Source organism: Eleftheria terrae (assembly GCF_030419005.1).
GTDB lineage: Bacteria > Pseudomonadota > Gammaproteobacteria > Burkholderiales > Burkholderiaceae_C > Caldimonas > Caldimonas terrae.
Genome location: NZ_CP106951.1, coordinates 2277061 through 2333258, shown reverse-complemented (window position 1 = coordinate 2333258; position 56198 = coordinate 2277061). Strand labels below are relative to the sequence as shown.

48 protein-coding genes and 1 tRNA gene (2 of these 49 only partly in view) are annotated in these 56198 nt (G+C 70.5%); 18 read left to right on the top strand and 31 right to left on the bottom strand.

What is annotated here, in order from left to right:
- The 3 genes from N7L95_RS10175 to N7L95_RS10165 form a co-directional block, all read right to left on the bottom strand.
- Positions 1-455, bottom strand: the 5' end (the start) of a protein-coding gene (locus N7L95_RS10175) for an IS5 family transposase (RefSeq protein ID WP_301259707.1). Its footprint begins 661 nt before the window's first position; only the first 455 of its 1116 coding nucleotides appear in the window; its start codon is at positions 453-455; the stop codon falls past the left edge of the window.
- 277 nt (positions 456-732) lie between these two features.
- Positions 733-2112, bottom strand: coding sequence for a tRNA (N6-isopentenyl adenosine(37)-C2)-methylthiotransferase MiaB (gene miaB / locus N7L95_RS10170; protein WP_301259706.1), 1380 nt, complete (start codon positions 2110-2112; stop codon positions 733-735).
- A gap of 10 nt (positions 2113-2122) precedes the next feature.
- The gene (locus N7L95_RS10165; protein WP_301259705.1) at positions 2123-2503 is read right to left on the bottom strand and encodes a hypothetical protein; all 381 of its coding nucleotides are present in this window, start codon (positions 2501-2503) and stop codon (positions 2123-2125) included.
- Positions 2504-2721: 218 nt separating this feature from the next.
- Between N7L95_RS10165 and N7L95_RS10160 the strand changes: the two genes are divergently transcribed.
- Positions 2722-2997, top strand: a complete 276-nt coding sequence (locus tag N7L95_RS10160; protein WP_301259704.1) for a hypothetical protein — start codon at positions 2722-2724, stop codon at positions 2995-2997.
- Positions 2998-3022: 25 nt separating this feature from the next.
- Here the strand turns inward: N7L95_RS10160 and N7L95_RS10155 are convergent, their stop codons facing one another.
- The gene (locus tag N7L95_RS10155) at positions 3023-3991 is read right to left on the bottom strand and encodes a LysR family transcriptional regulator (protein WP_301259703.1); all 969 of its coding nucleotides are present in this window, start codon (positions 3989-3991) and stop codon (positions 3023-3025) included.
- A 114-nt stretch (positions 3992-4105) separates the two neighbouring features.
- Between N7L95_RS10155 and N7L95_RS10150 the strand changes: the two genes are divergently transcribed.
- The 5 genes from N7L95_RS10150 to N7L95_RS10130 all read left to right on the top strand — a co-directional run bounded on the left by N7L95_RS10150 (position 4106) and on the right by N7L95_RS10130 (position 9027).
- The gene (locus tag N7L95_RS10150; protein WP_301259702.1) at positions 4106-5401 is read left to right on the top strand and encodes a serine hydrolase domain-containing protein; all 1296 of its coding nucleotides are present in this window, start codon (positions 4106-4108) and stop codon (positions 5399-5401) included.
- Between the two features lie 471 nt (positions 5402-5872).
- Positions 5873-6883, top strand: a complete 1011-nt coding sequence (locus tag N7L95_RS10145) for a MerR family transcriptional regulator (RefSeq protein WP_301260116.1) — start codon at positions 5873-5875, stop codon at positions 6881-6883.
- 43 nt (positions 6884-6926) lie between these two features.
- Positions 6927-8246: an MFS transporter gene (locus tag N7L95_RS10140; RefSeq protein WP_301259701.1), complete on the top strand. Its 1320-nt coding sequence runs from the start codon at positions 6927-6929 to the stop codon at positions 8244-8246.
- Between the two features lie 331 nt (positions 8247-8577).
- Entirely contained in the window at positions 8578-8769 is a 192-nt protein-coding gene (locus N7L95_RS10135; RefSeq protein ID WP_301259700.1) for a hypothetical protein, read from the top strand.
- A 30-nt stretch (positions 8770-8799) separates the two neighbouring features.
- Positions 8800-9027: a DUF3606 domain-containing protein gene (locus N7L95_RS10130; RefSeq protein WP_301259699.1), complete on the top strand. Its 228-nt coding sequence runs from the start codon at positions 8800-8802 to the stop codon at positions 9025-9027.
- Positions 9028-9115: 88 nt separating this feature from the next.
- Here N7L95_RS10130 and N7L95_RS10125 read toward each other — a convergent pair.
- Positions 9116-9192, bottom strand: a tRNA-Met gene (locus N7L95_RS10125).
- Between the two features lie 476 nt (positions 9193-9668).
- Between N7L95_RS10125 and N7L95_RS10120 the strand changes: the two genes are divergently transcribed.
- From N7L95_RS10120 to N7L95_RS10090, 7 genes are read left to right on the top strand one after another with little or no spacing between them, the layout of a single operon-like run.
- Positions 9669-10679 carry a sulfonate ABC transporter substrate-binding protein gene (locus N7L95_RS10120; RefSeq protein ID WP_301259698.1) on the top strand — a complete coding sequence of 337 codons (1011 nt, stop codon included), beginning with the start codon at positions 9669-9671 and terminating at the stop codon, positions 10677-10679.
- Between the two features lie 31 nt (positions 10680-10710).
- Positions 10711-11727, top strand: coding sequence for a sulfonate ABC transporter substrate-binding protein (locus N7L95_RS10115; RefSeq protein ID WP_301259697.1), 1017 nt, complete (start codon positions 10711-10713; stop codon positions 11725-11727).
- A gap of 57 nt (positions 11728-11784) precedes the next feature.
- Complete coding sequence (gene ssuD / locus N7L95_RS10110; protein WP_301259696.1) at positions 11785-12990, top strand: FMNH2-dependent alkanesulfonate monooxygenase; 1206 nt, start codon at positions 11785-11787, stop codon at positions 12988-12990.
- Between the two features lie 20 nt (positions 12991-13010).
- Entirely contained in the window at positions 13011-13424 is a 414-nt protein-coding gene (locus N7L95_RS10105) for a VOC family protein (protein ID WP_301259695.1), read from the top strand.
- A complete protein-coding gene (ssuC, locus tag N7L95_RS10100; RefSeq protein WP_301259694.1) occupies positions 13396-14244 on the top strand; it encodes an aliphatic sulfonate ABC transporter permease SsuC in 849 nt (282 codons plus the stop codon). The genes N7L95_RS10105 and ssuC overlap by 29 nt, the downstream gene beginning before the upstream one ends.
- 26 nt (positions 14245-14270) lie before the next feature.
- Complete coding sequence (locus N7L95_RS10095; RefSeq protein WP_301259693.1) at positions 14271-15167, top strand: ATP-binding cassette domain-containing protein; 897 nt, start codon at positions 14271-14273, stop codon at positions 15165-15167.
- A gap of 26 nt (positions 15168-15193) precedes the next feature.
- Entirely contained in the window at positions 15194-16483 is a 1290-nt protein-coding gene (locus N7L95_RS10090; protein WP_301259692.1) for an O-acetylhomoserine aminocarboxypropyltransferase/cysteine synthase family protein, read from the top strand.
- Positions 16484-16882: 399 nt separating this feature from the next.
- On the opposite strand, the gene N7L95_RS10085 is transcribed toward N7L95_RS10090, so the two are convergent.
- The 7 genes from N7L95_RS10085 to N7L95_RS10055 form a co-directional block, all read right to left on the bottom strand.
- Positions 16883-19267: a xanthine dehydrogenase family protein molybdopterin-binding subunit gene (locus N7L95_RS10085; protein ID WP_301259691.1), complete on the bottom strand. Its 2385-nt coding sequence runs from the start codon at positions 19265-19267 to the stop codon at positions 16883-16885.
- Positions 19264-20352, bottom strand: coding sequence for an FAD binding domain-containing protein (locus N7L95_RS10080; protein ID WP_301259690.1), 1089 nt, complete (start codon positions 20350-20352; stop codon positions 19264-19266). Before N7L95_RS10080 ends, N7L95_RS10085 begins: the two co-directional genes overlap by 4 nt.
- On the bottom strand, positions 20349-20888 hold the full coding sequence (locus tag N7L95_RS10075; protein ID WP_301259689.1) for a (2Fe-2S)-binding protein: 540 nt from the start codon (positions 20886-20888) through the stop codon (positions 20349-20351). Before N7L95_RS10075 ends, N7L95_RS10080 begins: the two co-directional genes overlap by 4 nt.
- Positions 20889-21032: 144 nt before the next feature.
- The gene (locus tag N7L95_RS10070; RefSeq protein ID WP_301259688.1) at positions 21033-21533 is read right to left on the bottom strand and encodes a hypothetical protein; all 501 of its coding nucleotides are present in this window, start codon (positions 21531-21533) and stop codon (positions 21033-21035) included.
- Positions 21530-23401 (bottom strand): LysM peptidoglycan-binding domain-containing protein, encoded by a 1872-nt coding sequence (locus tag N7L95_RS10065; RefSeq protein ID WP_301259687.1) that lies wholly within the window; start codon positions 23399-23401, stop codon positions 21530-21532. The genes N7L95_RS10070 and N7L95_RS10065 overlap by 4 nt, the downstream gene beginning before the upstream one ends.
- A gap of 24 nt (positions 23402-23425) precedes the next feature.
- A complete protein-coding gene (locus N7L95_RS10060) occupies positions 23426-26347 on the bottom strand; it encodes a type VI secretion system Vgr family protein (protein ID WP_301259686.1) in 2922 nt (973 codons plus the stop codon).
- 439 nt (positions 26348-26786) lie between these two features.
- Positions 26787-27260, bottom strand: coding sequence for a CreA family protein (locus N7L95_RS10055; protein ID WP_301259685.1), 474 nt, complete (start codon positions 27258-27260; stop codon positions 26787-26789).
- A 235-nt stretch (positions 27261-27495) separates the two neighbouring features.
- Between N7L95_RS10055 and N7L95_RS10050 the strand changes: the two genes are divergently transcribed.
- Positions 27496-30324 carry an ImpA family metalloprotease gene (locus tag N7L95_RS10050; protein ID WP_301259684.1) on the top strand — a complete coding sequence of 943 codons (2829 nt, stop codon included), beginning with the start codon at positions 27496-27498 and terminating at the stop codon, positions 30322-30324.
- A gap of 3 nt (positions 30325-30327) precedes the next feature.
- Here the strand turns inward: N7L95_RS10050 and N7L95_RS10045 are convergent, their stop codons facing one another.
- The 6 genes from N7L95_RS10045 to N7L95_RS10020 all read right to left on the bottom strand — a co-directional run bounded on the left by N7L95_RS10045 (position 30328) and on the right by N7L95_RS10020 (position 36309).
- Positions 30328-31149, bottom strand: coding sequence for a MetQ/NlpA family ABC transporter substrate-binding protein (locus N7L95_RS10045; protein WP_301259683.1), 822 nt, complete (start codon positions 31147-31149; stop codon positions 30328-30330).
- Positions 31150-31182: 33 nt separating this feature from the next.
- Positions 31183-32610, bottom strand: a complete 1428-nt coding sequence (locus N7L95_RS10040) for an LLM class flavin-dependent oxidoreductase (protein WP_301259682.1) — start codon at positions 32608-32610, stop codon at positions 31183-31185.
- Positions 32607-33443 (bottom strand): MetQ/NlpA family ABC transporter substrate-binding protein, encoded by an 837-nt coding sequence (locus tag N7L95_RS10035; RefSeq protein ID WP_301259681.1) that lies wholly within the window; start codon positions 33441-33443, stop codon positions 32607-32609. Before N7L95_RS10035 ends, N7L95_RS10040 begins: the two co-directional genes overlap by 4 nt.
- A gap of 64 nt (positions 33444-33507) precedes the next feature.
- The gene (locus N7L95_RS10030; RefSeq protein ID WP_301259680.1) at positions 33508-34170 is read right to left on the bottom strand and encodes a methionine ABC transporter permease; all 663 of its coding nucleotides are present in this window, start codon (positions 34168-34170) and stop codon (positions 33508-33510) included.
- Positions 34163-35020: a methionine ABC transporter ATP-binding protein gene (locus N7L95_RS10025; RefSeq protein ID WP_301259679.1), complete on the bottom strand. Its 858-nt coding sequence runs from the start codon at positions 35018-35020 to the stop codon at positions 34163-34165. Before N7L95_RS10025 ends, N7L95_RS10030 begins: the two co-directional genes overlap by 8 nt.
- A gap of 59 nt (positions 35021-35079) precedes the next feature.
- Positions 35080-36309, bottom strand: a complete 1230-nt coding sequence (locus tag N7L95_RS10020; RefSeq protein ID WP_301259678.1) for an acyl-CoA dehydrogenase family protein — start codon at positions 36307-36309, stop codon at positions 35080-35082.
- Positions 36310-36480: 171 nt separating this feature from the next.
- On the opposite strand from N7L95_RS10020, the gene N7L95_RS10015 reads away from it, so the two are divergent.
- Both N7L95_RS10015 and N7L95_RS10010 read left to right on the top strand, forming a co-directional pair.
- The gene (locus N7L95_RS10015; RefSeq protein WP_301259677.1) at positions 36481-36900 is read left to right on the top strand and encodes a thioredoxin domain-containing protein; all 420 of its coding nucleotides are present in this window, start codon (positions 36481-36483) and stop codon (positions 36898-36900) included.
- Positions 36897-37334 (top strand): hypothetical protein, encoded by a 438-nt coding sequence (locus N7L95_RS10010; protein WP_301259676.1) that lies wholly within the window; start codon positions 36897-36899, stop codon positions 37332-37334. The genes N7L95_RS10015 and N7L95_RS10010 overlap by 4 nt, the downstream gene beginning before the upstream one ends.
- A gap of 34 nt (positions 37335-37368) precedes the next feature.
- Here the strand turns inward: N7L95_RS10010 and N7L95_RS10005 are convergent, their stop codons facing one another.
- From N7L95_RS10005 to N7L95_RS09990, 4 genes are read right to left on the bottom strand one after another with little or no spacing between them, the layout of a single operon-like run.
- Entirely contained in the window at positions 37369-38862 is a 1494-nt protein-coding gene (locus N7L95_RS10005) for an efflux transporter outer membrane subunit (protein ID WP_301259675.1), read from the bottom strand.
- A 28-nt stretch (positions 38863-38890) separates the two neighbouring features.
- A complete protein-coding gene (locus N7L95_RS10000) occupies positions 38891-42148 on the bottom strand; it encodes an efflux RND transporter permease subunit (protein WP_301259674.1) in 3258 nt (1085 codons plus the stop codon).
- Positions 42149-42179: 31 nt separating this feature from the next.
- On the bottom strand, positions 42180-43466 hold the full coding sequence (locus tag N7L95_RS09995; protein ID WP_301259672.1) for an efflux RND transporter periplasmic adaptor subunit: 1287 nt from the start codon (positions 43464-43466) through the stop codon (positions 42180-42182).
- 40 nt (positions 43467-43506) lie between these two features.
- A complete protein-coding gene (locus N7L95_RS09990; RefSeq protein WP_301259671.1) occupies positions 43507-44367 on the bottom strand; it encodes an alpha/beta hydrolase fold domain-containing protein in 861 nt (286 codons plus the stop codon).
- 158 nt (positions 44368-44525) lie between these two features.
- On the opposite strand from N7L95_RS09990, the gene N7L95_RS09985 reads away from it, so the two are divergent.
- On the top strand, positions 44526-45581 hold the full coding sequence (locus tag N7L95_RS09985) for a LysR family transcriptional regulator (RefSeq protein WP_301259670.1): 1056 nt from the start codon (positions 44526-44528) through the stop codon (positions 45579-45581).
- On the opposite strand, the gene N7L95_RS09980 is transcribed toward N7L95_RS09985, so the two are convergent.
- The 9 genes from N7L95_RS09980 to N7L95_RS09940 form a co-directional block, all read right to left on the bottom strand.
- Positions 45518-45871, bottom strand: coding sequence for a DUF971 domain-containing protein (locus N7L95_RS09980; RefSeq protein WP_301259669.1), 354 nt, complete (start codon positions 45869-45871; stop codon positions 45518-45520). The two genes, N7L95_RS09985 and N7L95_RS09980, sit on opposite strands and share 64 nt — an antisense overlap.
- The gene (locus tag N7L95_RS09975; RefSeq protein WP_301259668.1) at positions 45868-46842 is read right to left on the bottom strand and encodes a HEAT repeat domain-containing protein; all 975 of its coding nucleotides are present in this window, start codon (positions 46840-46842) and stop codon (positions 45868-45870) included. Before N7L95_RS09975 ends, N7L95_RS09980 begins: the two co-directional genes overlap by 4 nt.
- Positions 46843-46849: 7 nt before the next feature.
- On the bottom strand, positions 46850-47722 hold the full coding sequence (locus N7L95_RS09970) for an ABC transporter ATP-binding protein (protein ID WP_301259667.1): 873 nt from the start codon (positions 47720-47722) through the stop codon (positions 46850-46852).
- A complete protein-coding gene (locus N7L95_RS09965; RefSeq protein WP_301259666.1) occupies positions 47719-48558 on the bottom strand; it encodes an ABC transporter permease in 840 nt (279 codons plus the stop codon). Before N7L95_RS09965 ends, N7L95_RS09970 begins: the two co-directional genes overlap by 4 nt.
- Positions 48559-48567: 9 nt before the next feature.
- Positions 48568-49986, bottom strand: coding sequence for an ABC transporter substrate-binding protein (locus tag N7L95_RS09960; RefSeq protein ID WP_301259665.1), 1419 nt, complete (start codon positions 49984-49986; stop codon positions 48568-48570).
- 23 nt (positions 49987-50009) lie between these two features.
- Positions 50010-50252, bottom strand: coding sequence for a 4Fe-4S dicluster domain-containing protein (locus N7L95_RS09955; protein ID WP_301259664.1), 243 nt, complete (start codon positions 50250-50252; stop codon positions 50010-50012).
- Positions 50253-50273: 21 nt separating this feature from the next.
- Positions 50274-52034, bottom strand: a complete 1761-nt coding sequence (locus tag N7L95_RS09950) for a fumarate reductase/succinate dehydrogenase flavoprotein subunit (protein WP_301259663.1) — start codon at positions 52032-52034, stop codon at positions 50274-50276.
- A gap of 18 nt (positions 52035-52052) precedes the next feature.
- Complete coding sequence (locus tag N7L95_RS09945; protein ID WP_301259662.1) at positions 52053-52823, bottom strand: GntR family transcriptional regulator; 771 nt, start codon at positions 52821-52823, stop codon at positions 52053-52055.
- Between the two features lie 299 nt (positions 52824-53122).
- The gene (locus tag N7L95_RS09940; RefSeq protein ID WP_301259661.1) at positions 53123-54802 is read right to left on the bottom strand and encodes a hypothetical protein; all 1680 of its coding nucleotides are present in this window, start codon (positions 54800-54802) and stop codon (positions 53123-53125) included.
- A gap of 459 nt (positions 54803-55261) precedes the next feature.
- On the opposite strand from N7L95_RS09940, the gene N7L95_RS09935 reads away from it, so the two are divergent.
- A protein-coding gene (locus tag N7L95_RS09935; RefSeq protein WP_301259660.1) for a right-handed parallel beta-helix repeat-containing protein crosses the window boundary here: on the top strand, positions 55262-56198 show its 5' portion. It continues 692 nt past the right edge of the window; 937 of the gene's 1629 nt are visible here — the first part of the coding sequence; it begins with the start codon at positions 55262-55264; the stop codon falls past the right edge of the window.

The following is a 56198-nucleotide window of genomic DNA, read 5'->3' as shown; positions in this document are numbered from 1 at the left end:
AGCGTGCCGTCCACACTGAAGTGTTCCTTGGACAGCCAGTTCTTGCGCTCGGCTTGCGCCAGCACTTCGTTGAAGAACGCGACCACCGCATCGTGCTCGATCAAGCGCTGTCGGTTCTTGCTGAATACCGTGGGCACCCACACGTTGTCGTCCATCGATAGGCCGATGAACCAGCGAAACAGCAAGTTGTATTGCACTTGCTCCATCAGCAGTCGCTCCGAGCGCACCGAGTACAGCACCTGCAGCAACATCGCCCGTAGCAGCTTCTGCGGGGCGATGCTCGGACGCCCGCCCTTGGCGGCGTCCTCATACATGTCGGCGAACATGTCTTCAAGCTCGATCAGCGCGTCGTTGACCATCGCGCGTATCGCCCGCAGCGGATGCGTGGCCGGCACGAAGTCGTCCAGCTTCTTGACGCTGAACAGGCTCTCGGTGAAGGTGTCGGGACCGCGCATAGGTGGCAACAAGATTCAGGTTCGGGTGCTGGGTGACACTGTGCCGCATCTCCGCCAGGATGCGCTGCCGACGGCGAGGTATTTCAGCAGCCTGCTAGGTGCTCGCAGCGCCGCCGCAGCAGCGCTGCGGCTAAGAGCGGCTAACAAAACTCAGCGCAGCGGTTCTGGCTAGGCGCGCCGCCGCAGACAGTACGACCGGTACGGCAAGGCGGCGCAACGACGCCAGAAGAGTTTTGTTAGCCGCTCTAAGTGCCGGCACGGCGGCAAGCCGTGCGGCTCAGGCCGGCTGGGCGACGCCTTCGCGCGTCAGCACCTCGCCGCGCAGCGAGTGCGGCAGGGCCTGGGTGATCTTGACGTCGATCATGCGGCCCACCAGCCGGGCGGCCTGCGGGCCGCCGGCGAAGTTGACGATGCGGTTGCACTCAGTGCGGCCCATCAGTTCGCCCGGGTCCCGGCGGGACGGGCCTTCGACCAGGATGCGCTGCACGGTGCCGACGCGGCTTTCGCTGATGCGCCGCACATTGGCCTCGATGGTGGCCTGCAGGTGCTGCAGGCGCTGCAGCTTGAGCTCGCGCGGGGTGTCGTCCTGCAGCGCGGCGGCCGGCGTGCCGGGACGCGGGCTGAAGATGAAGCTGAAGGAGTTGTCGTAGCCGACGTCCTCGATGAGCTTCATCATCTTCGCGAAATCGTCCTCGGTCTCGCCGGGGAAGCCCACGATGAAGTCGCTCGACAGGCTCAGCTGCGGCCGCACCGCCCGAAGTTTGCGGATGGTGCTCTTGTATTCGAGCGCGGTGTAGCCGCGCTTCATCGCCATGAGGATGCGGTCGGAGCCGTGCTGCACCGGCAGGTGCAGGTGGCTCACCAGCTGCGGCACGCGGGCATAGACGTCGATCAGCCGCTGCGTGAACTCGTTCGGGTGGCTGGTGGTGTAGCGGATGCGCTCGATGCCGGGGATCTCGGCGACGTATTCGATCAGCAGCGCGAAGTCCGCAATCTCCGCCGTGTCGCCCATCCTGCCGCGGTAGGCATTGACGTTCTGGCCGAGCAGGGTGACTTCCTTCACGCCCTGGTCGGCCAGGCCGGCGACCTCGACCAGCACGTCCTCGAAGGGCCGCGACACTTCCTCGCCGCGGGTGTAGGGCACGACGCAGTAGCTGCAGTACTTGGAGCAGCCCTCCATGATGGAGACAAAGGCGCTGGCGCCGTCCACGCGGGCCGGCGGCAGGTGGTCGAACTTCTCGATCTCCGGGAAGCTGATGTCCACCTGGGGTCGCTGCAGCTGCTCGCGGCGCGCCAGCATGTCCGGCAGGCGGTGCAGGGTCTGCGGGCCGAACACCACGTCGACATAGGGCGCGCGTTCGATGATGGCGGCGCCTTCCTGGCTCGCCACGCAGCCGCCGACGCCGATCTTCACGCCCTTTTGCTTGAGATGCTTGAAGCGGCCGAGGTCGGAGAACACCTTCTCCTGCGCCTTCTCGCGCACCGAGCAGGTGTTGAAGAGGATCAGGTCGGCCTGCTCGGGATCGTCGGTCGGCTCGTAGCCTTGCGCGGCATTGAGCACGTCGGCCATCTTGTCGGAGTCGTACTCGTTCATCTGGCAGCCGAAGGTCTTGATGTAGACCTTCTTGCCGGCCTTGGGGGAGGTGGGGTGGTCCATGCCGGGCTCCTCAGCGCTTGGTCCAGACCTGGGCCACCGGGTCGAAGGCCCAGCGGGCCGCGTCCTCGCGCTTCTTCGGCCAGAGCTTCTTGGCTTCCTCCTCGCGCAGCACCCAGACGTCCTTGACCAGGCCCAGGGGATCGATCGTGTAGTTCACGACCAGCTTGGTGCCGATCAGCGAGCCGGACATCACCAGCATGTTGTCGGTGCCGCGGATGCGCGAACCCGGTGCCAGGCGGGCGGCCTGGCCGTTGAGCGTGATCTCGGGCGGCTGCTGCACGACGATCTCGCCGCGCAGCGCGTCTTGTGGGAAGGAGCGTTGCACTTGCGCCTGCACGATGGCAGGCAGGGACAGGGCGGCTGCAAGGCCGAGCAGGACACAGCGGGGCATGGTGTAGATCCAGGGGCTGTCGGAAATGAGAAAGGCCGCTCACGAGGGAGCGGCTGCACAGGCTGCCAGTGTAGCGCCGTGCTACAGGGTGACAGAGGCGGTGATTGCGATGTGAAACCCCACTTCCGGGGGAAGGCGCATGCGGGTTGCGGTGACTAGACTGAAATCGACGTGCTCGGCGACTGCACCAATGACCGAGTGCCACCAGGGGAGCGACAGTGAAGAAGCAAATCGTCCGGGTCTCGCCCGTGCAGACCGCCAAGGTCATGGCCGTGCTCTACTTCGTGCTCACCGTGCCCTTGTTCGCGGTGCTGGCCTTCGGGGGCGTGTTGACGCCGGAAGGCCAGCGGCATTTCTTCTCGGGCCTGGCCTGGCTGATGCCGATGCTCTACCTGGTGGTGGGCTTCCTTGGCACGGTGCTCCTGGCCTGGGCCTACAACCTTGCCGCGCATTGGGTGGGCGGGGTGGAGATCACGCTGGTCGACAGCCGCTGACGGCGACCGGCACCGCATGGTGCTGCTAGCCCGCCTGCCGCGGCGGCGTGGCGCACCACGCGGCAGGCAGCGCCGCGGCGTCCAGGTGCAGGTCGGGCTCCTTCTCGAAGCTCGCGAGCAGGGCGTCCACCACCACCCGCACCCGCTGGCTGAGGAATTGCCGGTGCGGATAGCACAGGAAGATCGAGCGGTCGCCCACCTCATGCTGGCCATGCAGCAGCAGCTGCAACCGCCCCGCCCGCAGCAGCGGCGCGATGTAGGGCAGGCCGGCCTGGGCGATGCCTTCGCCGGCCTCCGCCAGGTCGAGCAAGGACTCGGGGTCGGACACCCACAGCTGGGCCTGCGGCTGCATCTCCAGCCGGCCGCGGCCGGACGGCTTGCGAAACACCCACGGCGGCACCATCCCGGTGCCGAAGCGCACGCCGAGCAGCCGATGGCCGGCCAGGTCCTCCGGCGTCTGCGGCACGCCATGCCGGCGCAAATAGGCGGGAGACGCCACCAGCACCACGCTGAGCGGCGAGATGCGGCGGGCGACCAGGCCTGAATCCATCAGGTGGCCGCCGCGCAGGCCGATGTCATAGCCCTCACCCACCATGTCGACCGGCCGGTTGTCCAGGCTCACCTCCACCTGCAGGCGCGGATAGCGCTGGGCCAGCTTGCCCAGCAGCGGCAACACGAAGCGACGACCGAAGGCCAGCCCGACCGAAATGCGCACCCGCCCGGCCGGCTCGCCGCCGGCACGGGTGACCTCCGTCACTGCGGCGTCGAGCAGGCGCAGGGCTTCGCTGGCCTTGCCGAGGAAGGCCTGGCCTTCCTCAGTGAGTGTCAGGCGCCGTGTCGTGCGGTTGAACAGGCGCACTTGCAGCTGTTGTTCGAGCCGCATCACGTTCTTGCTGACGGCGGCCGGCGTCAGGTCGAGCTTCGCGGCCGCGGCGGTGAAGCTGCCACCGCTGGCGCTTTCGATGAAGGAGACCAGCCCCTGCAGGTGTTTCACGACAAGCCTTCTTCAACTCGCAGTTGAAATTGTTTGGAGATTATGGCGCTTCACGGCGAGGGGAGCGCTGCCTACAGTCAGGGCTCCTTCCACTTCCCAACAAGAGAAAGCAGGATGAACAGGCCCCTTTCCGGCGTCGTCGCCACCACAGCGGTGCTCGCTGCCCTGAACCTCGTTGCCGCAGCGGGTGCCGCGGCCGCCGTCGAGTCCGCCGAGGCCGATGCCACCCAGGCGGTGGGCACCTCGGCGGCGCCGGCCACCCCCGACCTTGCCACGCGAGTGGATGCGGCCATCGATCGCGCCTTGGCTTCCCGCCGCATCGTCGGCGCCGTCGTCCTGGTGGCCCAGGACGGCCGGCTGGTCTACCGGCGAGCCGCCGGCCTGGCCGACCGCGAGGCCGGTACGCCGATGCGGGAAGACGCCGTCTTCCTGCTTGCCTCGGTGACCAAGCCGATCGTCAGCGTTGCTGCGCTGCGCCTGGTCGAGCAGGGCCGGTTGCGGCTGGAGGATCCGGTGAGCCGCTGGTTGCCGCACTTCCGCCCGCGCACCGCGGAGGGCGCCGCGCCGGACATCACGGTGCACCACCTGCTCACCCACACCGCCGGCCTGGGGTATGACTTCATGCAGCCAGCGGACGGCCCTTACCGCCGCCTGGGCGTCTCCAACGGACTGGACCGGCCGGGCCCCAGCCTGGACGAGAACCTGCGCCGCATCGCCCGTGCGCCACTGGCTTACACGCCGGGCCACGGCTGGGGCTACTCGATGGCCACCGACGTGCTCGGCGCGGTCGTCGCCAAGGCCGCCGGGCAGGACCTGCCGGCCGCAGTGCGTCGCCTGGTCACTGCACCGCTGCAGATGGACGACACCCGCTTCTCGGTGGTGGATCGAGGCCGCCTGGTGGCGCATTACGCCGACGGGCAGCCCGCGCCGGTGCGCATGCAGGGCCTGCAAGCGGTGGACTTCCATGGCGCCACGGTGAACTTCGCGCCCGGCCGCCTGCTGGACCGGCGCGCGTATCCGTCCGGTGGCGCCGGCATGGCCGGCACCGCGGGGGACGTGCTGCGATTCCTGGAGACCGTGCGCGCCGGCGGCGGCCCGCTGCTGCGGCCGGAGACGGTGGCCTTGATGAGCAAGGCCCATGTGGGTGCCGAGGCCCGGACCGAAGGCCCGGGCTGGGGATTTGGCTACGGCTGGGGCGTGTTGCTCGACCCGGCGGCGGCGCGCTCGCCGCAGTCGGCCGGCACGCTGCAGTGGGGCGGCGCCTATGGCCACAAGTGGTTCATCGACCCGCAGCGCCGCCTGACCGTGGTGGCCCTGACCAACACCGCTTTCGAAGGCATGGCCGGGGTGTTCACCACCGATCTGCGCGACGCGGTCTACGGCGCTGGCACGCCTGCCGGGGGGCGGTGAGCTCGGGCAGCGGGCGGAGGCGCAGGTCGGGTGCCTGAGGCACCTGGCGGGTGGTGCAGTGCGCAGCACGGGAGCCGAAGCGCGGGGGCCGGAGCCCGGACGCGCGAAGACGCGAAGGCCGCAAGCCGTGAGCCGTGAGACGTGAGCCGTGAGCCGTGAGCCGTGAGCCGTGAGTCGCGAGCCGCGAGCCGCGAGCCGTAGGCTGCATCGCCTATCGCCTATCGCCTATCGCGTATCGCGTATCGCGTATCGCGTATCGCCCATGACCCATGACCCATGACCCATGACCCATGACCCATGGCCCATGACCCATGGCCCATGACCCATGGCCCATGGCCCATGCCGCCGCCCAGGCGACCGCTCCCTCCCTTCCGCTGCCCTTCTTGACCCTGACGCTGCGTCAGGGTGCACACTGCCTGCATTTTGCAGGGGCGCGTGCAGGCGCCGATCCGGAAACAGGAGCGAGAGGTGATGCGTATCGGTGAACTGGCCCGCCATGCCGGGCTGACGGTGAGGACACTGCACCATTACGACGCGATCGGCCTGCTGCGGCCTTCGGCGCGCTCGGAGGGCGGCTACCGGCTGTACCAGCCCGATGATGTCGCCCGGCTGCACGCCATCCAGGCCTTGCGGCACCTGGGGCTCTCGCTCGACGAAGTGGGGCGCCTGCTGGACGAGGGAGGCGCCTCGCTGCCCTGCATCGTCGAGCAGCAAATCCACGCGATCGACCGCGAGATCGCACAAGCCACGCAGCTCCGGCAGAGGCTCATGCTGCTGCGCGAGAAGTTCTCGGCCGGCCACGTGCCGGAGATGGGGGACTGGCTGGCCAGCCTGCACCTCATGACCACCTGCGACAAGTACTTCACCAACGAGGAGCTGCATACCATCTTCGGCCAGTGGCGCTTGATCGCCAGCGCCTGGCCGCCGCTGATGCAGGCCATGCGCCGCGCGATGGAAGCCGGCGTGGCACCCGAGAGCCCAGAGGCACAGCCGCTGATGGTGCGCTGGATGAGCCTGATGGGCATCTGGATGAAGGGCGATTTCGACCTCATCCGCCGCTGGGGCGAGATGTACAAGCGGGAGCCGGAAGCACTGCGCGGCAACGGGCCCGACCCGCGCATGCTGGCCTATGTCGAGCGAGGGGTGAACGTGCGGCTGGAGTTGCTGGGCAAGTACATGAGCCTGGCCGAGATGCAGCGGCTGGCGTTGCTGCCGCAGGCGGAGTGGGACACCCTGGTGGCCGCCGCCACCGAGCTGGCCCAGTCCGCCGTGCCGGCCGAGGATGAGAGGGTGCGGGCGCTGGCCCGGCGGTGGATGGGCCTGATGGACCGGGTGGCCGGCCACGACCGCGAGCTGCGCGACCGCTTGCTGCTGGCCTACCGCAACGAGCCGGTGCTGGCCGCCGGTGCGGCCCTTCCGCCCGTGCTGCGTGCCTACCTGCACGCCGCCCTGGTCGCACCGCTTGACCCTGTCGCTGCGTGAGGCCGGAGACTCCTTGCATGCCATCCTGCAAGGAGATCACTGCATGACCGATGCCCACTCGGGCGGCCCCCCGGCCCCCATCGCACCGCCGCTGAGCCGCGACCGCAACTTCGCCTGGATGATCGGCGGCAGCATGGTGTCCATGCTGGGTGACCAGTGCAGCCTGATTGCCTTGCCCTGGCTGGTGCTGCAGATGACCGGCGACACCTTGATGCTCGGCGTGGTGCTGGGCCTGGTGAGCCTGCCGCGGGCCCTGTTCATCCTGGTGGGCGGTGCGCTGGTCGACCGGCATTCGCCCAAGCGGGTGCTGATGCGTTCCAAGCAGGTCAGCGCGGTGCTGCTGCTGGTGCTCGCGGGCCTGTTGCTCGGCGGTGGGCTGAGTTTGTGGATGGTCTACCTGCTGGCCTTCGGGTTGGGGTTGGCGTCGGCCTTCGGCATCCCGTCCGGCACTTCGCTATTGCCGCAGGTGGTGGCACGCGAGCGGCTGCCAGCGGCCAACAGTGCCATGCTGGGGCTGCGCCAGTTGTCGATGTTCATCGGCCCCTTGCTGGCCGGCGGGCTGATCCTGTGGTTCGGCGATGCGCAGGCCGCGGCGGTGAGCGATGCGCGTGGCCTGGGGCTGGCCTTCCTGCTCGACGCCTTCAGCTTCGTGCTCTCGGCCTGGACGCTGTCCAAGGTGCGCCTGCGTGAGCAGGCGGCACCGGCTTCCGGCCAGGGGCCCAGGTCGGCGGTGCTCGCCGCGGTAGCCGAAGGCCTGCGCTGGTGCTGGAACGACCGGCCGCTGCGGGCCAGCTTCCTCTATTGGGGCGGGGTGGCACTGCTGATCTACGGGCCCATTCACATCGCGCTGCCGGTGCTGGCCGACCAGCAACCGGCACTCGGCGCGGCGGCCTTTGGCTTGCTCACAGGAGCGCACGGTGCCGGCACCCTGCTCGGCATGGTGGTGTCCGGGGTGCGGCCGGGCCTGCGGGCACGCAACCTTGGCACCACCTTGCTGCTGGTGGACCTGCTCATCGGCCTGCTCTTCATGCCCCTGGGTTGCATCAGTGCCCTGTGGCAGGGCATGGCGCTGCTGCTGGTCATCGGGCTGTTCGGCGGCTACATGCAGGTGGAGGTCTTCACCTGGCTGCAGCAGCGGGTGCCACCGGCCTTGCTGGGGCGGGCCATGAGCCTCTTCCTCTTCATCTTCATGGGGCTCGCGCCATTGTCGGCCGCCGTCAGCGGCTGGTTCATGCGGCATGTGAGCGTGGCGCAGTTGTTCGCCGCCAGTGGCGCCCTGCTGGTCGCGATGGTGCTGCTGACCCTGGCGGGCTCGCGCATGCGGGAGATCACCGACCTGCCGCAGGCCGCCCGGGAAGGCTGAAGCCGGCAGCGCGGTATGGCGCCGCCTTCTTCTTCATGCAGGGACTTGCCAGCCATGGCGCTGACCGAGAGCCTGGCCGAGAGCTCAGCCCCGGTGGAGCGGGTGCACGACATCTCGCAGGACGATGCGGTGAGGTACGACTGGGCCCCGTTTCCCGGGCGCATCGAGCCGCTGTCGCCCGGCGGCGCGGCCCCGACGGTGGACGCGCAGGTCAGGGTGCGGTCGCGGCTGGGCATGAGCAGGGTGGTGGCCTTCGTGCAGGAGGATGCGCCGCAGCGGGCGGCGGTCTCCATGGTTGCGGGGCCGTGGTTCCTGGCCCGTTCGCGGGCATGTGGATCTTCCAGCCGAGGAGCTCGGTCGCACGCGGGCGCGCTGTCGCTACACCGCGGTGGCGCGGCCAGCGTGGCTGCGCTTCATCATCGAGCCGGTGGCGGCGGCCTACTTCTCGCGCGTGGTGGGGCGGCGCCTGGCCGGGCTCAAGGCGTCTTGCGAACGGCAGGCCGGCACAGGCTTTGCCGGGTGAGGGCATCCCCCTTCACAGGAGAAGCCAACCATGCCCAGCACCAGCACCCCTGCAGGCGGACCGCAAGGCCCGCGCATCGACATCCATCGTGAACAGGACCTGCGCGAATGGTCCCGCAAGCTCGACGCCACGCCCGAACAATTGAAGGAAGCGGTTCAGGCCGTCGGCGACAGCGCCGACGATGTCGAGATGCACCTCAAGGGCAGCCGCAGCACGACCAATAGCGATCGCATGAGCGGGGAGGCGCCCAGGCACTGATGAGCCCCGCAGCCGGCCTTCGATGTGGCATCGGAGGCACCAAGCAAAAAGGCTTGCCGGTCGATGACGGGCAAGCCTTTTTAGATTCTGGTGGCGCTTCAGGGATTCGAACCCCGGACCTGCGGATTATGATTCCGTCGCTCTAACCGACTGAGCTAAAGCGCCAAGAGACCGAGATTATAGGCACACCCCCAGGGGGTTTGGCAAGCCCCCCGCCGCAAGAATTTCAGAGGTGCGAAAGATGTCGCACCTGACATGCGCTTTCCGACCTAGCAAAGCCGAAATCGTTCGTTCGCGCCGTGCCGGCGCACTCCTATCGTAGAGCCCATCCCCAGCGACATCGGCTCCTCGAAAGTTGGCATGAACCTCCTCGGCATCCCGCGCAGCACCTGCTCCCCGTCCCGGCCATCCCGCTGCCCGGCGCTGCCGTCCGGCCCGGCGAGGGCCCTGCTACAAGGCCCGCGCTGCCGAATGCCGGCAGCGATGCGGCGATGTCGCTGAGACGCACCGAGCGTTTCCTGGCCGGCATTCATGGCTGGCGTCTCCTCGCCCCTGACCCGGGGCTTTGCACCCCGAACCACCATGTGTTGCGGCACGTGCGGGGTGCCTTTTATTCCTGCGATCCGTTTCCACACCCCATCATGAACGACCTCACCTCCTTGCGCGGCGCACGCCGCACCTGGCTGCGGATCGCCGCCGCGGCGACCGCGGCCCTTGGCCTGCTGGCCAGCACCGCCACCTTGGCCCAGACGAAAGAGGCCGCGGTGCTGCGCATCGGCTACCAGAAGTACGGCACGCTGACCCTGCTGAAGGCGCGCGGTGACCTGGAGAAGCGCCTGGCGCCCCAGGGCATCACCGTGAAGTGGACCGAATTTCCGGCCGGCCCGCAGTTGCTCGAAGGGCTGAACGTCGGATCGATCGACTTCGGCACCGTCGGCGAGGCGCCGCCCATCTTCGCCCAGGCTGCCGGCGCGGACCTGGTCTACGTGGCTCACCAGCCGCCGGCACCGGCGGCCGAGGCGATCGTGGTGCCGGCCGGCTCGCCGCTCGGCTCGGTGGCGGCGCTCAAGGGCAAGCGGGTGGCGCTGAACAAGGGCTCCAACGTGCATTACCTGCTGGTGAAGGCACTCGAGCGGGCCGGCCTGAGGCTGGCCGACATCCAGCCGGTCTACCTGCCGCCGGCCGATGCGCGGGCCGCCTTCGAGCGCGGCAGCGTGGACGCCTGGGTCATCTGGGATCCCTTCCTCGCAGCGGCCGAGCAGCAGCTGGGCGCCCGCGTGCTGGCTGACGGCCGTGGCCTGGTCGCCAACCACCAGTTCTATCTGGCCGCTCGCCGCTATGCCGAGCAGCAGCCGGCCGTGATCCGCGCGGTGGTGGAGGAGCTGGCCCGGCTGGATGCCTGGTCGCAACAGCACCCGGCCGAGGTGGCGCAGGTGCTGGCACCTCAGATCGGCCTGGACGTGGCCATCACCCGGCGCGCCGCCGACCGCTTCGCCTACGGCATCCAGCCCATCAGCCCGCAGGTGGCGGCCGAGCAGCAAAAGATCGCCGACGTCTTCCATCAGCTGAAGCTGATTCCCAAGGCGATCCGCATCGCCGATGCGCTGCCGGCGGCGACGGCCACCGCCGCCTCGGCCCGCGGCGGGCAATGAAGGAACACAGAACAAAGCACAGGGAGTCCTCATGAACGATCTCGATCCACAAGACCAGGCAGTGCGGCGCCGCCTGCTGCTGCAGGCCGCGGTGGCCTTCGGGTTGGCCGGCAGCCTGCCCACCGTGCGGGCCCAGGATGCGCCGGCGCAGCTGCGCATCGGCTTCCAGAAGTCGGCCGTCAACCTGGTGGTGCTCAAGCAGCAGGGCGCACTGGAGAAGCGCTTTCCCGCCACCCGGGTGCAATGGGTCGAGTTTCCGGCCGGCCCGCAGCTGCTGGAGGCGCTGGCGGTGGGCAGCCTCGAGTTCGGCCTCACCGGCGACACACCGCCGGTGTTCGCCCAGGCCGCCGGCAAGGACCTGCTGTATGTCGGCGCCGAGCCGGCCAAGCCGCTCAGTTCGGCGATCCTGGTGCCGCCCGATTCGCCGCTGCGCAGCCTGGGCGACCTGAAGGGCCGGCGCATCGCGCTGCAGAAGGGCTCCAGCTCGCACTACCTGCTGGTGCGTGCGTTGCACAAGGCCGGCCTGTCGTGGAGCGACATCCAGCCGGTCTACCTGCCGCCGGCCGATGCCCGGGCCGCTTTCGAGCGCGGCAGCGTCGATGCCTGGGTCATCTGGGACCCGTACTACGCCGCCACCGAACTGGCCCTGCGCCCGCGGGTGCTGACCGACGGGCGCGGGCTGACCGGCAACAACTCCTTCTACCTGGCTTCACGCCCGCTGGTGCACGGCCACCCGCAGGTGGTGCAGGCCCTGCTGGCCGAGCTATCGGCTGCCGACGCCTGGGTGCAGGCACACCGCAAGGAGGCCGCCCAGCAGGTGGCCGACTTCAGCGGCCTGAGCCTGGCCACCGTGCACCGGTTCATCGCGCGCCGCCCGGCCTCGCCGGTGCGCCCGCTCGATGCGGCCGCCGCGCGGGAGCAGCAACGGGTGGCCGACACCTTTCGCCAGCTCGGCCTCATTCCCCAGCCCATCCAGGTGGCGGACATCGTCTGGCAGCCGGGTCGCGAGGGCCCGGCCCTGCAGGCGGCGAGCCGGACCGCTCCCTGACCCCTGGCCCTGACCTTCGACAGCAGACAAACACACAAGGACCCCAAGGACGACGCCATGAAAGTGCTCTGGTTCATTCCCACCCACGGAGACTCCCGCTACCTCGGCACCAGCAAGGGGGCCCGCGCGGCCACCTTCGATTACTTCAAGCAGGTGGCCATCGCCGCCGACAGCCTGGGCTACGAAGGCGTGCTGCTGCCCACCGGCCGTTCCTGCGAGGACTCGTGGATCCTCGCGTCCAGCCTGATCGACGCGACCCGGCGCCTGAAATTCCTGGTGGCCTTGCGGCCCGGGCTGATGCAGCCTTCGCAGACTGCCCGCATGGCGGCCACGCTGGACCGGCTCTCGGGCGGGCGCCTGCTGGTCAACCTGGTGACCGGGGGGGACCCGGACGAGCTGGAAGGCGACGGCCTCTTCCTCGACCATGAGGCGCGCTACGAGCTGTCGGCCGAGTTCCTCACCATCTGGCGCGAGGTGCTGGCCCGCAGCCATGCCGGCGAGGGCTTCGACTTCGACGGCCGGCACCTGAAGGTCAAGGGCGCGAAGGCGCTCTACCCGCCGGTGAGCCAGCCGTATCCGCCGCTGTTCTTCGGCGGCTCGTCGGAAGCGGCGCACGAGCTGGCGGCGCAGCAGCTCGACACCTACCTCACCTGGGGCGAGCCGCCACAGGCGGTGGCAGAGAAGGTGGCCGACATCAGGCGGCGCGCGGCCGCGCATGGACGCACGCTGAGCTTCGGCATCCGGCTGCACGTCATCGTCCGCGAGACCGAGGAGGCCGCCTGGGCTGCCGCTGCCGAGCTGCTCTCGCATCTGGACGACAGCACGGTGGCCGCCGCGCAGAAGAAGTTCGCGCAGATGGACTCGGTGGGCCAGCGCCGCATGGCGCAGCTGAACCAGGGCCGCTTCAACCGCGACAACATCCGCGAAGGGCTGGAGATCTCGCCCAACCTGTGGGCCGGCGTGGGCCTGGTGCGTGGCGGCGCAGGCACCGCGCTGGTGGGCAACCCGCAGCAGGTGGCGGCGCGGCTGAAGGAGTACCGGGAGCTGGGGCTGGAGTACTTCATCCTGTCCGGCTACCCGCACCTCGAGGAGGCGCATCGCTTTGCCGAGCTGGTGTTCCCGTTGCTGCCGCTGGAGCGCCAGCCGGGCCTGCCGCAGCAGCGTGCGCTCACCGGCCCGTTCGGCGAGATCGTCGCCAACAGTTTCGTGCCGCCCAGCAACGATGCGGCCGTGCAGGGCAGCGCCCGGCTCGGCGCCAGCTGACCGCCACGCAGGAGACCGCCATGGCCGACATCCACAGCGTCGATCACATCCAGCTGCCCATTCCCTACGGCGCCTCGCCGCAGGCGCGGGCGTTCTACCAGGGCCTGCTCGGCCTGCGCGAGGTGCGCGACCCCGAGCTGGACCGCCCCGGCGTGCTGCGCTTCTCGCTCGGCTGGCAGCGCCTGGACCTCAGCGAAGGCCGCTACACCGGCGTGGCACCCCAGGCCCACCTGGCGCTGCGGGTGGCGGGCGTGGCGCGCCTGGCCGACACGCTGCAGGCGCGCGGCCTGCGGGTGGACCGCTCGGCTTTGAACGACGGCCGCGCCTATGTCGAAGACCCCTTCGGCAACCGGCTGGAGCTGATCGAGCCGCCCCTCGATTCCTTTGACGCCAAGCGGGAGCACCATGTCCAGGACCTCCACCTTGCCGTCTGAGCCGGCCGTCGACACACCGCCGGCAGGCCGCGGCGCCGTGGCGCTCGCCTGGCGCAGCGGTGGCCGGGCGGTGCTGCCCTGGCTGCTGCCGCTGGCCATCCTGGTGCTGTGGGAGCTGTCCTCGCGTGCTGGCTGGCTGTCCACCCGGGTGCTGCCCGAGCCGTGGGCGGTGGTGTCGGCCTTCGCGCGGCTGGCGGCGTCCGGCGAGTTGCTCGAGCATGTGCTGGTCAGCACCGGCCGGGCGCTGGCCGGGCTGGCGCTGGGCGGCGGGCTCGGGCTGCTGCTGGGCCTGCTCACCGGCACCTTCCGGGGGGCCGAGACGCTGCTCGACTCCACGCTGCAGATGGTGCGCAACATCCCGGCGCTGGCCTTGATCCCGCTGGTCATCCTGTGGTTCGGCATCGACGAGTCGGCCAAGCTCTTCCTGGTGGCGGTGGGGGTGTTCTTCCCCATCTACCTCAACACCTTCCACGGCATCCGCTCGGTGGATCGCGGGCTGATCGAGATGGCGCGCAGCTATGGCCTGCGGGGCTGGCCGCTGTACCGGCAGGTGATCCTGCCGGGCGCGCTGCCCTCCATCCTGGTCGGGCTGCGCTTCGCGCTCGGGCTGATGTGGGTGCTGCTCATCGTGGCGGAGACCATCTCGGCGCAGTCGGGCATCGGCTACATGACGATGAATGCGCGCGAGTTCCTGCAGACCGATGTGGTGGTGGTCGGCATCCTGCTCTATGCGCTGCTCGGCAAGCTGGCCGACCTGTCGGCCAAGGCGCTGGAGCGATGGTGGCTGCGGTGGCACCCCGGCTACCGCACGGCGGCATGAGGGTGCGCGAGGCGCACGGCGGTGCCATGCATGTGAACGCAGAACTGGAGTTGAGCTTGTTCATCGATCGTCAGGCGCCCGAGGCGCCGCGGGGCGCGCAGGCGCCCGCCTCCCGCAGCCGGCGCGGCAGCGCCGTCAGCGTGGCCGGCCTGTCCAAGGCCTACGACCGGCGCACGGTGCTGGACCGGGTGCACCTGCAGGTGGAGGCCGGGGAGTTCGTCGCCATCGTCGGCCGCAGCGGCTGCGGCAAGAGCACGCTGCTGCGCCTGATCGCCGGCCTGGAGCAGCCCGAGGGCGGCCGCGTGCAGCTGGACGGGCAAGCACTGGCAGGCCTGCAGGCCGACACCCGGGTGATGTTCCAGGACGCCCGCCTGCTGCCCTGGAAGCGGGTGGTGGACAACATCGCGCTTGGCCTGCCGGGGCCGGATGCGCGCGACCGCGCCCGGCAGGCGCTGGCCCAGGTGGGGCTGGCCGAGCGCGCCGGCGACTGGCCGGCGGTGCTGTCGGGGGGGCAGCGCCAGCGCGTGGCCCTGGCCCGCGCGCTGGTGCACCGGCCGCGGCTGCTGCTGCTGGACGAGCCGCTCGGTGCGCTGGATGCGTTGACGCGCATCGAGATGCAGCAACTGATCGAGCGCCTGTGGCGCGAGCACGGCTTTACCGCGCTGCTCGTGACGCACGACGTGAGTGAGGCGGTGGCCTTGGCAGACCGGGTGGTGCTGCTGGAGTCAGGCCGCATCGCGCTGGACGAGCGGATTGCGCTGGCTCGGCCGCGCCAGCGTGGCGCGCCAGGCTTTGCCGCGGTGGAGCAGCGTATCCTGGAGCGGGTGTTGCTGCAGCCCGGGCAGGACAGGCCGCACCGCGACACCGACCACGCCCACCTCGACCACCCGCCGCATGCGCCGCTCTGGCGCTTTGCGGTTTGAGCCCGACCGACAAGGACACTGCATCCATGACCCAGCCGAACTGGAAGTTCGAAACCCTGTCCGTGCATGCCGGCTACGAGCCGGACCCCACCACCCGGGCGGTCGCGCCGCCCATCTACCAGACGGTGGCCTACGCCTTCGATAGCGCCCAGCATGGCGCCGATCTGTTCGACCTCAAGGTGCAGGGCAACATCTACACCCGCATCATGAACCCGACGCAGTCGGTGCTGGAGCAGCGGGTGGCGGCGCTCGAAGGCGGCATCGCGGCGCTGGCGCTGGCCTCCGGGCAGGCGGCGGTGACCTACGCCATCCTCACCATTGCCGAGGCAGGCGACAACATCGTCGCCTCCAGCGCGCTCTATGGCGGCACCTACAACCTGCTGGCCCACACGCTGCCGCAGTACGGCATCCAGACCCGCTTTGCCGACTACCGCGACGCGGCCAGCTTCGAGCCGCTGATCGACGCGCGCACCAAGGCGGTGTTCGTCGAGTCGCTCGGCAACCCGCAGGGCAATGTCACCGACATTGCGGCGATCGCCGCGGTGGCGCACCGCCACGGCGTGCCACTGATCGTGGACAACACCGTGCCCACGCCCTACCTGAGCCGGCCCATCGATCACGGCGCCGACATCGTGGTGCATTCGCTGACCAAGTACCTCGGCGGCCACGGCACCAGCCTGGGCGGCGCCATCGTGGATTCGGGCAAGTTCCCGTGGGCCGAGCACAAGGAGCGCTTTCGCCGGCTGAACGAGCCGGACGTGAGCTACCACGGGGTGGTCTACACCGAGGCGCTCGGGCCGGCCGCCTACATCGGCCGCGCCCGGGTGGTGCCGCTGCGCAACACCGGGGCGGCCATCTCGCCGTTCAACAGCTTCCTGATCCTGCAGGGCATCGAGACGCTGCCGCTGCGCATGGACCGCATCAGCGACAACGCACTGAAGGTGGCGCAGCACCTGCGCGCGAGCGAGAAGGTCGCATGGGTCAACTATGCGGGGCTGGAGGACCATCCCGACCATGCGCTGGTGCGCAAGTACCTGGGCGGCCGCGCGTCGGGGCTGCTGACCTTCGGCATCCGCGGCGGCGGCCGCGAGGCGGGCGCGCGTTTCCTTGACGGGCTGCAGCTGTTCACGCGGCTGGTCAACATCGGCGACGTGCGCTCACTGGCCACCCACCCGGCCTCCACCACCCACCGCCAGCTGTCGGAGGAAGAGCTGCACCGGGCGGGGGTGGGCGAGGACACGGTGCGCCTGTCCATCGGCATCGAGCACATCGACGACCTGCTGGCCGACCTGGACCAGGCGCTGGCCGGCGCCTGAGTTCCCAGCCCCGGCGCGCGTCGACATTCATCCGCTACAAGGAACGGCCGAGGGGAGGAAGTGCCTCGGGCCAGGGGGCTTGAATGTCGATGCACCCGGGCGATGCACCCGGGCGATGCACCCGGGCGATGCACCCGGGCGATGCACCTGCGCGATGCGGAGGGATGAATCCCCCGGCCAGGGGTACCGGGCCAGGTCCTGGACGCCCTCCGCCATCGACTGCTCCGCTTCCACAGGGGGCGCCCCACCGTTTCGATGCGCCTTCATCCGCAACGACAAGCCGTCGACTGATGGGGCGTGGACGGCCCCCGCCATGTCGGAGGCATCCGCTTCTTCGTTGAGGGTGGCCTGTCCCGGGCTCGCCCCCCGCCTGTGCGGGTGCAGCAAACGCCGCTTCACCTAGCGCGCCATCACCTTGTCCGGCGTCATCGGCGTGCTGCGCAGGCGGCGGCCGGTGGCGTGGTAGATGGCGTTGCTTACCGCCGCCGCGACGCCGACGATGCCGATCTCGCCCACGCCCTTGGCACCCAGGCGGCTGACGATGCGGTCGTCCTCGTCGACGAAGATCACGTCGATGTCCTGGATGTCGGCATTGGCCGCCACATGGTATTCGGCCAGGTTGTGGTTCATGAAGCGGCCGAGCCGGTGGTCGGCATGGGTCTCCTCATGCAGTGCCTGGCTGATGCCCCACACCACGCCGCCGACCACCTGGCTGCGGGCGGTCTTGGGGTTGATGATGCGGCCGGCCGCCACCGCGCTCACCACCCGCGTGACGCGCACGGTGCCGAAGGCCTCGTCCACCCGCACCTCGCAGAACACCGCCGAATGCACCGCGCGCACGTACTTCTTCTGCTTGAGCACCTGGGGCAGCAACAGGTAGGCGGCCTCCAGGCTGTCCTTGCCGGCGCTGCGCAGCACGGCCGCCAGCGGCAGCGAGACGGAGGGGTCGGCGCGCAGCCGCATCGCGCCCTCGCGGAACTCCAGCGCCTGGAAGCGGACCTTTGTCAGCGGCGAGCCGGGCAGCTGCCGGGCCAGTTTCCAGAGCTGGCGCTGCAGCTTCTCGCAGACGCCTTCCACGGCGGAGCCGATGGTGGTGACATGCGAGGAGCCGCCCTCGATGGGCGCCACCGGCAGGTCGGAGTCGCCGAGGCGGAAGCTCACCTGCTCCAGCGGCAGGCCCATGGCCGCGGCAGCGATCTGGGCCATCACGGTGTAGGTGCCGGTGCCGATGTCGCTGGCGGCGCTGCTGACCTCGAGCCGGCCATCGGCATGCAGCACCGCGCGGGCGCGGGCGAACATCTGCATGGCGTCCCAGGTGCCGGTGGCCATGCCCCAGCCCACCAGCTCGTGGCCCTCGCGCATCGAGCGCGGTTGCGGTGGCCGGCGCGACCAGCCGAAGCGCGCTGCGCCCTGCTCGTAGCAGGCGCGCAGCTCCTTGGTGGAGTAGGGCAGGTCCTTGGCGGCGTCGCGCTCGGCGTAGTTCTTTAGCCGCAAGGCCAGCGGGTCCATGCCGAGGGCGTAGGACAGCTCGTCCATCGCCACTTCCAGCGCATGCACGCCATGCGCGGCACCGGGAGCGCGCATGTCGATGGGGCTGTACTGGTCGAGCGCCACCAGCCGGTAGTCGAGCCGCACGTTGTCGCAGGCATAGAGCTGGCCGGACCAGTTGACCACCACCTCCACATAGTCCTCGCGCCGGGAGGTTTCGGCCACCGCCTCGTGCAGCACGGCGCGCAGCGTGCCGTCGCGCTCGGCGCCCAGGCGCACCCGCTGCCAGGTCTCCGGCCGGTGGCCGAAGGTGAACATCTGCTGCCGCGTCAGCACCACCCGCACCGAGCGCTTGAGCCGGAGGGCGGCCATCACGGCCAGCAGCAGCTGGTACTGCGGCCGCAGGCCGGAGCCGAAGGCGCCGCCGACATAGGGGTTCTTGACGGTGACCTTGCTGCGCGGCAGGCCGAACACATGCGACACCATCCAGCGCGAGTTCTGCGAGCCCTGGGTCTTGTCGTAGATGGTCAGGTGACCGCCGGGGCCGCGCACCACGGTGGAGGCATGCATCTCCAGCGGGTTGTGGTGCTCCACGCCGCTGTAGAACTCGGCGTCCACCTGCACCGGTGCGGCGGCGAAGGCGGCGTCGGCATCGCCGCGCGGCTTGGGCGGGGGCGAGTAGCCGGCTTTCAGGCGGCTGGGCACGTGGGCGCGCTCGCGGTGGGCCAGCAGCTCGGTCTCGTGGGGCTCGGCCTCGTAGGACACCCGCACCAGCGTGGCTGCATGGCGGGCCAGCTCGAAGGTCTCGGCCACCACCAGTGCCACCGGCTGGCCGCTGTAGTGCACGCGCTCGTCGTGCAGCGGCTTGAAGGGTGAGCCGGCCGGCGCGGTCATGTCCTTGTAGAACAGGTCCAGCGAGCGCATGCGCGGGCGCCGCTCATGCGTCAGCACCTCGATGACGCCGGGCAGGGCCAAGGCCTCGCTGCAGTCGATGGCAACGATGCGGCCCCGCGCGATGGTGCTGTTGATGACGACCCCATGGGCCAGGTCGGCCGCCGGGTGCTCGGCGGCATAGCGGGCGCGGCCGGTCACCTTGGCCAGCCCGTCGATGCGGGACACCGGGGTGCCGATCTCGACCGTGCCGGTGCCGGCCGGTGCGAGCGGCGGCTGCTCGGGTTCGGTGTAGGGGCGGGAGGCGGTCGACTCGTCGAGGTCCGGCGGCAGCGTGTCGGCCGGCAGGCCCCGGGCGGTGGAGGAGGGCGTATGGCCGCGGCGGACGGGGGGTGCACTGCTCATGCCTGGATCTCCGGGGTGCGGCATGCATCGACGCCGGTGTTGCTCGGCACGCCGGCGGCGGCCATTTCAAGGGCTCGAACGATGGCGCGCTGGGCCAGCGGGATCTTGAAGGCGTTGCCGGGCAGGCTCTCGGGCAGCGCCGGGCCGCCCCAGGCGCGCGCCTCGCGCAGCAGGAAGGCGGCCGCCTCGGCATAGGCCTGGCTGCCGGCGGGGCGGCCTGCCAGCAGCGCCTCGGCCTGCGGGTCGCGCCAGGGCTTGTGGGCGACGCCGCCGAGGGCGATGCGGGCTTCCCGCACGGTGCCGTCTTCGGCCAGGTCGAGCGCGGCCGCCACCGATACCAGCGCAAAGGCATAGGACGCCCGCTCGCGGATCTTCAGGTAGCTGCTGTGCCGCTGGAAGCGCGGCGGTGGCAGGGTCAGGTGGGTGATCAACTCGTCGTCGGCCAGCGTGGTGTCCAGCTCGGGCCGGTCGCCCGGCAGCCGGTGCAGCTCGCCGAAGGCAATCGCACGGGTGCCGCGCGGCGAGGCCAGGTGCACCTGCGCATCGAGCGCCGCCAGCGCCACGCACATGTCGGAAGGATGGGTGGCGATGCACTGGGGGCTGGCACCCAGGATGGCATGCTGGCGCGCCAGGCCCTCGGCCGCCGGACAGCCGCTGCCCGGCAGGCGCTTGTTGCACGGCACGCCAGCGTCGTAGAAGTAGTAGCAGCGCGTGCGTTGCAGCAGGTTGCCGCCGTTGGTGGCCATGTTGCGGATCTGCGGCGAGGCGCCGGCCAGGATGGCCGAGCGCAGCAGCGGGTAGTTGGCCCGCACCAGCGGGTGTTCGGCGGTGTCGGCATTGGTGGCCAGGGCGCCGAGGTGCAGGCTGCCGTCGGGCTGCGGGGCAATCTCGCGCAGCGGCAGGTGGCGGATGTCCACCAGCGCGGCGGGACGCGCAATGTTCTCCTTCATCAGGTCGATGAGGTTGGTGCCGCCGGCCAGGAAGCGGGGCGGGGCGGCATCGGGCGGCGCGTCGCCGAGCCCGGCCTGGATGGCCGACAGCGCCACGGCCACGCTGTCGGCGCGCTGGTAGCGAAAGGGGTTCATGCGGCGGCTCCCGGCTGTGCGGCGGCGGGCCGGCGTTGCGGCAGCAGCACCTGCGAGACCGCTTGCACGATCTGTGGATAGGCGCCGCAGCGGCAGAGGTTGCCGCTCATGCGCTCGCGCACTTCGGCTTCGCTGGCGGGCGGCGGCTCGTTCATCAACCCGGCGGCAGAGCACAGCTGGCCCGGGGTGCAGTAGCCGCACTGGAAGGCGTCGCAGTCGATGAAGGCCTGCTGCAGCGGATGCAGGGGCCCGTCTTCCCCCTGCAGGCCTTCGACCGTGGTGAGATCGGCACCGTCGTAGGAGACGGCCAGGGTCAGGCAGGCATTGATGCGTCGCCCGTCGACCAGCACCGTGCAGGCGCCGCATTGGCCATGGTCACACCCCTTCTTGGTGCCAGTGAGCGCCAGCCGGTCACGCAGCAGGTCCAGCAGGGTCACCCAGGGCTCGACCGACAGCCGGTGGTCAATGCCGTTGATGCGCAGTTGCAGGGGCAGGGCGGGCGGCGCAGTGCAGGGGGAGTCGGCGGGTGATGGCATGGCGGATAGGGGTGAAACGACGACCTTCGGTGGAAGGCAATCGACATTCCTATGGCCATCGAGCGCAGGCGCCGCCGGTGCCGGAGACAGGTGATTGGCGTCGATGCGTGGCGTTCGACTGTGGCGGAAGGCTCTTGGCCTGCCTCAAGGTTCCCGCGTGATGGGTGGCATGACATAGCACAGAGAGAAACCCAGTTTCTTCTGGTCTTCCGTACTCGATATCCGGGTCGATTGTATTTTTCCTGATCCAGCCGTGATGCTGCTGAATCTTGGGCCGTCATGTTCCGTGAAGACGATGATGCCGTCGAGTTCGCTCCCTGCTTCGGGGAATTTCTGTTTGAGAATTTTGTTCAACTTTCGAATTGCTGCCCGATTCCTCGAAATCAACCCGTCTCGCACCAGCTCTTCTGTTATATCTTTGGGTCGCTGCTGCATGTACATGATTGATGACCCCCGTTGCCAGCAGAATTCGTCCCCACTGTTGAGGTATTTTTTTACCCTTTCGTCCACGGCTTCCTTGTTCGTGGTGCCGAGGTTCATCCATATCACATAAGGCCCTTCAACAGATCCAGCGCCTGCACGGAGACTGGTCGCCATCAGGATGGGGAAAATCAAGAGGGAGCTGAGTTTTTGAAGGAGATTCATCTGGTACTGTCCTCACTGTTACGCTCGCCCGTGCCGGACGATATTCCGAAATGCTGGTTCAGTTGCTCCGGGTCAACTTCCTCGAGGTGCTTGTCGTCCTTCAAGGATTGCTCATGATAGGAAGCAGGCACGTAGTACGAAAGGTGGTTCTTGTTTCCCCTTTTGATCTTTCGTTTTGCGTCCACGATTCTGATCTCGTCCGGTATCGGTTGCATGTTGAAAGCAGAAAATCTGATGGTATTTCCCTGGTTGCCGCCCAGGAGGACCAGATTTTTGTCTCCGAGCTTGGCATATACGAATCCGGCATGATGTCCGTGCCCCGAGGAATTGGTTTGTACAGCGATGGCGCCAAAGATGGGTTGGTCAATCCGGTGGAATAAAGGATTCCTGACCTTGGGCGCCCATGGGTCGGTCATTTTTGATTTTTTGCCGCTGACTTCCTGAAAGGCATGTGCCCGTGATTTGGCTGCATGATGGTCATGGAAATCCGGATTGTCGATGGGATAACCGGCCTTCATCAGGCACCAGTTGACGAACGTGGCGCACCAGGCGTTCGACGTGCCAACCAGGCCGGCTCTGCCGGTATGGATTTCCTTGGCGTAGTTTCTCGTCTTTTCAATGACCGACTCGTCGCGCCCACCAAACTTTCTTGCTTCCTCTACAGCAAATACCATCCAGGGCGCTCGACGGCTTTCCGTGGTCATCAGAGCCAAGGGGGCGCCTGCGCCGAGGTTTGAGCGTACCGGTACGGTGCGGGCGCCAACCGCGGCGGGCGCGGCTGGTGATTCAGGGAGGCTTCGCTCCGATGGCGGCGTGTCAGGACGCGGGCTGGTTGCCGGTGTTGGCGCCTGCCCGGGGACTGCCGTCTTCGTCCGACTGCGCAGCAATGCGCCTTCGGCTTTCGGCCCATGAACGCTGAACACCTGGCCCGGAAAAATTCTATCGGAGTCCAGACGGTTGAAGCATTTCAGTTCTTCAACGCTCACCTTGAACTTGGCCGCGATCTTGCTCAACGAATCACCGGGCTGAACCTGGTAGCGCACCGGCTGGCGCGGCGCCTTGGCGCCAGGTGCGCCACGCCCCGTGTCGGCGCGTGTCAGCCCGACAAAGCGCTCGATGCGGGCGAGCAGGTGGTAGTGCTGTCCCTTGTCAGCGCCGATCTGTCCTACCCGTTTCAACTCGCCATCGGCGGTCTTGTGGTGCACGGCGATCGGCTGCTGACCATGCGGAACCGGCGGAAACTGCCCCACCCGGTTCGACTGGAGCGTGGTCCGCCGGCCGTCCACTTCCAGCACAATCTCTTCGCCGGCAATCGGGCGCGCTCCGTCCGTCGCGCTGATCGTGCTCACCGTCACCCATTTCTCTGTGCGGGGGGTGCCGTCCTTGTCTTTGTCATGGTGATAGCCCTCGTGCGTTTCGATGGCTTGCACCAGGGTATTGAACTCGTCGTCGGTGAAGTCCCTGAGCTTCTTGCTTGGGGCGACCCCGGTCCTGCCGAGCAGGACGCTGACATAGACGTCGGTGTCGTTCTCGCTGCGCGGCGCGTACCGCTCCATCATCTCGGGAATGCTGTGCTCGCTGTACTTGCGCCGGAGCGAGGCGCACAGCTCCGCCCGCCCGGTTTCATAGTCGGGGAAGATGAAGTAGTGGTTCTCGCTGCTGCGCACGGTCGCGAAGCCGATGAAGTGGCGGGTGAGCCGCGGCGCCGGCCTGCCGTCCCGCGTGGGCGAGACCAGGTTGCCGCAGTTGTTGATGCGCCAGGCCAGCGTGCCGCCGGTGCGCAGCAGGTGGCGACCATCGTCCGCGATGAATTCCGCGGTCTTCAGGTCCGCATGGTAGGTGGCCTTGAGGAATCGAGGAGGGGTCATGGCTGCGTGTCCAGGCTGTCGCGCTCAGGGGGTGGGGAGGCTGCGAGCGATGAGTTCCGCCACCAGCGTCGAAGGCAGGAACTGGTGGCTGTGCTGCTCGGCGAAGGCGCTTCGCAGCTCCGCGTCGTACGGGTGGTCGAGCACGGTCGAGGTGGGCGGTCCAGCGTCGACCGCCTCCACCGGGGGCGGATCGGGCCTCTGCGCTTCATCGTCTTCCGCCGCTTCACCGGGCAGGTCCTCGGCCTGTGCGGCAGGGCCGGGCGGTGGTGGAGGAGCGGCTTCCAGACGCGCAGCCGGCCAGCCGATCTGCAGCATCAGCAGCTGCCGCTGCTCGGTGTGCACGCGGGGAATGCGCCCGTCGGGCGGGACAGTGCCCGACAGGAGGACCCGGCCGGCTGCGTCGAAGATCGAATACGGCAGCCCGTCGTATCCGGCATCGGCCATCAATGCATCGCTGCCTGCCGCTGCAAAGCGCAAGCTTTGCGGGCCAGGCTGCGGCAGGTCGAGGTCGGCCGGTACCGGCAGGCTCGGGTTGCGTGGCGACAGGCTGTCAGGCCCCACCGCCGCGTGCGATGCCGCATGCACCTGCCAGGCGGCCTGGGTGCCGCTGGTGATGCCTGCCGCGCCCCAGCGGGTATAGCTGCCGCCGCCATTGACCACGATCTCTTCCCTGGCCGAGAGGGAGATCTTGTTGGCTGTCTGCGTGATGTCGAGCCGGGCCAGGATGTTGACGCTCTTCTGCAACGCCGTGATGTCGACATCGGCGCTCGCTGCCACCAGCTTCATGCCGGCCTTGTAGGCAAACAGGCGCACCGCTTCCTTGACGCTGACCAGCAGGCTCCTGCCCGCGCCCAGGCTGATATGTCCCTCGCTGCTGACCGCCGTGTGCTCCTTGCTGGCCAAGTGCGTGGAGCCCTGGGCGGTCGCCTGGATGCCGGCGGCGCTGGCCAGCGTCAGGTGCGGCGCCTGGAATTCGGTGAAGCCGCCTTGCGTCGCGCTGCCGCCATGGCCTTGCAGCGTGTCGTTCTGCGCCTGCAAGGCTCGCGTCACTTCATCCTGGTCGCCGGGCTCGTGCGCCTGCACGTGCTGGGCCGCTTCCGACAGGGCCTGGTGCAGGTCGCGGCCCTGCGCCAGCCGGGCCAGCGTTTCGCCCATGTCGGTCATGTGGGCCCGCGCATTGGGACGCGCCTCGGTGCTCACCAGCAGGCCCTGGGCCGCGCGCAGTGCGCCATGCCCGTCGGTCCGGGCCTCCAGGCCGCTGCCACGCGGGTCGGTACGGCCGGCGGTGGCGTCGATGCGCACGTTGTGGCCCAGGGTGATCTCGCTGGCCTGGGTGTCGCTGCGCAGCTTGACCTGCAGCTGGCCGGCCGTGTCGTCCGCCAGGATGTAATTGGAATGGCCACCGGGTGCATTGCCGCCATCGCCGCTCAGTTCGCGGCTGCGCAGGCCGGTCAGTGCCTTCTGTGCGGGCATCTTCCACGGCGGCATGTGCTCGCCATTGAAGACGGCACCCAGGATGACGGGATGATCGGCATTGCCGTCGAGATGGTGGACGAGGACCTCGGACCCGACACGGGGCCACGAGGCCCAGCCGTTCTCCCCGCCGGCCCAGGCGCCGGACACCCGCACCCGGGCGCTCTTGTGCTCTTCCTGGTCCCAGTGGTAGCGGATCAGCACGCGGCCGTACTCGTCGACGTCGAGGCTGCCGATGCCGTCCTGGCCGACCACCGTTGCGGTCTGCGGCGCGCTCACCCGGAGGGGCCGGCTGTTCCAGCCGCGGCCTGGCCGCCACGGAACCGATTCGCGGGTGGCCACGAAGCGGTTGCGATAGCCGGCCTCGCCACCGCTTGCTTGCAGATAGTTGTTGGTGGCGGTGTGGTGCACTTCCAGGACCAGGTAGCTGCGTTCGGCGCTGGCGCGTGCCTGGGTGCTGAAGTGGTCCGGGAGTTCGAAGCACCGCCCGGGCTGGACGAAGTGGTTGTCGCTGTCGGCCTCATGGCGCTTGGCCACGGCTTCGATCTCTTCCATCCGCAGGCGTGCCAGGGCCTCGCCGCCCGGGTCTTCCTTGCGAAAGCCGTAGGCCCCGCAGTACTCGCTCACCTCCAGCACCGGCAGCTCGCCTTGCCGGTTCAGCGTGGGCATTTCCGTGCGCCGCGGCCGCGGGTGCTTGAAGTCGTGGGCGCTCAGCTGGTAGTGGGAGGAGACCAGCTCGCGGGCGCTGCACCAGCGGCTGATGGCGTTCTCTTCCCTGGAGCTGCTCTGGGCGCAGAACCGGATCACCGGGCTTGCTCCATCGATGGGCGGTGCCGGTGTGGAGCGGTCCGACAGCATCAGGGTGTGGCCCTGTTCGGTGTGCTCGTACCAGTAGACCAGGCCGGCTGCTTCCCAGCGCCGATGCAGGTAGTTGTGGTCGGTCTCGCCCTGGCCGGCACCCTGCACGGCCATGGTGCTCGGTGGGTCGGCGCCCTGCATCTGCCAGTGCCACCGGGCCAGCGCGCCGTAGCCCGCGAGAATGGCGGCGGTCTGGTCGCGCAGCGTGCGGTCGAGGAACAGCCGGTTGTTCCTGCGCAGGGTCAGGAACCACAGCCACGGCCGCAGCACCGCACGGTAGTGGGCGACGCGGTCGTCCTTCTTCTGCAATTCGAACTCGAAGACATGCCCGGTGAAATGGCGTCGGCTGCCATCCGGGCGCGTCAGCGCCACCGACAGCAGCTTGCCCATCATGTCCTTGGCGGCGATGCCTGCACTGTCGGCAAGCAAGAGCACCGTGTACTTGAAGTCGCGGCTCATGGCTTCCTCGGCCTCCAGGCGGTCGACCACCAACTGGACCGGTTCCTGGCGCCCGTGAGGGCCGCTCACCTGGGGCGGGTTGCGCTGAGGGAAGCCGAGGGTCAGCAGGCGGTGATGCTGCTGGTACGCGAACGGGAAGAACGAAAGGATGGACAAGGGCCACTCCCGACATCTTGAAATGTTGGACGGCACCCGCGCTGCAACTGGGCAGGCAGACCGGGCACGGTGACTACGTCGAGCGACTACAGGGACAAGACCCGCCAGGCCAGTGCAGCGGTCGGGTCAGGAAGACGGGTGCAGGGAAGGCGCCCTCGCAACTTCTGCGCGTGGTGGGGCAGACCATCGTTGCGAATCATGCCGGGCGGCTCAATGCAGCGGGGAAGTCTATCGGCCTTGCGGCTGGGAAGGTGCAGATGCCGCCTTGTCCCTCAGGGGGCTTTCCAGAGGCGCCGGTGTGGGGCTCGAGAGGGCGCCGCCGGCCGACGGAATGAGCGGCTCCAGCCGCTTCTCGGGTGGCCTTGCCAGGGCGGGGTCGTTCGTCCTATGTCGCGGCAAGCCGGCGCAGGTGCCGCCCCCTGGCCTTGCCGCGTCTCCCTCACTTGACGGGAATCGGCGTCGCCCGGTCCACCGGCACCGCGGTGATGCTGTTGCGTGGCGAGCCTTCGATGAGTCGGTCGGAGTACGTCAGGTAGAGGAGGGTGTTGCGCTGGCGGTCGACCATGCGGACGATGCGCAGCTTCTTGAAGAGGATGGACAGGCGCTCGTTGAACACCTCCTCCTGCTGGCGCAGTGGCCCGGGGAAGGACACCGGGCCAACCTGGCGGCAGGCGATGGAGGCGTCGGACTTGTCCTCCGCCAAGCCCACCGCGCCGGAGATGCCGCCGGTCTTGGCCCGGGAGACGTAGCAGGTGACGCCGGCCACCTTGGGGTCGTCATACGCCTCGACGACGATCTTGTGGTCGGGCCCGATCAGCTTGAACACCGTGTCGACCGACCCGATGGGCTCGGCGCCGGACAGCGCCGGGCCGAGGAGGAGGAAGGCGCCGAGGGCGGCGGCAAGGGGCTTCATACGTCTGGCTCCGGAATTGCGAAGACGACAGTGTGACCGCTCGGTGAGCGCCGCGCTGTCGGCGCAAGGCGCACCGGCCCGGTCGGGGCGCCGTCCGGGGCCCCGGCAGGACCGCACGTCAGCCGCGCACCGGCGCCAGCCGGCAGCGCCAGTAGATTCGCGCGCGGACAAGACGACGCGATCCCGCCGGCCCGGCCGGCCTCCCGATCCACCCTGTTGCAGCGAGAGCAGTCCCGTGACCCCCTTCATTTCGCCAAGCGCGCCGACCCCTGCCGCCCGCGGCCGGCCACACCCCTCCTTGCGCCTGGCGCTGTCGATGGCGGCACTGCTGCTGCTGCATGCCTGCGGCGGCGGCTCGTCCGACAGCCAGGACGGCGCCTCCAGCCACGCCGGTGGCTCCGCCGGGAGCACCGCACCCCGGCCAGGGGCCGCCGATCCGCGCGACACCGCACTCGATGCCGCGCTGGCCAGCGGCGATGCCTCGGCGCTGACCGACCCGGCCTTCGTCGCCACGCGGCTGCGGGTGCGCATGCAGTTCGTGGCCGCGGCCCAGGACGCGCGCCTGAAGAGCCTGCTCGAAGGCGTGAGCAGCGAATACCAGCCCGGCGCCCAGAGCCACTGGGTGCAGCCGGCCAACATCGAGCTGGCCCAGCCCTACATCGTCGGCGACAAGGGCCGGCAGCTGGCCAGCCTGAGCCTGGCCGAGGGCGGCCGCTCGGCCGGCTACGGGGTGCAGGTGCTGGAGCAGCTGCGCAGCGGCAGCAACCTGGCGCATGCGCCGGCGCTGGCGCGGCTGGTGCGCTGGCTGGTCACCGGCAGCGCCGACGCCAGCCTGCCGGCCTCGCTGCCGGTGAGCTTCGCCGGGCTGGACGCCGCCCGCTCGCTGGCCGGCCTGCAGGCCGCTGGCGTGCCGGCGAGCAACGCCGGCTGCAATGCGCTCGACGACGCGGCCTGCGCGCGCACCGCCCGCCTGCTGGTGCTGGGCAGCGGCCTGGTCGCCAGCGACACCCTCGAAGCCACCGTGCGCAGCCGCCTGGCCGCCGGCCTGCCGGTGCTCTACCTGCACGGCAACGCCTGGTCCGACAGTGATTCCGGCCGCCAGGTGCTGTCCGCGATGGCGCTCACCTTCGGCCCCTACGGCGGCAACTACTGGGACAAGGACGCGGTGGCGCCCGGCCGCAGCGCGGCGGCGGCCGCGCAGGCGGCATCGCAGTTCAACACCCTGCTGCCGCTGGCGGCGCAGGCGGCCACCAACACCTGGCGGCAGGACTTCGACTGGTCGCGGTGCACCAGCTCGGTCGGCACCACCGAATGCAGTGCCGTGCCGGGCCTCTCGGCCTGGAACGCGGGCGTCGAGTCCCTGCGGGCCGCGGTCAACGGCTTCAACTCGGCCGGCCGCAATGTCTTCGCCACTGCCGACACCACGCTGCTGAGGCTGTGGCTGCTGTGGGCGGACAGCGTGCGCCGCGAGATCCGCTACCCGCTGGACAAGGCGGGCGATGCGGCCCTGTTCCAGCGTGCCTACCTGGCCGATGCGCTGGTGGGCTACGTGCGCGAGCGCGGCACGGCGCAGCCCGACCTCGGCAGCTACGCCGGAGCCGCCCAGGCGGCCATGAAACCCTCGGCCACCGAGGAGACGATCACCCTCAAGCTGCCCAACAGCGGCGGCTTCACCGCCATCGGCCGCATGGCGGTGCCGGGCCGGCCGTTGCGGGTGACGCTGGTCGATGCCGGCGGCGCCAGCGTGGCGCTGGCCCTCAACACCATGCGCACCGGCTCCACCAAGACCTGGAACCCGCGCTCCTACAACCGCCCGCGCTTCCTGCAAAGCCCCGGCATGCCGCTGGCGAAGGGCCGGGCGCTACCGGTGGTCAGCCCCTATGGCGGCACGCTGCAGCTGCACTACAGCCAGGCGGCGGCCGGGCAGACGGTGACGCTGCGGGTGCAGGGCGCCGCGCGCCATCCCTTCTTCGACGCCACCGCTGGTGGCGACCTGGCGGCGGCCCGGCAGGCCTTCATCCGCGCGCTCGACGCGGGCGACGCCGACTGGGCCGAGATGAAGATGCAGGGTGTGGAAATCCATTCCCGCATCGACAAAATGCGCAGCGTGATTGTCGACGCCTATGCCAACGACCTGGAGCGTTACCTGCAGGAGATGGCCGAGCTGTTCATCTATGACGCCTACCAGCTGGCCGGCTTCGCGCTGCCGAACCGGCCGCTGCCTGCGGCGGTGCTGCAGGCCTGCCAGGCGCGCGGCTGGGACTGCACCAGTGCCTCGCTGCATGGCCTGACGCAGGTGCAGCACATCAATGCCGACGCCTATGCCCATTGCGGCGCCGGCTGCTCGGGCAACCCCTATGACCAGAGCTGGGGCGTCACGCCGCGCGGCTGGGGCGAGAGCCACGAGGTGGGCCACAACCTGCAGGTGGGGGCGCTGAACGTGTACGGCGGCCGCAGCAGCGAGGTCAGCAACAACATCTTCCCACTGCACAAGAACTGGCGCCTGAAGCGCGAGCTGGGCGACACGCGCGACGACACCCGTGTGAGCTACCGCGAGGCTTTCGACCTGATCCTGGCCGGCCGTGGCCAGGCGGACCCGGTGCAGGGCGTCTACGACCGCATCTGGGCCGACGACGGCTATGCGGTGCAGAACGGCATCCGGCTCGCCTTCTATCTGCAGTGGGTGCACTACTGGGCCGAGCGCCAGGGCAACGAAGCCCGCGGCTGGGACATCTGGACCCTGCTCTACCTGCACCAGCGCCTGGCCAGCCGCAGCGACTGGGCGGCGAACAAGGCCAGCCTCGGCTTCTCCACCTTCGGCGAGCGGCCCAGCCTGGACGGCAACGACCACCTGCTGATCGCCCTGTCCTGGCTGACCCAGCGCGACCAGCGCCCGGTGTTCGCGCTGTGGGGCCTGCGCACCTCGGCGGCCGCCCAGGCGCAGGTGCAGGCCTACGGCTTCGCGGCCGAGCGGGCCTTCTTCTATGCCAACACCAGCACCAACGACCACGCCAAGGTCAGGCGGGTCGACATGGGCGTGGCGCAGCCGGCCTGGCCGTTCTGAGCCTCAGAACGCCGGCACCATCGAGCCCGGGAAGCGGGTCTCCACCAGCCGGCGCACCTCGGGCGACTGGAAGGCCCGCACCAGCTTGGCGACCCAGGGGCGGTCCTTGTCGGCGGTGCGTACCGCGATCAGGTTGGCATAAGGGTTGGCCGCGTCCTCGATCGCGATGCTGTCGCGCGCCGGCACCAGCCCCGCCTGCAGCGCGTAGTTGGTGTTGATGGCCGAGGCGTCCAGGTCGTCCAGCGAGCGCGGCAGCTGGGCGGCCTCCACCTGCACGATGCGCAGCCCCTTGGGATTGGCAACGATGTCGACCGGCGTGGCCGCCAGGCCCGCGCCCGGCTTGAGCCGGATCAGGCCGCGCTGCTGCAGCAGTGCCAGCGCCCGGCCGCTGTTGGACGGGTCGTTCTGGATGCCGATGCGCGCGCCTTGCGGCAACTCCGCCAGCGACTTGTACCTCTTCGAATAGAAGCCCATTGGGAAACTCACGGTGTAGCCGACCGGGCTGATGCGGTAGCCGCGCGCCTGTACCTGGCTTTGCAGGAAGGGCAGGTGCTGGTAGCTGTTGGCGTCGAGGTCGCCCGCGTCCAGCGCGGCATTGGGCTGGATGTAGTCCTGGAACTCCACCACCTGCAGCCGCAGGCCGTCGCGCTCGGCGACCTGGCGGGCCACTTCGGCAATCTGGGCATGCGGGCCGGCCGTGACGCCGAGGCGGACCACGTCCTGGGCCGAGGCCGGCAAGGCGGCCGCCAGCAGCAGCACCAGGGCCAGGGCCAGGGCCAGGGCCAGGGCCAGGCGGCGGGGGGCAAGCACAAGAAGGTGTTTCATGGGGGTCGTGAGCTGTGAGTGAGGGGCAAGCGGTCAGGCGGCGACCGGTGCCGGCGCGGCGACTGGCGCTGCAGCCGGGCGGCCGAGCTGCCGGGCCACATGCCCCACCGGCAGCCGCGGCCCGCGGCCGAAGAGCCGTTCGCGCAGCGTGGCACCGCCCGCCTCGTCCTGGCGGTAGCGGCCGCGTCGCCGCAGCTCCGGCACCACCAGCGTGACGATGTCTTCCATCGTCTCGTGCGCCACCGCGAAGGCGAGGTTGAAGCCGTCGATGCCGGTGTCGTCCAGCCATGCTTCGAGCTCGTCGGCCACCTGCACCGGGTCACCCACCAGCACCGGGCCGCGGCCGCCCAGGCCGATGAAGGCGGCCGCCTCCTCGACCGTCCAGCGCCGCCCGGGGTCGGCCTGGGTGAAGGAGGCCAGCGCGCTGCGCCCGGCATCGGTGTCCAGGTACTCCAGGGTGGCATCGGGCGGCCAGCGCGAGAAGTCCACGCCGGTCCAGCCGGACAGCAGGGCGAGCGCGGCTTCCACGTCCACATGGGCGAGGCAGTCCTGGTGCTTGGCACGGGCGATGGCCTCGGTCTCGCCGGTGATGACGAGCGCCTGCGCATACAGCAGCAGCGAGGCCGGGTCGCGCCCCTGCTGCGCCACCGCCGCCCGCAGCGCCTGCACCTGCCGCGCCACCACCGCGCGGCTCGGCCCGCTGACGAACACGCACTCGGCATGCCGGGCCGCGAAGGCGACGCCGCGCGTCGAGGTGCCGGCCTGGAACAGCACCGGCGTGCGCTGCGGCGATGGCTCGCACAGGTGGAAGCCCGGCACGCGGAAGTGCCGGCCCTGGTGGGCGATGGGGTGCACGCGGGCCGGGTCGGTATAGACGCGGCCGGCTGCGTCGCGCCGCACGGCGCCGTCCTCCCAGCTGTGTTCCCAGAGCTTGTAGACCACCTCCATGTATTCCTCGGCCAGCTCGTAGCGGTTGTCGTGGCTGTCCTGCCGGGGCAGGCCCAGGTTGCGGGCGGCGCTGTCGAGGTAGCCGGTGACGATGTTCCAGCCGATGCGGCCGCCGCTCAGGTGGTCCAGCGTCGAGAGGCGGCGGGCGAAGGGAAAGGGATGCTCGTAGCTCAGCGTGCAAGTGACGGCAAAGCCCAGCGTGCGGGTGGCCTGCGCCATCAGCGGCACCAGCGCCAGCGGGTCGTTCAGCGGCACCTGCACGCCGCCACGCAGCGCCGCGGCGGCGCTGCCTTCGTAGACGTCGTACACGCCGAGCACGTCGGCCAGGAAGACGGCGTCGAAGCCACCGCGCTCCAGCAGCTGCGCCAGCTCGATCCAGTGCTCGGCGCGGGTGTATCGGTGGGAGTGGTCGCGCGGATGCCGCCACAGTCCGGGCGACTGGTGGCTGGCCGCGTTCATCTGGAAGGCGTTGAAGCGGATCGGCCGCCGGCTGCCATGCTTGGCGGTGGTCATGGCTGCTTCCCGCTGCCGGCCAGCAAGGCCTGCTGGTAGTCGGTCTTGACGAAGCCGGCGAAGTGCCGCTCGGTGACCGCGAGAAACTCGCGCGAGCGGTAGGCCTCGGCCAGGTCCCTGGCCCAGGGCTGGTCCTTGTCGGCGGTGCGCACCGCCACCAGGTTCTGGTAGGTCGGCGTGGTCTTCTCCAGCGCCAGTGCCTCGGTCAGCTTCAGCCCGGAGGCGAGCGCGAAGTTGCCGTTGACGAAGGCATAGTCCGCGTCGTCCAGCGCGCGTGGCAGCTGGGCCGCTTCCAGCGGCAGCAGGCGGATCTGGCGCGGGTTGGCGGCCACGTCCTTTTCCGACGCGCGGATCGGGTCGTAGCCCGCGCGCAGCTGCAGCCAGCCCAGTTGCTCCAGCACCACCAGCGCGCGGGCCTGGTTGGTGGGGTCGTTGGGCAGGGCCACGGTGGCACCCGGCTTCAGCTCGGCCAGGCTCTTGTGCTTGCGGCTGTAGATCGCGATGGGGGCGGTCGGCACCTTCAGCAGCTCGCTCAGCGCCAGCTGGTGCTCGGTGGCGAAGCGGGTGAGGTAGACGATGTGCTGGAACGCGTTGGCATCCAGCGCGCCCTGGGCCAGTGCGAAGTTGGGCTGCACATAGTCGTTGAACTCGACCACCTTCACCCGGTAGCCCTTCTTCTCCAGCAGCGGCTTGATGCCCAGCTTGAGCTGGTCGGCATAGGGGCCGGCGGTGGTGCCGATCACGAGTTCCTTCTTGGTTTGCGCCAGCGCGGGCAGCGCGGTAGTGGTGGCGGCCAGCGCCAGGGCGAGCAGGGAGCGGCGTGCGATCTTCATGGCAAGGTTCCGGAAAGCAAGGGCAGCAGGGGAGGGAAGCGAGACACAGCGGGTGCGGCGCCGTTCAGCGCTTGTCGAGCCGGCGCGCCAGGGCGTTGCCGCCGAACTGGATCAGCTGCACCAGCACCACCAGCAGTGCCACGGTGAGCACCATCACATCCGTCTGGAAACGGTAGTAGCCGTAGCGGATGGCCAGGTCGCCGATGCCGCCGCCGCCCACCACGCCGGCCACCGCCGAGTACGACAGGAAGCTGATGGCCAGCACCGTGAGCGCCAGCACCAGGCCCGAGCGGGCCTCCAGCAACAGCACCCGCACGACGATCTGCAACTCGGACGCGCCCATCGCATGTGCCGCCTCGATGACGCCGCGCGGCACCTCGCGCAGGTTCTGCTCCACCAGCCGCGCGAAGTACGCAATGGCGGCGAAGGACAGCGGCACCGCCGCCGCCAGCGGCCCGATGGACGTGCCGGCGATCACCCGCGTCAGCGGCACCAGCGCCACCAGCAGGATGATGAAGGGGAAGGAGCGCACGGTATTGACCACCCAGCCCAGCACCGCGAACAGCGGGCGGCTGGCCAGCGACTGGCCGGGGCTGAGCAGGAACAGCAGCACGCCGAGCGGCCCGCCCAGCAGCACAGCGGCGCAGAGGCCGATGGCCAGCATCAGCAGGGTCTGGCCGCTGGCCACCCACAGCTCGGGCAGCAGGGCCGTGATGTTCTCAGGCATGGGCCCACTCCTTCTGTGGCTGCGGGCGTGCCGCTGGCGTGCCCGCACCGGCGGCGGCCGGTGCGCTGCCCAGCCGGCGCGACAGCTCGCGGCCCAGGCTGGTGCGGCGGGGCGTCGCGCTCGGCAGCACGGCGAACTGCTCGGCCAGGCGGCCGTCCTCGATCACCGCCACGCGGGTGCACAGGCTCTGCACCACCTGCAGCTCGTGGGTGACGATCACCACCGTGACGCCCAGGCGCTGGTTGATCTGGCGCAGCGTGTCGAGCACGCTGGCGGTGGTGTCAGCGTCCAGTGCCGAGGTGGGCTCGTCGCACAGCAGCACCGCCGGGCGCGGTGCCAGGGCGCGGGCAATGGCCACCCGCTGCTTCTGCCCGCCGGACAACTGGGCCGGGTAGCTGCCGGCCTTCTCGGCCAGGCCCACCAGCTGCAGGCACTCGCGCACCCGCGCCTCGACGCCGGCGGCGCTGCGGCGGCCGTGCAGGCGCAACGGGAAGGCGACGTTGTCGAACACGGTTGCGTTCTGCAGCAGGTTGAACTGCTGGAAGATCATGCCCATGCCCTGGCGCGCCAGCCGCAGCTCGCGCTTGCCGAGCGTCTCCAGCGCCTGGCCGGCGACCATCACGCGCCCGCGGTCGGGCCGCTCCAGCAGGTTGATCAGCCGCAGCAGCGTGGACTTGCCGGCCCCGCTCTTGCCGATGAGGCCGAAGATCTCGCCCTGGACGATCTCCAGGTCGATGTCCCGGATGGCGTCGAAGGCCAGGCCGCCGGGCAGCGGATAACGCTTGCTGACCGACTCCAGCCGGATCAGCGTGGCGGCGCCGGCGACGCCGGGCGGTGCATGGGTGTTCATCGTGGGGCGGGAAAGGTGGCGAAGAAGAAGGGGGCGGCAGCCATCGATGGCGCGGTCGTTCAGGAATAAGCCGTCGGCTCCGGATAGCGGCCGCTCAAGGCATGGCGGCCGAGGTCGCGCAGCTTGTAGTCGATCGGGTCGTGCAGCGTGTGCACCCGCACGTTGCGCCAGTAGCGGTCCAGCCCCAGGCCGCGGGCGGTGGAGCGGGCGCCGGTCAGCTCGAACAACTGCGAGCTGACCTCCACACCGGCCCGGTGCGCGGCCACCTTGGCCTGGGCCACGGCCACTGCCACTTCGCCGCGCTGCTCGGCGCTGACCGCCGGGCCCAGGTAGAGCGCCTGGTCCAGCAGGCCGGCCGCGGCGTCGGCCAGCAGTTCGGCGCCGCGCAGCTGCACGGCGAACTCGCCGTGGCGGTGCTGCACATAGGGGTCGTCCAGCGCGCTGGCCACGCCAGCGGCGAACCAGGGCCGGCCGTGCTGCCGCAGGTAGTGCAGCGCGGCCTGGCGGGCGCCCTCGCCAATGCCGAGGTAGAGGTTGGCCATGATCAGCTGCGCCACCTGCGAGCGCAGCGTGGCCTGCGGCGTCGGCGGCACGCCGGGCGGCTGCAGCACCTCGGCATCCGAGACCCAGACACGCTCGAAGCGCACCGTGCCGCTGTCGGTCTGGCGCTGGCCGAAGGCATCCCAGTCGGGCTCGACGGTGACACCTTCGCGGCGCGTTGGCAGCACCGCGATGAGGGCCGTCTGCGTCGCCGCATGCCAGGCGGAGACCGTCAGGCGGTCCGAGCCCACCGAGCCGGAGGCGAAGCTCTTGCGGCCATCGATCAGCCAGCCCTGGCCGCTGCGGCTGGCGCTGGTGGCCAAGTCCAGCGGGTTCAGCGCATTGCCCCAGAACAGGTCTTGCTCGACCGTCTCGCGCAGAAAGTGGCGTTGCTGCGCCTCGCTGCCATAAAGCAGCACACCGGCCAGCTGCAGGTGGTGGAAGGCGAACACATGCGCCAGCGCACTGTCGGCCTGGGCCAGCCGGCGCACCACCCGCAGCAGCAGCGGCCAGTCGCCACCCCAGCCGCCATGCGAGCGCGGCACGCTCAGGGCCAGCAGGCCGCTGGCGCGGATCAGCTCGCGTTCGGCGGCGGCGTGGCCACCGGCGCGGTCGCGCTCGGCCGCGCCCGCTTCCAGCTGCTGCGCCAGCCGCTCGGCCAGGGCGGGCACCGCGTCCAGGCTGGACGGGCGGCGCCCGGGGGCAGGGGCGGTGGCGGGACTCTCGGCAAGGCGCAGGGGCTGGCTCATGGAAGGCGGGGCAGGCGGTGACTGGAGGGGCAGTCTTCCATGCAGGCGGGCCGCGGCGAACGAAGCTTTTCGTCTGTCGATCTGTGAAAAGAGTCGCTGCGCCGGTGCCGACCGTCGCGGTGGAAAAGCCGAGCGTTGGGCTCGGTGCGGCGCTTGCGGTACGCTGCGCCGATGCATGATGAGCCTGCTTTCGATCCCGCCGCCGGGCCCGCTTCCACCCCCGGGCTGCTGGCGGTTTGCCTGTGTGCCGGCTGGTGTCGGCTGTGCGACAGCTACGAGGCCACTTGGGAAGCCGCCGAGGCTGAATGGCCAGGCGTCGCCTTCCGCTGGATCGACATCGAGGACGAGGCCGACCTGCTCGGCGACGTCGATGTCGAAGACTTTCCCACCCTGCTGATCGTGCGCGACGGCGAGGTGCGCTTCTTCGGCACCGCGCTGCCGCATGCCGACACCTTGCGCCGCCTGCTGCGCAGCGCCCAGGACGCGCCGCCGGTGCCGGTGGAGGCCGAGGTCACCCGCCTGGCCTGCCAGCTGGTGCAGGAAGCCCAGCTCGGCTTCAGCGCGCCGCACCATCCCTCGCCGGCCGCATGAGCGACGAGGCCGCGACCATGACGCCCGCGCAGGCGCTGTTGCTGCTGAGCCAGCACAGCGGGCGGCACGATGACGTGCACCATCCCAAGTGGGAAAGCGGCTTCCTGGGAGCCCTGCGCCCCTACCGCGGCCAGCTGGACGTGGCCAACTTCCATGAGGTGATGACGGCGCTGCGCGTGCTCGCTGCGCAGCTGGAGGCGCCGCAGGTCGACCGCAACCTGGTCAGCGCGCTGTGGAACATCTGCCACCTGGCCCGCATGTGGGCAGTGGCGCCCGAAGGCATGCTGCAAAGCAACCGGCTCATCGCGCCGGCCGACGTGGCGCGCATCGAGCGCTGGATCGACTGCGTCTCCTATGCCGTGCTGTGCCTGCTCGACGGTGCCGGGGTGGACGAGGCTTTCCACGAATACGACAACGCCGACGAGCCGTGGTAGCGCGTCGGCGTGGCTGCCCGGCGGCGGGCCTCGCTCAGCCCGGTGCGGTCGCCGGGTTCACGCTGCCGGCCGGCGCGGCCTCCCAGCCGCCACCCAGCGCGCGCACCAGCCCCACGGTGGCCTGGTCCTGAGCGGCGCGCACCACCAGGGCCTGGCGGCGGTTGCGCAGCTCGCTGCGTTGCGCGTCCAGCAGCTCCAGCTGGCTGACCAGGCCGTTGCGGTAGCGCGAAGCCGACAACGCGGTTGCCCGGGAGGCTGATTCCACCGCCTGCTGCTGCAGCTGTGACTGCTGGGCCAGCAGCCGCAGGCCGGAGAGCTGGTCTTCCACTTCGCGGAAGGCCACCAGCACCTGCTGCCGGTAGCTCGCCAGCGCCGCGTCCAGCTCGGCCTGGGCGCTTTGCACGCCGGCCTCGCGCCGGCCGCCGTCGAAGACCGGCAGTGACAGCAGCGCACCCACACCCCAGGCGCGGGCCGACCACTTGAAGAGGTCGGACAGCTCGCTGGACGCATGCCCGCCGTTGGCCGTGAGGCTCAGGCTGGGGAACCAGGCGGCGCGCGCGATGCCGACCCGCTCCTGGGCCGCCATCAGGCCCCGCTGCGCGGCCGCCACGTCGGGCCGCCGCGCCAGCACGGTGGACGGCAGGCCCGGTGGCACCTGCGGCGGCTCGGCGCTGGGCGGCAGGTTGCCGCTGGCCGACAGGTCGGCCAGCGCGAAGCCCGATGCCGGCTCGCCCACCAGCACCGCAATGGCGTGCTCCAGCTCGGCACGGCGGCGGTCCAGCGCGACCGCCTCGGCCTCGGTGGAGGCCAGCTCGGTGCGCACGCGGGCCACGTCCAGCTCGGCCACGTCGCCGGCCTCGTAGCGCCGTTCCGTCAGGCGCAGCGTGTCGCGGTAGGCGCCTGCCGTGTCGCGCACCAGGCGGCGTTCGCTGTCGAGCGCGCGCAGCGCCAGGTAGGCCTGCGCCACGTCGGCCTGCACCATCAGCCGCGTGCTCTGCAGCAGGGCCTCGCGGGCCTGGGCGTCGAGCGTGGCGGCGCGGGCCGAGGCCGACAGCCGGCCGGCCAGGTCCAGCTCATACGAGAAGGTGGCGCCGACGTTGATTGCCGTCTCCGCCACGCCACGCGCGCCGGGCTCGGCCTGGCGCGCGGCGCCGGCCTGCAGCCCCAGCTGCGGGCGGCGGTTGGCTTCGCTGCTGCGCAGCAGGGCCCGGGCCTGGGCGAGCCGGGCGGCGGCCAGCTGCAGGTCGGCGTTCTGCGCAGCGGCGCGGCGGGCCAGGTCGTCCAGCACCGGGTCGGCGAACAGCTGCCACCAGGCGCCACGGTCCTGGGTGTCGGCCGGGGCCGCCACGGTCCAGCGGGCGTCGGCTTCCTTGAACGCCGCGGGCACGGCCGGCAGCGCGGCCGGGTCGATCGCCTGCGGCGTGGCGCAGCCGGCCAGCACCAGGGCCGCGAACAGCAGCGGCGCCAGCCGCGGGAAGCGCGCCGGGCCGCCGGGCGCCGGGCGAAGGTCGTTGTTGTGCTTGTGCATGGTCTTGTCCTTCGAAGGAGGCACGGCCTCAGTCATGCGACTCGCGCGGGCCGGCGGGCAGGGGGCGCACCGGCGCGCCGCCGCCGCCGTGGCCGTGGCCGGCCGGCTGGGCAAAGCTCTCGTCCAGGTGCGGCACCTCGCCATGCAGCTTGAGCGGACGGTTGCCACTCAGGCGGCGCAGCACCACGTAGAACACCGGCGTCAGGAACAGGCCGAACAGCGTCACGCCGATCATCCCGGCGAACACCGCCACGCCCATGGCCTGGCGCATCTCGGCACCGGCGCCGGTGGACAGCACCAGCGGCAGCACGCCCATGACAAAGGCCAGCGAGGTCATCAGGATGGGCCGCAGGCGCAGCCGGCTTGCCTCGATGGCCGCGGCCACCGGCGTGCGGCCGGCAAACTCCAGCTCGCGGGCGAACTCGACGATCAGGATGGCGTTCTTCGCCGACAGCCCCACCAGCACGATCAGCCCGATCTGCGTGAAGACGTTGTTGTCGCCGTTGGACAGCCACACCCCCGTCATCGCCGCCAGCAGGCCCATCGGCACGATCAGGATGATCGACAGCGGCAGGCTCAGGCTCTCGTACTGCGCCGCCAGCACCAGGAAGACCAGCAGCACCGCCAGCGGGAAGACCCACAGCGCGGAGTTGCCGGCCAGGATCTCCTGGTAGGTCAGCTCGGTCCATTCGAAGCCGACGCCCTTGGGCAGGGTCTCGGCTGCGATGCGCTCGACCGCCTCGCGCGCCTGGCCCGAGGAATAGCCGGGCGCCGCGCCGCCGTTGATGTCGGCCGACAGGAAACCGTTGTAGCGCATCGCCCGCTCCGGGCCGAAGCTCGGCTGCATGCGGATCAACGAGGCCAGCGGCACCATCTCGCCACTGGCCGAGCGCACCTTGAGCTGGCCCACGTCCTCGGCGCGCGCCCGGTAGGCGGCGTCGGCCTGCACCCGCACGGAATAGGTGCGGCCGAACTTGTTGAAGTCGTTGACGTACATCGAGCCCAGGTAGATCTGCATGGTGTCGAACACGTCCGTCACCGCCACGCCCAGCTGGCGGGCCTTGGTGCGGTCGATGTCGGCATACAGCTGCGGCACGTTGACCTGGAAGCTGGAGAACATGCCGGCCAGCTCGGGCGCCTGGTAGGCCTTGGTCATGAAGGCCTGGGTGGCCTCGGCCAGTGCCTCGTAGCCCAGCGCCGCGCGGTCCTCGATCTGCAGCTTGAAGCCGCCGATGGTGCCCAGCCCCTGCACCGGCGGTGGCGGGAACATGGCGATGAAGGCGTCCTCGATGGCACCGAACTTCTGGTTCAGCTGCGCCGCGATGGCGCCGCCGCTCAGCTCCGGGCTGCGCCGCTCGTCGAACGGCTTGAGCGAGACGAACACGATGCCGGCGTTGGAGCTGTTGGTGAAGCCGTTGATCGACAGGCCGGGGAAGGCAATGGCGCTCTCGATGCCGGGCTGCTTCAGCGCGATCTCGCCCATGCGCCGGATGACGTCCTCGGTGCGGTCCAGCGTGGCGCCGTCCGGCAGCTGGGCGAAGCCCACCAGGTACTGCTTGTCCTGCCCCGGCACGAAGCCGCTGGGCACCGCGCGGAACAGGCCGAAGGTGGCGCCCACCAGGGCCAGGTAGATGAGCAGCATCAGCCCGCGCCTCGCGATGGCCTTGCCGACGCCGCCGCTGTAGGCCTCGGCGCCGCGCCCGAAGGCCCGGTTGAAGCCGCGGAACAGCCAGCCCAGCCACCGGTCCATGAAGCGCGTCAGCGCGTCCTTGGGTGCGTCGTGCGAACGCAGCAGCAGGGCCGCGAGCGCCGGCGACAACGTCAGCGAGTTGATGGCCGAGATCACCGTGGAGATGGCGATGGTCAGCGCGAACTGCTTGTAGAACTGCCCCGTCAGCCCGCTGATGAAGGCCAGCGGCACGAACACCGCGATCAGCACCAGCGCGATGGCGATGATGGGCCCCGACACCTCGCGCATGGCCCGGTAGGTGGCCTCGCGCGGGCTCAGGCCGGCTTCGATGTTGCGCTCGACGTTCTCGACCACCACGATCGCGTCGTCCACCACGATGCCGATGGCCAGCACCAGCCCGAACAGGCTCAGCGCGTTGATCGAGAAGCCGAACAGGTGCATGACCGCGAAGGTGCCGACGATGGACACCGGCACCGCCAGCAGCGGGATGATGGAGGCGCGCCAGGTCTGCAGGAACAGGATCACCACCAGCACCACCAGCGCCACCGCCTCCAGCAGCGTGTGCACCACCGCGTCGATGGAGGCGCGCACGAACTGCGTCGGGTCGTAGACGATCTCGTAGTCCACGCCTTCGGGCATGTCCTGCTTGAGCTGGGCCATCACCTCGCGCACCTGGTCGGAGATGGCGATGGCGTTGCTGCCCGGTGCCTGGAAGATGGGCAGGGCCACCGCCGGCTTGTTGTTGAGCAGCGAGCGCAGCGCGTATTCGGAGGCGCCCAGCTCGATGCGGGCCACGTCGCGCAGCCGCGTCACGCCGCCGTCGGCGCTGGTGGCGACGATGATCTCGCCGAACTCCTCTTCGCTCTGCAGCCGGCCCTGCGCGTTGATGGACAGCTGCAGGTCCACGCCGGGCAGGCTGGGCGAGGCGCCGACGATGCCGGCGGCGGCCTGCACGTTCTGCTCGCGGATGGCGCGCACCACGTCGCTGGCCGACAGGCGGCGCTCGGCCACCTTCTGCGGGTCCAGCCAGACGCGCATGGAGTAGTCGCCCGAGCCGAAGATCTGCACCTGCCCCACGCCGTCCACCCGCGCCAGGCGGTCCTTGACGTTGATGAGCGCGTAGTTGCGCAGGTAGGTCATGTCATAGCGCTCGCTGGGCGACAGCAGGTGCACCACCATCGTGAGGTCGGGCGAGCTCTTGACGGTGGTGACGCCGAGCCGGCGCACCTCCTCGGGCAGGCGCGGCTCGGCCTGCGAGACGCGGTTCTGCACCAGCTGCTGGGCCTTGTCGGGGTCGGTGCCGAGGCGGAAGGTGACGGTCAGCGTCATCAGCCCGTCGGTGGTGCCCTGGCTGCTCATGTAGAGCATGCCTTCCACGCCGTTGATGGCTTCCTCGATGGGCGTGGCGACGGTCTCGGCGATGACCTTCGGGTTGGCGCCGGGGTACTGCGCCCGCACGACGACGGAGGGCGGCACCACCTCGGGGTATTCCGAGATGGGCAGCGCCCGCATCGCCAGCAGGCCGGCGATCAGCATCAGCAGCGACAGCACGCCGGCGAAGATCGGCCGGTCGATGAAAAACTTGGACAGGTTCACGGTCTGGCTCCTGCGACGCGGTGGCCGCGGGTCACGATTGGGTGGCGCCGTCGCGGCGCGCTTGTTGTGGCGGGCGGGTGGCATCCATCTCGACCGGCTGCGGCGCCACCTGCGCCCCCGGGCGCACGCGCTGCAGGCCGTTGACGACGATGCGCTCGCCCGCCTTCAGGCCCGAGTTCACGACCCGCAGGCCGTCCACGCTGGGGCCCAGCACCACCTCGCGGTAGGTGGCCTTGTTGTCGGCGCCCACCACCAGCACGAACTTCTTGCTCTGGTCGGTGCCCACCGCGCGCTCGTTGATCAGCAGCGTCGGCTGCTCGTTGGGCTGGCCCATGCGCAGCCGGGCGAACTGCCCCGGCATCAGCGTGCCGTCCGGGTTGTCGAAGACGGCGCGCACGCGCACGGTGCCGCTGCGCGCGTCGACCTGGTTGTCCACCAGCTGCAGGCGGCCGCTGTAGGGCAGGTCGGCGCTCTCGGAGGTGCCCATGCGCACGGGGATGCGCCCGAGCTGGCTGCGCGCCGAGATGCCGCCGGGCAGCTGGCGCAGCGAGCGCAGCACCACCTGTTCGTCGGCCTCGAAGCTGGCATAGATGGGGCTCACCGACACCAGCGTGGTCAGCATCGGCGCGGTCGGGCCGGCGGCCACCAGGTTGCCGGTGGTCACCTCCAGCCGGCCCACGCGGCCGGCCACCGGGGCGCGCACCTGCGTGTAGCCGAGGTTGAGGCGGGCCGCCTGCAGCGCGGCACGGGCGGCGCGCAGGTTGGCTTCGGCCTCGCGGGTGGCGTTCTCGCGCTCGTCCAGCTCGCGCTGGGCGATGGCGCGTTCCTGCCACAGGCGCTGCGAGCGCACCAGCTCGCTCTGGGTGTGCGAGACGCGGGCCTGTGCGGCGGCCACCTGCGCGTCCAGCCGCTCGACCTCGGCGGCATAGGGCGCCGGATCCAGCGTGACGAGCAGGTCGCCGGCCTTCACCAGCTCGCCTTCGCGGAAGTGCACCGACTGCACCGTGCCGGCCACGCGCGGGCGGATCTCGACCCGCTCGACGGCTTCGAGCCGGCCGGAGAACTCATGCCAGGCGGCGACGCTGCGTTGCAGCACCGGTGCCACCGAGACCGGGGTGGCCGCGGGCGGGGCGGCCGGCGCATTGGCTTCGGCCTTGGGCGAGGACGACAGGCCCAGCACGGCGGCGCCGGTGCCGGCCACTGCCGCCACCACCGTGCCCAGCGCCCACAGGCGCCGGCGCTGCGGCGAAGGCGCCGCGGAAGACGAGGAGACGTCAGCAGCCGCGGCCTGCGGCTGGGAATCGAGCGGGCGGGTCATGGAAACTCCTTGAGGGTCGTTTTTTGAGGAGGAATCGGGGTCAGGCGGCCGGCCGGTCGCAGCAGCTCGCGCCGGAATACAGGAAGCGATGCAGCCGGCGCAGCAGCGCGGGCATCCAGGGCGCCGCCAGGGTGGCGCGGCTGGACCAGGTCTCGGGGCCGATGCGGGCGCCGTCGAGCACGCAGTCCTGCGCGGCGATGCCGGCCGCGCGCAGGCGGCGGGTGTAGGCCAGGGTCTCGTCGTGGAAGGGGTCGCCGGCGGCGGTCACGGCCAGCGTGTCGGGCAGGCCGGCCATGCGCCGGGCCAGCCCCGGCACCGCATAGGGGTGTTCGGCCTCGCCGCCGGGGCCCAGGTAGTGGCGCCAGCCGGCGGCCCAGCGGCAGTCCTGCCGGCCGGCCTCGGCGAAGCGGGCCGAACGGGTGGCCAGGCAGGGGTCCAGCATCGGCGACAGCAGCACCTGGCCTGCCACCGGCGGCGCGGCGCGGTCGCGCGCCAGCGCGCTGAGGGCGGCGGCCAGGTTGCCGCCAGCTTCCTCGCCGGCCACCATCAGCCGGGCCTGGCGGCCGGCCAGCCGCGTGCGCGCTCGCCAGGCCCACAGCAGCGCGGCATGACCGGCTTCCAGCGCATGCGGGAAAGGGGCGCCCGGCGCCAGCGGGTAGTCGAGCGACACCACCACCGCACCGGCCAGCACCAGCAGGCTGGCCACCACCGACCCGCTGTCCAGCGAACCGCCGACAAAGGCGCCGCCATGGAAGTGCAGCACCAGTGGCCGCGGCTCGACGCCGGCTGGGCGGCGGGCAGCCCGGCCGTAGATCCTCAGGCCGAGGCGGCGCGACGGACCCAGGCCGATTTCTTCATCGGTGGTCTCGCAGTCGTGGATCGGTGGCTGGGGGGTGCCCATCGTTTGTCGGCCCGGCGGGGCGGCTGGTGTTGCAGTGCGGCAAACGATAAGTTGTTGGTCAGGCGGAATAAATACAAAGTTCTTTGTTTCTTTGTTTCCATGGATGAATAATCGCGCCGTGCGGCGTTGACCGGCCGCGAACCCCCGAAGGACGACCGATGGACCAACTCGCTGCGATGCGCGCTTTCCTGCGCGTGGCCGAGACCGGCAGCTTCACCAAGGCGGCCGATCTGCTGCAGACGCCCAAGCCCACCCTGACCAAGCTGGTGCAGGGCCTCGAAAGCCACCTGCACACCAAGTTGCTGCACCGCACCACCCGGCGCGTCAGCGTCACCGCCGAGGGTGCGGCCTACTACGAGCGCGCGGTGCGCCTGATCACCGAGCTGGACGACATCGATGCCAGCATGTCGAGCGCCCGCGCCTGCCCTGGCGGCCGGCTCAGGGTGGATGTGCCCACCAGCATCGCGACGCTGGTGATGCTGCCGGCGCTGCCCGACTTCCTGGCCCGCTATCCGGAGATCCAGGTCGACATGGGGGTGAGCGACCGGGTGGTGGACCTGATCAGCGACAACGTCGACTGCGCGGTGCGCGCCGGCGAGCTGACCGACCCGTCCATCATCGCCCGCCGCATCGGCGAGGTGCAGTCCATCGCCTGCGCCAGCCCTGCCTACCTGCAGAAGCATGGGGCACCGCGCCACCCGGGCGAGCTGGAGTCGCAGCATGTGATGGTCAGCTACTTCCTGGCCGGCGGGCGGCAGAAGGAGTTCGTCTTCTCGAAGGACGGCGAGCGGGTGCCGGTGAAGGGCAGCTACCGCATCTCGGTGAACGACAGCAACGCCTACCTGGCCGCCGGGCTGGCCGGCATGGGGGTCATCCAGGTGCCGAGCTTCATGGTGCAGCAGCACCTGAGCAGCGGGGCCCTGCAGCCGGTGCTGTGCCAGTGGATCTCGGAGCCCAAGCCGATCCACGTGATCTATCCGCCCAACCGGCACCTGACGACCCGTTTGCGGGTCTTCGTGGACTGGGTGGCCGAGCTGTTCGCCAACAGCGACCTGATCCAGCGCCGGTCCACCCTGCGGCTGGCCAACGGGCCGATGCCCCTGGCCTGCGAGATGGCCCTGCGCCATGCGTCACCCGAAGTGCGGGCCGCCTATGCGGCCATCGACGACGAGGAAGCCGAGCACCTGGTGCAGACCGAGCCGGCCGGCTGGTAGTCCTCGGCCGCGGCGGCGCGGCCCAGCTCCCTCAGGTAGGGCCAGGGGTAGATGCCGCGGTCGTGCCCGTCGCTGAACTCCAGCTGCACGCCGTAGGCACCCACCGGGCGGGCGTCGAGCACCGCCAGTGCAGGCGCCACCTGCACCGGCTCGCGGCGGGCCGCCAGCGCCCGGCAGTCGCCGCAGCGGCAGGAGCGGCGCAAGGCGGCCGCCGTCAGCGAGACAACGCTGCCATCGCTCCAGCTCACCTCCAGCCGGTTCTGTGCCAGCGTGAGGGCCTGTGGCGTCATGGCCGCAGCTCCTCGCCGAGGCGGGCGAGCGCGAGCCGGGCGGCCTTGCGCACCTCCGGGTCGGGGTCCTGCGCCGCCAGGCGCAGCGGGGCGACACCGGCGACATCGCCCAGCTCCCCCAGGGCGATCGCCGCTTCCTTGCGGAGGTTGCCGGCCGGGTGGGCCAGTGCCTCGGTGAGCGCTGGCAGTGCGGCAGCGTCCTGCAGCCGGCCCAGCGCGCGGGCCGCCCGCAGCCGCACCTGCCAGTGCTCGTCTTGCATCGCCTGCAGCAAGCCGGGCAAGGCGGCCGGCGGCCGCAGCTTGGCCAGCGTGGTGGCCGCCTCCTCACGCACCTGCCACTGCGGGTCGACGAGGGCGGCCAGCAAGGCCGGCAGCACCTGCGCCACCTGGCCCGCGCCGGCCAGGCCGAGCGAGCCGGTCGCGCTGCGGCGCACCTCGGCGTCGCTGTCGTTGATGGCCAGGCGGGCCAGGGCCGGCAAGGCATCGGCCTGCTTCAGCCAGCCCAGCACGCCCACCGCCTCGCGGCGCACTGCCGCGTCGGCATGGGCCAGCGCGTCGTGCGCCGCTTCGGCGGCCGCCGGCAGCCGCAAGGGCTTGAGGGCACGCAGCGCGGCGGCGCGGGCAAAGGCCTGCTCGTGGCGCGCCCAGGGCAGCAGCCGGGCACCGGCCTGCACGCCGTTGAGCTCGGCCAGGCTGGCGCTGGCCGCCTCGCGCACCTCGGCATGGGCGTCGAGCAGGGCCTGGGCAAGCGTGTCCACCACGTCGGCATCGTCCCAGGCGGCCAGCACGCGGGCGGCTTCGGCGCGCACCTCGGGCGCGGGGTCGCCGCGTAGCGCGGCAGTCAGCGCCGGCAGGTGCTCGGGGCGCTCCAGGTCGGCCAGCTCGAGCACGGCAATGCGGCGCACGCCGGCATCGCTGTGGCCAAGGCGGCCGAGCAGCAGGGGGTCGATGGCAGGGGCTGCTGGGGTCATGGCAGGCTCACAGGGCATATCGGAGGGCGGTGGCGGCCGGCTCAAGCGGCAACCGCAGGGGCGTCAGGCGGGGCCGCGAGGTGCCGCCACCCGGCACCGCCCCGGCTTCGAGCAGGGACAGGCAATGGCGCTTCAGGGCGTGGACGTCGGCGTGTGCCATCAGCGCTGCATCACGCGGCCGGCCGAAGGGCAGGGCGATGTCTTCCACCAGCCGCCCGGGGCGCGGGCTCATCACCAGCAGGCGGTCGGCCAGCAGCAGGGCTTCGTCGATGTCGTGCGTGACGAACACCACCGTCGTGCGCATGCGCTGCCACAACTCGAGCAGCAGCTGCTGCATCTTGCGTCGCGTCAGCGCGTCGAGCGCGCCGAAGGGTTCGTCCATCAGCAACACGCGCGGCTGATGGATCAGCACCCGGGCCATTTCCACCCGCTGCTGCATGCCGCCCGACAGCTGTCGCGGGTAGTGCCCCTCGAAGCCGGCCAGGCCCACGTCGTGCAGCAGCGCGCGGGCGCGGGCCTGCCGCTCCACGCGCGGGCGGCCCTGCATCTTGAGCCCGAAGGCCACGTTGTCGATCACTCGCTGCCACGGAAACAGCGTGTGCTGCTGGAACACCAGGCCGCGCTCTGGGTGGGGCCCGGCGATGCTGCGGCCGTCCAGCCGCAGCTCGCCCCGGCTGGGCGCCAGGTGCCCGGCCAGCGCGCCCAGCAGCGTGGACTTGCCGCAGCCCGAGGGCCCCAGCAGGCAGACGAATTCGCCCGGCTCGATGGAGAGGTGGAGGTCCTGCAGCGCCTCGAAGCGCGCCGGCCCGTGGCCCAGCTCGATGTGCAGCCGTTCTACCTCGATGAGGCCTGCCGGCCTGGTGCGTGCGGTGTCGGTCATGTGCTGCCCTCCTGGGCGTGCCACCACGGCATGGCGCGGCGGGCGAGGGCACGCAGCAGCGCGCTGCTGCCCAGGCCGAGGCCACCGATCCACAGCATGCCGACGATGATGCCCGGGTAGTTCTGCAAGGTGTACGACTCCCAGGTGTAGTAGCCGATGCCGAACTGCCCCGAGATCATCTCGGCCGAGACGAGGCAGAACCAGCAGGTGCCCATGCCGATGGCCAGCCCGGTGGCGATGCTCGGCGCTGAGGCCGGCAGCACCACCTCGGCGAACAGGCGCCAGCCCCGCGTGCCCAGGCTGCGGGCCGAGGCGAGCAGCCGCGCATCGACCGCTTCCACGCCATGCAGCGTGTTGAGCAGGATGGGAAAGAGCGCGCCGGTGAAGGTGATGAAGATCATCGAGACCTCGGACGAGGGGAACATCAGGATGGCCAGCGGAATCCACGCCACCGCCGGGATCGGCCGCAGCACCTCCAGCGGCGGCAGCAGCAGCGCGCGCGCCCAGGGCCAGCGGCCGATTGCCAGGCCCAGCGCCACGCCGACCAGCGCCGCCACGCCGAAGCCGGCGCCGATGCGCCACAGGCTCCAGCCCAGGTGCTGCAGCAGCCGGGGGCTCTGCAGCAGCTCCCAGGCGCTGCGGCCCACCTCGGCCGGTGCCGGCACATGGGCGAAGCTCAGCACGCCGAGGTCGACCTGCCGGGTGGTGGCCCAGTGCCACAGCAGCAGGCAGGCCGCCAGCGACAGCAGGCGTGCGCACCAGGGCCCGGCCAGGCGGCGCTGCACGCCGTGCCAGCGGCGCCGGTCCGGCGCGGCGAGGGGAAGGACGGCTGTCATGCCCGTGCCTCAGCGTGCCGCCAGCCGGGTGGCGGCGGCCTGGCTGGCGCCGGCATAGTCGAGCACCCGGCCCTGTTGCGCGGCGGCCCAGGCGGTGGCACTGTCCTTCAGCAGGAAGGCGTTGACCTGCCCCTGGCCGTCCACCGCGAACCAGGCCTGCCGCGCCAGCAGCTTGATGCCCAGCTCGCGGTCCTGGGCATACACCACCCGGACCTTGCGGCCGGCGGCTTCCAGCCGCTTCACGTCGGCCAGCGCATGCTCGGGCGCGCCGTAGTGGCGCACCCTGGGCTCACCCTGCACCCACACCTGGGCGACACGGCGCGGGTCGGTGATGGGCTGGCCGGTGAGGGCATCGTTGGCCTTCAGCGGCTGCTTGTCGTAGTTCTTCAGCTGCGCCTCGTAGTCCAGGCCAGCCTGGGCGAAGGCGGCGCGGATGTGACGGTCGTCGATGAAGCGCTCGGCCGTCAGGTCGGCATCGTGGCGCTTGAGCAGCCGCAGCGTCTCGATGGAGGTGGCCACCGCCTGCCGGTACTCGGGCTTCCAGCTGAAGTCGCGGGTCTGCAGGCCCAGCGGGCCGTGGAACAGGTAGGCCACCTCGGCCTCGATGCCGGTGACCTTGGCCACCAGTTCGCTGTACTTCTCGGGCTCGGCGGCGAACAGGCGGTCGGCCTCGATGGCCGCGCGCAGGTAGGCGGTGACCACCTCCGGGTACCGGGCCGCGTAGGCTGCGTCGACCAGCGTGCCGTGCAGTGTCGGCGCGCGGGTCTGGGCACCGTCGAGGATCTTGCGGGCAAAGCCGCGGTAGGGGAACAGGTCGGCGAAGGGCACGAAGTCGGCATGCGCGTCGATCTTGCCGGCCTGCAAGGCCGAGCCGGCCACCTCCGGTGCCTGGGTCAGGATGGTGACGTCGCGCTCCAGGTCCAGGCCCTCGGCCTTCAGCGCGCGCAGCAGCATGCCATGGGCGGTCGAGGCAAAGGGCACCGAGATCTGCTTGCCCTTGAGCCCGGCCAGTGACTGCACGGCCGAGCCGCTTGGCACCACGATGCCGTTGCCGCTGCCTATGGTGCTGCCGGACAGCACCGACAGGAACAGGCTCTTCTTGCCCGCCTTCAGATGGGCGGCGCCATTGAGCGAGCCGGGGAAGTCGGCCATCGCGCCGAAGTCCAGCTTGCCGGCCACCATCTCGTTGGTCAGCGGCGCGCCGGAGGTGAAGTTCTTCCACTGGATGTCGTACTCGGCGTCACGGTAGCGGCCGTCGCGTGGCAGGTACTTCTCCAGCAACTTCAGCTCGCGGATCAGCAGGCCGCCGGTGGCGCAGTTGATGGTGGTGTCCTGGGTGCCGATGGCGATGCGGATGGTCTCGGCCCGGACGCCGGCCGCGAGGGCCAGTCCGAGGGTGAGGCCGCCGAGGGTGTGCAGCAGTTTCATCGATGCGTTCCTGGGTCAGGGGGTCAGCGCAGCAGGTAGGGAATGTCGACATGGACCGCGCCGGTCGGGCAGTCCTTCTCGCAGGGCATGCAGTACCAGCATTCGTCGTACTTCATGTAGGCGGTGCCACGGCTCAGGTCGATGGCCAGCACGTCGAGCGGGCAGACATCGACGCAGACGGTGCAGCCCTTGTGGGCGATGCACTTCTCGGCATCGACGCTCACGGGCACGCTGCTGGGCTGGAAGGCGAGGGGGGCGGTGTGCATGGGCGGGTTCCTCCGGCAGGGTCAGGGGGCGGTCGCGGGCGCTGTCGAGTGCCGGGCCACGCTTGCGGCGCTGGGCAGGCGCAGGCGCTGGTAGGCGGTCCTGTCGCGCTCGTCGATCGGCACGATGTAGGGCGCCACCGGTCGCTTGAAGCTGACCATGCGGCCCTGCGCGTCCTTCTGCAGCTGGGCATGCACGAACCACTCGGCATCGTTGCGCTCGGGATGGTCGACGCGTGCGTGGTACAGGCCCCAGCGGCTCTCGGTGCGGTAGAGCGAGGCGCGGGCGGCCATCTCGGCGCAGTCGCGGATGAAATGCACCTCCATCGCCCGCATCAGCTCGTGCGGGTCGCGCGCCTTCAGCTGCTGCAGGTCCTCGCGGATGGCCTCGAAGCGTTCCAGGCCGATCTCCATCTTGCGGGTCACCTTGGGCGGCTGCAGGTAGTCGTTGACGCAGCGGCGCAGCTTGTATTCCACCTGCTGCGGCGGCAGGCCATGCTCGCGCAGCAGCGGTGCCCAGACCCGGGCGCGCTCCTGCTCGACCTGCGCCGGGTCGACCGCGGCATGCGCCTGACCGGCGCAGAACTCGGCGGCGCTTTCGCCCGCCAGGCGCCCGTACACGAAGGCCCCCAGCATGTAGTTGTGCGGCACGCAGGCCAGGTCGCCGGCCGCATGCAGGCCGGCCACCGTGGTGCGGGCGCGTTCGTCCACCCACACGCCGGAGGCCGAATGGCCGCTGCACAGGCCGATCTCGGAGACGTGCATCTCCACCATGCGGCGGCGGTAGTCGGTGCCACGGCCGGCATGGAAGCGGCCGCGGCTGGGCCGTTCGTTGGTGTGCAGGATGGTCTCGATGGCGGCGATGGTCTCCTCGGCCAGGTGGTCGAGCTTGAGGAAGACCGGACCCCGGCCGCCCTGCAGCTCCTGGTGGAACTCCCACATCATCTGGCCGCTCCAGTAGTCGCACTCGATGAAGCGCTGGCCCTGCGCGTTGGCGGTGTAGCCGCCGAAGGGCCCGGTGACGTAGGCGCAGGCCGGCCCGTTGTAGTCCTTGATCAGCGGGTTGATCTGGAAGCACTCGATGCCCGACAGCTCGGCGCCTGCGTGGTAGGCCATGCTGTAGCCGTCGCCCGCGTTGGTCGGGTTCTCGTAGGTGCCGAACAGGTAGCCCGAGGCCGGCAGGCCGAGCCGGCCGGCCGCACCGGTGGCCAGCACCACCGCCTTGGCGCGGATCACATGGAAGTCGCCGCTGCGGCAGTCGAAGGCCATGGCGCCGGCAATGCGGCCGTCGGCAGCGGTCAGCAGCCGGGTGGCGACCAGCCGCTGGGTGATCTCGACCCGCGTGCGCTTGAGTTGCCGGTAGAGCACCTTCTTGATGTCGTGGCCCTCGGGCATCGGCAGCACGTAGCTGCCCATGTGGTGGACCTTGCGCACCGCGTAGTCGCCGGTTTCGTCCTTCTCGAAGCGCACGCCCCAGCGGTCGAGCTCCTCGATCATCGCGTGGCTGTTGGCGGCATAGGCCATCACGGTGCGCTGGTTGACGATGCCGTCGTTGGCCACCGTGATCTCGCGCACGTACTGCTCGGGCGTGGCATGGCCGGGGAGAACGGCATTGTTGAGTCCGTCCATGCCCATCGAGATCGCGCCGCTGCGCTTGACGTTGGCCTTCTCCAGCAGCAGCACGCGCAGCGTCGGGTCGGCCTGCTTGGCCTTGACGGCGGCCATCGGCCCGGCGGTGCCACCGCCGATCACCAGCACGTCGACTTCTTGTTCCAGGGTGTCCATGGGGTCCTCGGGATGGGTTCAGCGGCGCTGCAGCCGCAGGCGGTACTGGAAGTTGTCCGGCCGGCAGTACAGGTGCTCGTGGTCGATCGGCCGGCCGGCGGTGTCATGCGTCAGGCGCTCGATGTGCAGCACCGGTTCGCCGGCGGCAATGCCCAGCAGCGTCGCCAGGGCGGCGTCGGCCCGCTCGGCGTCGATCACCAGGTCGGCATGGCCCAGCGGCGTCGCCAGGTCGTTCTCCAGGATCGTGAAGATGTCGCGCCGGGCCAGGTCGGCACCGAGCAGCCGCTGGCCGAGCGCCAGCGGCAGCCAGGTCAGGTCGAGCGAGACCGGCCGGCGGTCCAGCAGGCGGACGCGCCGGATGGCGGTCACCGGTGAGCCGGCCGGCAGCTGCAGGCGCTCGGCCACTTCGGCGCTGGCCGGCACTGTGCCGGCGTCGAGCACCCGGTTGTAGATCTCGTGGCCGTGCGCCTGCATGGCCTCGGCGAAACCCTGCAGCCGGCCCAGTTCCTGGAAGGGCTTGGCCTGGGCCACGAAGGCGCCCTTGCCAGGCAGCTTGAAGATCAGCTGCTCCCGTTCCAGGTCGCCCAGCGCCTGGCGCACCGTGATGCGGCTGACGCCATACTGCGCCATCAGCATGCTCTCGGACGGCACCCGGTCGTGCGGCTGCCAGGCGCCCGAGAGGATGCGCTCGCGCAGGTCTTCCCGGATGCGACCATGCAGGGTCTGGGCTTGTCGATGCGGCTCTGCGGTGCTGGCGGCGCTGAGCCCGGGGTGGAGATGACGGGTCATGTCAGGTGCTGAACGCAAGGCCTGTGCCGCGCTAGTGCTGCCCCGGACTTCACCGCCAAGTGCTTGATGCAGCTTGGAGAAGCCGGGCGGATGGAGGCGCTGCCGGGGTGCGGTTCGCAAGCCGTCAACGCAGCAGCGCTGTCGGAAAACCGACAGCGCTGGCCGCTTTCCAGCAGGTGGCCGGCCGTTGCATGCGGCGTGGGGAAGGTGCTGGCGGGCCGGCCTGCCGGGCTCATGCCCACGGGCTGCGCGACCGGCAGGACCGCGGCGTCAGCCGCCGGAGGCCGGCCGCCTGCCGCTCAACGCGCCGGGCGCGGGCGGCCTGGGGGCGCCGGCGTTGCGCCAGCCGCCTCCAGCGCCTTCTGCTCCAGCTCGAAGAAGGCCCGGTCGACGCGGTTCATGCTGGCGGTGAGCCGCCGCAGTTCGTCCAGCAGCGGGCCCGTCTGGCGTGCTGCGCCGGGGCGCCGGCACAGCTGCCAGGCATGTTCCAGCAGCACACCTGCGGTTTCGAGCCGGCCATGCGCCTGGGGTTGCGCCCGCACCTCGGCCAGCAGGGCCGCGGTCACCTGCGACCAGTCCTCGCTGCCGGCCGCCGCTCCCAGCAGCTCGCCGAGCGGCCACAACTGCTGCCGCAGGGCGGTCAGCGGCAAGGGCGGCAGCGGCTGCGGATCGCTCGCGCCATGCCCCCCGCGGGAAGCGAAGGGCAGGCCGCCGCGCGCGATGCGGCACACGCTGAGCAGGTTGGAGAGCGAGCCGGCCGCCAGCGCGTGGCGCTGCCGGTACCACTCCGACAGCAGCAGCCAGCGGATGGCCTCGACCCGTGTGCCGTCCTCGGCAGGCGCCTCGGGCGCCGCCATCGCCACTTTCAGCAGCCAGGTGGAATAGCCGAGGTTGGAGGCCACGCTCTCCACCAGCGTGAAGGAGTCGGCCTCGATCGCGCACAGCAGGGCTTGCTCGAAGCAGGTGAAGACACGCGCCACCTCGCCGGCCGTCGCTCGCGCGTGTCGGCCGGAACTGAGGCGGCTGCGCCACAGCAAGGCCTGCAGGTTGTGGCGCTCGGCCATCAGCCGGGGGTTGTGCAGCCAGCACGGCGCACTGCCCGGCTTGAAGTACCGGTCGAGCCACGATTGCGCCTGCGGGTAGCGGCGCTCCTGGTAGGCACACCAGGCCAAACCCAGGTGGCACAAGCCGCGTATGGCGTCGCGCCGCGCCTGCTCGGCGGGCTCGGTGGCCGGCCGATTCGGCCCGGTATGGAGGCCGGGCCGCTGCGGGCCCGTGCCGCTGCTGCGCAAGGCCTGCTGCAGGGCGTCGGCCGCCTGCAGCAGGTCGTCACGCCGGCGCGCCTGCCGGGCCAGCGCGAACAAGGCCCAGGCGCGTTGCAGGTCGCTGGTGCCCGGCTGCGTCGCCAGCGCTTGCAGGCCGGCGTTGGCGCCGAAGCCTGCCGCTGTCCCGCCCGGCCGGTTCGGCAGGCCTTCCTCGGCGCCTTGCCGGGCCTGCAGGAAGGCAAACCAGAAACTGGCACCCGCGGCCGGCGCCGCGGCGGCCAGCTCGGCCGCCGGGCCATCGGCTGGTGGCGTGGTGGCCTGCAAGTGCCGCCGCACGCCCGCCAGATTCAGCGAGCGCCCGCCCAGCCAGAAGCGCAGTCGTCGGGCCTCGGCCACGGGCAGCCAGAACGGCCCATGGCTGCGCCCGCGCAGGGGCAGGCTGGCGGGCGCCACACCGGTGGCCGGTCCCCAGCCCACCTGCAGTCCGGCCGCGGCGCAGAGCCTAAACAGCCGCGTCACCGCCATCGGGTAGCCGCCTTTGCTGCCGGCCTGCTGCATCAGGAGGCTGGCCGGCAGAGGCGCTCCGGCGGGCCGCCGCAGCGCCCGCTCCGCGAGTGCCGCGACGAACCAGGCGGCCAGTGCATTGCAGGGCTGTGTGCCGATGGCGAACGGACGCGCGAGCTGCACGTCGAGCAAGGGGACGGAAGACGACATCCGGCAGGCGGCAAGTGGCGAGGGGTGCCGGATGTTATGCCGGGCGGGCGCCCCGCCCGCGGGTCCCTGGCGGTGGCCGCGGCATGCCGCCGATGCACGGGTTGCCGCCGCTCGAGCGCCTGCAGGAACTGACGGTGTACGGCGCCCCGGCCTTGGGATACCGTCGCGGCCAGGCCAGAGGCAGGCCCGCGCCGAAGCAATCCATGCGCCTGGTGCCGCTGAAGCCAGGCGGCCAACATCAGCGGCCACGGTGCATGGAAAACGGTCTGCCGCGGCTCGTGCCGCCGCGCGGGTGCTGGCGCCCGGGCCAGCGGCGGGCGCCGCGCAGGCCAGCACCGGTCGACCAGCTGAAGCAACCGCTTGTCCGGCCACTCCGCCGCTACCCGGCCTATATGCAAGCGCATGTTAAATTCGGCATCCAGGGAAAGGCCGCCTCCAACAGCGAGGCTGATGCACAACATGAAGAACACACCGTGGAAGCGGGCGCTGCCCGCACTGGCGTTTCGCGCTTTGACGCTGTCTGCTGGCGGCCTGGCGGTCGCTGCCTTGCTGGCCGCCTGCGGCGGCGGTGGAGGGGGCGGTGACGATGGTGGCAACGCCGGCGGCGGTGGCAGCACCGGTGGGCAGGGCGGCTATGCCGTGCCCAGCCAGGTGCTCACCTTGTCGGCCTGCGAGCCCGGCAAGGGCAAGGACTACCAGGTCGGCCCCGGCGCCGGCCAGCTGTCCGACCTGAACCAGGTGCCCTGGGACAAGCTGGTGGCCGGCGACACCGTGCGGGTGTTCTACCGGGCCGAGCCCTACCACGGCAAGGTGCTGCTGGCCGCGCAAGGCACGGCCGACAAGCCGGTGCGCCTGTGCGGCGTGCGCGGGCCCAATGGCGAGCGGCCGGTGCTGGACGGCAAGGACGCCGTCTCCCGTCGCGGCCTGGCCTATGGCCACGAGCTGCACGAGTCGCGCTCGGTCATCGTCGTGAACCGCCTGCAGACGCAGGACTGGCAGGCCTATCCCCGCCACCTGCAGATCGACGGCCTGCAGATCCGCGGCGCCCGTCCCGGCAACTACTTCACCGACAGCACCGGCGTGCGCCGGCAGTATGTGGAGTTCGGCGCCTGCCTGTGGGTGGAGCGGGTGCACAACATGGTGATCGCCGACAACGAGATCACCGACTGCAGCCAGGCCATCTTCAGCAACTCGAAGGAAGACGGCGACTTCGCGGTGACGCGCAACCTGCGCATCGCCGGCAACCACTTCCACAACAACGGCCTGAAGGGGGTGGAGCTGCTGCACACCACCTACATCCAGACCGCCGGCGTCATCTACGAGTTCAACCGCTACGGCCCGATGCGCGAAGGCGCGGCGGGCAACTCCATCAAGGACCGCTCGACCGGCACCGTGG

What these genes read in the sequence shown, in the direction of transcription:
- N7L95_RS10055 (WP_301259685.1), bottom strand. Translation starts at nt 27,260, where the DNA reads ATGAAGCCCCTTGCCGCCGCCCTCGGCGCCTTCCTCCTCCTCGGCCCG.
- N7L95_RS10145 (WP_301260116.1), top strand. Translation starts at nt 5,873, where the DNA reads ATGCGTATCGGTGAACTGGCCCGCCATGCCGGGCTGACGGTGAGGACA.
- N7L95_RS10090 (WP_301259692.1), top strand. Translation starts at nt 15,194, where the DNA reads ATGACCCAGCCGAACTGGAAGTTCGAAACCCTGTCCGTGCATGCCGGC.
- N7L95_RS10085 (WP_301259691.1), bottom strand. Translation starts at nt 19,267, where the DNA reads ATGAGCAGTGCACCCCCCGTCCGCCGCGGCCATACGCCCTCCTCCACC.
- N7L95_RS10115 (WP_301259697.1), top strand. Translation starts at nt 10,711, where the DNA reads ATGAACGATCTCGATCCACAAGACCAGGCAGTGCGGCGCCGCCTGCTG.
- N7L95_RS09940 (WP_301259661.1), bottom strand. Translation starts at nt 54,802, where the DNA reads ATGTCGTCTTCCGTCCCCTTGCTCGACGTGCAGCTCGCGCGTCCGTTC.
- N7L95_RS10140 (WP_301259701.1), top strand. Translation starts at nt 6,927, where the DNA reads ATGACCGATGCCCACTCGGGCGGCCCCCCGGCCCCCATCGCACCGCCG.
- ssuD (WP_301259696.1), top strand. Translation starts at nt 11,785, where the DNA reads ATGAAAGTGCTCTGGTTCATTCCCACCCACGGAGACTCCCGCTACCTC.
- ssuC (WP_301259694.1), top strand. Translation starts at nt 13,396, where the DNA reads ATGTCCAGGACCTCCACCTTGCCGTCTGAGCCGGCCGTCGACACACCG.
- N7L95_RS09990 (WP_301259671.1), bottom strand. Translation starts at nt 44,367, where the DNA reads ATGGGCACCCCCCAGCCACCGATCCACGACTGCGAGACCACCGATGAA.
- N7L95_RS10095 (WP_301259693.1), top strand. Translation starts at nt 14,271, where the DNA reads ATGCATGTGAACGCAGAACTGGAGTTGAGCTTGTTCATCGATCGTCAG.
- N7L95_RS10065 (WP_301259687.1), bottom strand. Translation starts at nt 23,401, where the DNA reads ATGACCCCTCCTCGATTCCTCAAGGCCACCTACCATGCGGACCTGAAG.
- N7L95_RS09980 (WP_301259669.1), bottom strand. Translation starts at nt 45,871, where the DNA reads ATGACGCCACAGGCCCTCACGCTGGCACAGAACCGGCTGGAGGTGAGC.
- N7L95_RS09995 (WP_301259672.1), bottom strand. Translation starts at nt 43,466, where the DNA reads ATGACCCGCCCGCTCGATTCCCAGCCGCAGGCCGCGGCTGCTGACGTC.
- N7L95_RS09965 (WP_301259666.1), bottom strand. Translation starts at nt 48,558, where the DNA reads ATGACAGCCGTCCTTCCCCTCGCCGCGCCGGACCGGCGCCGCTGGCAC.
- N7L95_RS10150 (WP_301259702.1), top strand. Translation starts at nt 4,106, where the DNA reads ATGAACAGGCCCCTTTCCGGCGTCGTCGCCACCACAGCGGTGCTCGCT.
- N7L95_RS10080 (WP_301259690.1), bottom strand. Translation starts at nt 20,352, where the DNA reads ATGAACCCCTTTCGCTACCAGCGCGCCGACAGCGTGGCCGTGGCGCTG.
- N7L95_RS09970 (WP_301259667.1), bottom strand. Translation starts at nt 47,722, where the DNA reads ATGACCGACACCGCACGCACCAGGCCGGCAGGCCTCATCGAGGTAGAA.
- N7L95_RS09955 (WP_301259664.1), bottom strand. Translation starts at nt 50,252, where the DNA reads ATGCACACCGCCCCCCTCGCCTTCCAGCCCAGCAGCGTGCCCGTGAGC.
- miaB (WP_301259706.1), bottom strand. Translation starts at nt 2,112, where the DNA reads ATGGACCACCCCACCTCCCCCAAGGCCGGCAAGAAGGTCTACATCAAG.
- N7L95_RS10020 (WP_301259678.1), bottom strand. Translation starts at nt 36,309, where the DNA reads ATGAGCCAGCCCCTGCGCCTTGCCGAGAGTCCCGCCACCGCCCCTGCC.
- N7L95_RS10105 (WP_301259695.1), top strand. Translation starts at nt 13,011, where the DNA reads ATGGCCGACATCCACAGCGTCGATCACATCCAGCTGCCCATTCCCTAC.
- N7L95_RS10030 (WP_301259680.1), bottom strand. Translation starts at nt 34,170, where the DNA reads ATGCCTGAGAACATCACGGCCCTGCTGCCCGAGCTGTGGGTGGCCAGC.
- N7L95_RS10025 (WP_301259679.1), bottom strand. Translation starts at nt 35,020, where the DNA reads ATGAACACCCATGCACCGCCCGGCGTCGCCGGCGCCGCCACGCTGATC.
- N7L95_RS10075 (WP_301259689.1), bottom strand. Translation starts at nt 20,888, where the DNA reads ATGCCATCACCCGCCGACTCCCCCTGCACTGCGCCGCCCGCCCTGCCC.
- N7L95_RS10130 (WP_301259699.1), top strand. Translation starts at nt 8,800, where the DNA reads ATGCCCAGCACCAGCACCCCTGCAGGCGGACCGCAAGGCCCGCGCATC.
- N7L95_RS10070 (WP_301259688.1), bottom strand. Translation starts at nt 21,533, where the DNA reads ATGAATCTCCTTCAAAAACTCAGCTCCCTCTTGATTTTCCCCATCCTG.
- N7L95_RS09950 (WP_301259663.1), bottom strand. Translation starts at nt 52,034, where the DNA reads ATGGACACCCTGGAACAAGAAGTCGACGTGCTGGTGATCGGCGGTGGC.
- N7L95_RS10035 (WP_301259681.1), bottom strand. Translation starts at nt 33,443, where the DNA reads ATGAAGATCGCACGCCGCTCCCTGCTCGCCCTGGCGCTGGCCGCCACC.
- N7L95_RS09985 (WP_301259670.1), top strand. Translation starts at nt 44,526, where the DNA reads ATGGACCAACTCGCTGCGATGCGCGCTTTCCTGCGCGTGGCCGAGACC.
- N7L95_RS09975 (WP_301259668.1), bottom strand. Translation starts at nt 46,842, where the DNA reads ATGACCCCAGCAGCCCCTGCCATCGACCCCCTGCTGCTCGGCCGCCTT.
- N7L95_RS10005 (WP_301259675.1), bottom strand. Translation starts at nt 38,862, where the DNA reads ATGCACAAGCACAACAACGACCTTCGCCCGGCGCCCGGCGGCCCGGCG.
- N7L95_RS09945 (WP_301259662.1), bottom strand. Translation starts at nt 52,823, where the DNA reads ATGACCCGTCATCTCCACCCCGGGCTCAGCGCCGCCAGCACCGCAGAG.
- N7L95_RS10120 (WP_301259698.1), top strand. Translation starts at nt 9,669, where the DNA reads ATGAACGACCTCACCTCCTTGCGCGGCGCACGCCGCACCTGGCTGCGG.
- N7L95_RS09960 (WP_301259665.1), bottom strand. Translation starts at nt 49,986, where the DNA reads ATGAAACTGCTGCACACCCTCGGCGGCCTCACCCTCGGACTGGCCCTC.
- N7L95_RS10040 (WP_301259682.1), bottom strand. Translation starts at nt 32,610, where the DNA reads ATGACCACCGCCAAGCATGGCAGCCGGCGGCCGATCCGCTTCAACGCC.
- N7L95_RS10045 (WP_301259683.1), bottom strand. Translation starts at nt 31,149, where the DNA reads ATGAAACACCTTCTTGTGCTTGCCCCCCGCCGCCTGGCCCTGGCCCTG.
- N7L95_RS10165 (WP_301259705.1), bottom strand. Translation starts at nt 2,503, where the DNA reads ATGCCCCGCTGTGTCCTGCTCGGCCTTGCAGCCGCCCTGTCCCTGCCT.
- N7L95_RS10015 (WP_301259677.1), top strand. Translation starts at nt 36,481, where the DNA reads ATGCATGATGAGCCTGCTTTCGATCCCGCCGCCGGGCCCGCTTCCACC.
- N7L95_RS10010 (WP_301259676.1), top strand. Translation starts at nt 36,897, where the DNA reads ATGAGCGACGAGGCCGCGACCATGACGCCCGCGCAGGCGCTGTTGCTG.